The following is a 56,305-nucleotide window of genomic DNA, read 5'->3' as shown; positions in this document are numbered from 1 at the left end:
ATTTGGTGGTCGGACTCGACATCGGCACCGCCAAGATCATGGTGGTGGTCGCCGAGGTCCAGCCCAACGGCGAACTCAAGCTCGCGGGCCTGGGCGTGGCCGCCAGCCACGGTTTGAAACGTGGCGTGGTGGTCAACATCGACGCCACCGTGCAGAGCATCCAGCAGGCCTTGAAAGAGGCCGAACTGATGGCCGACTGCCGCATCGCCCGCGTCTACACCGGCATCACCGGCAGCCACATCCGCGGCATCAACTCCAGCGGCATGGTGGCGATCAAGGACCGTGAAGTCACCGCCACCGACGTGGCGCGCGTGATCGAGACCGCCAAGGCCATCAACATCTCCACCGACCAGCGCCTGCTGCTGGTGGAGCCGCAGGAGTTCGTGATCGACGGCCAGGAGGTGAAGGAGCCGATCGGCATGAGCGGCATCCGCCTGGAGGCCAAGGTGCACATCGTCACCGGCGCGCAAAGCGCGGCGGAAAACATCATCAAGTGCGTGCGCCGCTGTGGCCTGGAAGTGGACCAGCTCATGCTCAACCCGTTGGCGAGCAGCCAGGCGGTGCTGACCGACGACGAAAAGGAACTCGGCGTGGCGTTGGTCGACATCGGCGCCGGCACCACCGACGTGGCGATCTTCTCGGGCGGTGCGATCCGCCACACCGCGGTGATTCCGATCGCGGGCGACCTGATCACCAGCGACATTGCCATGGCGCTGCGCACGCCCACGAAAGACGCCGAAGACATCAAGGTGGAAAGCGGCTGCGCCAAGCAGCTGTTGGCCGACCCGGACACGCAGGTGGAAGTGCCTGGTCTGGGCGACCGCGCCCCGCGCATGCTCAGCCGCCAGGCGCTGGCCGGCGTGATCGAGCCGCGCGTGGAGGAGATCTTTTCGCTGGTGCAGCAGGTGCTGCGCGATTCGGGTCACGAGGAAATGTTGTCCTCGGGCATCGTGCTCACCGGCGGCAGCGCCGTCATGCCCGGCATGGTCGAACTCGGTGAAGACATCTTTCTGAAGCCCGTGCGTCGCGGCATTCCGAACTACGCGAGCGCACTGTCCGACATGGTGGCGCAGACGCGCGCGGCCACGGTGATGGGCCTGCTCGAAGAAGCGCGCCTGGCGCGTGTTCGCGGGCACAAGGTGTCGCAAAAAGCGGGTTCCGTGCAAGGCGCACTGGAACGCATGAAAAACTGGTTCGTGGGGACGTTCTGATGAAACACCTGATCACACCCGCGCAGCACACCCGACCCCGTTTCCGCACCCGATGTAGCGAGTGCACTGGACCGCCTGGCTGAACCCCTACCTCGACCCGAATCCGAAACGTTTTTGAATCACCAGCGCCCATCAACAGGCACACAAGGAGCACACCATGAGCATCGAAATGATTGAAGTCGAAGAATTCAACCTGGGCACCCAGATCAAGGTCATCGGGGTGGGCGGTGGCGGCGGCAACGCCGTCGAGCACATGATCGCGCGCAGCGTGCAGGGCGTGGAGTTCATCTGCGCCAACACCGATGCGCAGTCGCTCTCGCGCAGCGCCGCGCACAAGACCATCCAGCTCGGCACCACCGGCCTGGGCGCCGGCAGCAAGCCCGACAAGGGCCGCGATGCCGCCGAAGTGGCGGTGGACTCGATCCGCGAAGCCATCGCGGGCGCGCACATGCTCTTCATCACCGCCGGCATGGGCGGTGGCACCGGCACGGGCGCAGCACCCGTGATCGCCCGCGTGGCCAAGGAAATGGGCATCCTGACCGTGGGTGTGGTCACCAAGCCGTTCGACTGGGAAGGCGGCCGCCGCATGACCAACGCCGACCAGGGTCTGGCCGAACTTGAGGCCAATGTGGACTCGCTGATCGTGGTGCTCAACGAGAAGCTGCTCGAAGTGCTGGGTGACGACGTGACGCAGGACGAAGCCTTTGCCCACGCCAACGACGTGCTGAAGAACGCCGTGGGCGGCATCGCCGAGATCATCAACGAGTACGGCAACGTGAACGTCGACTTTGAAGACGTGCGCACCGTGATGGGTGAACCCGGCAAGGCCATGATGGGCACGGCCGTGGCCGCCGGCCCGGACCGCGCGCGCATCGCCGCCGAGCAGGCCGTGGCCTGCCCGCTGCTCGAAGGCATCGACCTGTCGGGCGCCAAGGGTGTGCTGGTGCTGGTCACCGCGGCCAAGGGTTCGCTCAAGCTGTCCGAATCGAAGCTGGCGATGAACACCATCCGTGCCTACGCTTCCTCGGAAGCGCACGTGATCTACGGCGCGGCCTACGACGACAGCCTGGGCGACGAGATGCGCGTGACCGTGGTGGCCACCGGCCTGTCGCGCCAGGGTGTGCGCCGCACGGCGCCTCCGCTGCAGGTGCTGCGCACCGGCACCGACAACGTGCCTTTCAACGTGCCGACCGTGCACTCCGCCGTGGGTGGCCCGGGCGCGACCCAGCCCGACTACAACTCCATGGCCGTGCCGAGTGTGTGGCGCACCAACCGCACCCAGGCTGCGGCCAAGGTGGACGCGTTGGCTTCTGGGGGCATGGACGATTTCGAGATTCCTGCTTTCTTGCGCAAACAGGCAGATTGAACTGGGGCGGGGTGCGGGGGCATTTCGCACCTGGACCTCGTTTGCTCGCGGACGCGGTGTGCGCTGCTCCGCGGCTGTCCCCCGGACCGGCTGCGCCGGTCCTCCTCCTTTATGCCGCTGCGCAGCACACACCGCGCCCGCGAGCTGAAGTGACGCTTGCGCACCCGCAGACCGAGCGCCAGTGAGGTCATCGGCGGCCATGGGGCACGGCGCAGCGAAATAAAGGAGGAGGGGCCAAAGGCCCCGGGGGACATTCGCGGAGCCGTGCCCCGTGGTCGTCGATGACCGTACCAGCCGGAGAAGACAAGAAGAACGCCTTCCTCTATAGCGGCCATCACGATTCCCAACAGCGCCAAAACGCAGCAAAACCTAAAATCCACACCATGCTCGCGCAACGAACCCTCAAATCCCTGACCAAGGCGGTGGGCGTCGGCCTGCACAGTGGTCAGCGGGTGGAGCTCACCCTGCGCCCGGCCGCGCCCGACACCGGCATCGTGTTCCGGCGCGTGGACCTGCCCGAGCCGGTGGAGATTGCGGTGAACGCCACGGCCGTGACCGACACGCGCCTGGCCTCCACCATTTCCAACGGCAACGTGAAGGTCCACACCATCGAGCACCTCATGAGCGCTTGCGCCGGCCTGGGGCTGGACAACCTCTACGTGGACATCACCGCCGAAGAAGTGCCCATCCTCGACGGCTCCTCGGCTTCGTTCGTGTACCTGCTGCAGAGCGCCGGCATCGTGATGCAGAAGGCGCCCAAACGTTTCATCCGCGTGACCAAACCGGTGGAAGTGCGCGAAGGCGAGGGCAAGAACGTGAAGTGGGCCCGGCTCGACCCGTACCACGGCTACAAGCTCGCCTTCGAGATCGAGTTCGACCACCCGGCCGTCAACTCCACCGGACAGCGCGTGGAGTTTGATTTCGGCAGCGGCCAGTACGCCCGTGAGATCGCGCGCGCCCGCACCTTCGGGTTCACGAAAGACGTGGAGTCGATGCGCTCGCACGGCCTGGCACTCGGCGGCGGGCTGGACAACGCCATCGTGATGGACGATGTGAAGGTGCTCAACGCCGACGGCTTGCGTTACCAGGACGAGTTCGTCAAACACAAGATCCTCGACGCCATGGGCGACCTCTACATCGTGGGCAAGCCCTTGCTGGCCGCCTACAGCGCGTTTCGCAGCGGCCACGCCATGAACAACCAGCTGTTGCGCGCCCTGCTGGCGCGCACCGACGCCTGGGAGACCGTGAGCTTCGAGCAGGATCGCGAAGCGCCGCAGGGCTTTGCACAGCTGGCACCGGCCTGGTAAGCACGCCACATGCTGCTGTTTCGCTGGACCGTCCTGCTGCTGTTGATTGCCGCAGGCGTGTGCTTTGCGTTTTACGTGGGCACCGGCCAGGTCCGTTTTCGCACCTGGGGCGTGATCATCCTCAAATGGACGGTGATCGCCGCGCTGGGCTTCTTTGCGGTGCTGGCGCTCGAACGGCTCTTGTGAGCCAGCCTCGTTGCGAGGTCAGGGCTGCTCGCGCAGGTCCCTGATGAAGGCGCTGAAGAGCTTGAGCCGGTCGGTGTTGATCAGCCCGATCTTCATTTCCACCGGCAATTCCTGGCCGCTGCGGTCCACCAGAATGCGGCTCATGCGCTGCCCCACAAAGGGTGCGTCGCCTGTCTGGTGGAAGTGCGCCAGGGCTTCGATGAACGCCACCTGATAGCGCACCGGCACCACCAGGTGCGCCAGCGATTCCCCCAGTGCTTCCTCGCGGCTCCATCCGAAGAGCTTCTCGGCCTGGGTGTTCCAGTCGGTGACGCAACCCTCGAAGTCCATGCCGATGAACGGCTCCTGCGCCGTGTCGATCATGGCCCGGGTGCGGGCTTCGTTGTCGTCCATGCGCTCGAAGCTGTCCTGCAGCTCCGCGGTGCGCTCATGCACACGCCGCTCCAGCGACACATTGAGGTGGCGCAGTTCTTCTTCGTTGTGTTGAAGGGTCTTCACCATGGCGTTGAAGGCGCCGCCGAGAATGGCCACCTCTTCGTAGGCGTTGGACGCTGGCACCTTCACCGCATAACCGGCTTCCAGGCCGCGCGCCACGTCGGCCAGACCCAGCAGCGGGCGCGTGATCCAGCGCGCCAGGCCCCAGCCCAGCAGCGAGAACAGCAGCGCCGCCACCAGGCCGCCCATCAGCATGCGCCGGTGCATCTGGTCCACCGGCGCGTAGGCTTCATCCAGGTCCTGGCGCACCAGCACGCGCCACCCCAGCCCGGGATAGTCCTCGAAACCCCGGTCGCTGCTGAAGCCCACCAGGTAGTCCTCGCCATCGGGCCAGGTCTCCCGCTCAAAACCCTGCTTTCCCTGAAGGGCGGCCTCGACACTGCGCAGCTTGAGCACCGTGCCTTCCACCTCGGGCGGCCCGAGCAACACCACGCCGGCGCTGGAGATGATCAGCGGGTCGATGGTGCGGCTGCGACCCACCGGCACGAAGATCGCCTGCTCGATCTCGCGTGCCCACTTCCAGGACAGGTGCACGCCCAGCACGCCGGTGACCTGGCCACTGTCGTCCTTGAGCGGGAAGGCGATGTCGACGAAGCGCATGGGCTCACCGCCCGGGCTGCCCACGATTTGGGCCAGCAGCAGGGCTTCGTGCACGTCGCCCATGGCCTGGCCCCTGAGCGCATTCTGAAACCACGGCCGCTGCGACACATCGGCGCCTTCGAGCAGGTTGCGCGTGGCGGCCAGCACCGTGCCGGCGGGGTCGGTCACGCCGATCCAAGCGTAGGTGGGGTAGCTCTGCTGCAGCGCATCGATTTCGCTGCGCACCTGGGCCAGGTCCAGCGGGCCGCTCAGCCGGTTGGCGATCAGGCGCACCTCGCGATAACGCTCGAACATCGCCTGGTCCAGGCGGCTGGTGGTCTGGTTGGCCAGCTCGGCGAGGTTGATGCCGATGCTGCGGCGCACCTGGGTGCTGGCGGTGCGGTCGCTGAACACGGTGAGCATCACCGTGAGCAGCAAAGACAGCAGGGTGAACGCGAGCGCGAGCCATGCGCCCAGGCTGAGGCGGTGTTGCAAGAGGTGGACCACGCTCAGTAGATCCTGCCGGCCTTGTACGACGCGCTGGAACGCGCCTGCAGGGCAGAGACCTTGTTGATCGCATGCAGCGTGCGGCTGACCTGCGCGTGCGTGATGGCCAGGCCCAGCGCGTCGGCCGCGTCCTTGCCCGGCAGACCGGGAAGCTTCAGCAAGCGTTTGACCATCTCCTGCACCTGCGGCTTGGCCGCCTTGCCGTAGCCCACCACCGCCTTCTTGAGCTGCAGCGCGGTGTACTCGGCCACCGGCAAATGGTTGGCCACCAGCGCGGTCAGGCAGGCGCCGCGCGCCTGGCCCAGCAGCAGCGTGGCCTGGGGGTTGACGTTGACGAACACGATCTCGCAGGCCGACACCTCGGGGTGGTAACGCGCGACCACTTCGGTGATGCCGTCGAACAGGATCTTCAACCGCGCGGGCAGCAGCGCGCCGTCTTTCGGGCTGGTCTGGATGGTGCCGCTGGCCACGTAGTGCAGGTGCGGGCCATCGGTGTCGATCACGCCGAAGCCGGTGCACTGCAGACCGGGGTCGATGCCGAGGATTCTCATAGGTCGAACGTCCAGCGCACCGAATGGAAAAACACCGGCGCGGCAAAACACAGCGCGTCCACCCGGTCGAGCAGGCCGCTGGCGCCGGTGACCGAGCGCCCGGCCAGGCCCCAATGGGTCACGCCGCGGTCGCGCTTGATGGCTTTCATGACCAGGTGGCCAAGCGACCCGGCCACACAGGCCACCAGCGCCATGGCCAGTGCCGGCAGCGGTTTGAAGGGTGTGAGACCGGCCAGCAGGGCGCCGAGCAGGCCGCCGGCGGCCAGTCCCATGGCCCAGCTGCGCCAGTGAAAACTGTCGCTGATGGCCGGGGCCACCGGTGTGCCCAGCTTGCGCGCAGCCAGGTGCTGCACCAGCATGCAGGTCTGCACCACCAGCACCAGGAAGAAGACGAGAAACGCAGTCCTGCCCGCGAAGCCGGGGAAGTTCAGCAGCAGCAGCGCAGGCACATGGCTCATGCCATAGACGCAGACCATGATGCCCCACTGCAGCTTGGCGTTGCGCTCCAGAAAACGCTGCGGGTCGTTGCCCAGAGCGCTCACCACCGGAATAGCGAGAAACACATAGACCGGGATGAAGACGGTGAAGAGGTTGAAGCGCTCGGTCCACACCAGCGCGTATTGCAGTGGCAACACGATGAAGAAGGCCAGCACCAGACTGCGGTGGTCGCCGCGCCGGGTGGGCGAGAGGCTGATGAACTCGCGCAGGATGAAGAACGAGACGAAGCCGAACAACACGATGGCCACACCTTCGCCCAGGGCCCAGCCGATCCAGAACACCACTGCCATCATCCAGGAGCTGCGCAGCAGCATCTGATTGTCGCGCAGCCGCAGTTCGCGTTCACCGGATTCGTCTTCACCGGCGCGGCGTTCGCGCACGGAGAGCAGCACGCTCACGCCGCTGGCGATGAACAGCAGGCCGAACAACAGCACGAACAGCAGGCTGACCTGTTGCTCGGGGGTGAGGCTTCGCACGAAGGAGCCCATCGGTTCAAACCTCCCGCAGGGCGATCACCGCCTCGCGCGCCCGCTTCAGGAAATCTGCGCGTGGCTCCTCCACGCCCAATGCGACGGGTTCACCAAACGTGACCGAACACAACACGGGCACAGGGACCACCTCGCCCTTGGGCATCACCCGCTGCACGTTGTGGATCCAGGCCGGCACCAGCACCACGCCGGGGAAGCGCTGGGCCAGGTTGTACAGGCCCGACTTGAAAGGCTGCGGGTCTTCTTCATGGCCGCGCGTGCCTTCGGGAAACAGGATCAGCGAGTCGCCGCTCTCCAGCGCGTTGATCAGCGGCTGCAGCGGGTCCTCGTCGCCCTTGCGCTCGCGCTCCACGTACACCGCGTTGAACACCTCGGTCGTGATCCAGCGCTTGAAGTTCGATGCGGTCCAGTAGTCCTTGGCGGCGATGGGCCGCGTGATGCTGCGCAGCTCGTGCGGGAGTGCCGCCCAGATCAGCACCAGGTCGGCGTGGCTCTGGTGGTTGGCGAAGTAGATGCGCTGCTCGGCCTTGGGCGGGCAACCGTGCCAGCGCGCCTGCGCGCCGGTGAGCAGGCGCACCAGGCCCAGCAGGAACACGCTCATGGCGGTGGCGCGCAAGTTCATGGCAGCCTGACTTCAGACATGCGGGCGACGATGGTGCCGGTGCGCCTGGCGAGGTAAGCCGATCCCGGGCGCGTCTCGAAGAACTTGGGCGAGGGCAGCATCACCGCCAGCCGCGCCGCTTCCGAGGCACTGAGCTTGCTGGCCGGCTTCTTGAAGTAGCGCTGCGCGGCCGCTTCGGCGCCGAACACGCCTTCGCCCCATTCCACGCTGTTGAGGTAGATCTCCAGAATGCGCTCCTTGCTCAGCAGCGTCTCCAGCGCCACCGCCAGCACGAGTTCCTGGCCCTTGCGCAGGAACTGGCGTTCGCCCGAGAGCAGCAGGTTCTTGGCCAGTTGCTGCGTGATGGTGGAGCCGCCGACCACCTTGGGTTCGCGCACCGGTTTGTTGGGTTGGGCGGCGGCGCGCTTCTCGGCGATCTGCTGGCGCTTCTCGTTTTTCTGCCACGCCCCTTCAATCGCTTCCCAGTCCACCCCACCATGCTCCAGAAAGCCCGCGTCTTCCGAGGCGATCACGGCGCGCTTGAGGTTGGCGCTGATCTGATCGCCTGCCACCCATTGGTGCGACCAGCGCCAGGTCTTGTCGGTGGTCAGGCTTTCCTGGCCGACGCGCCAGGCTTCCGAACGCATGAAGGCGGTGCTGGTCGGGTCGATCACCACCATGGCCGCGATGCGCAGTGCAAAGAACACCTGCAGCGCCACCCCGGCCAGGACCATCCACAACACCCAGCGCCCAAGTGACCTCATCTATTGGCCAGAGAGCTGGGTTTGCAGCGTCTCGTCGCGCGTGAAGCGGAAACGCGAGACCACCACGATCTGGTCGGCCTGGCGGCGCATGGGGTTGTTGAACTTGCCGAAGGACAGGCTGCGCACGATGGCCTGGGCGCGGCGGTCGAGCAGGTTGTTGCCCGATGTCTGCACGATCTCGGTGTCGAGCACCGCACCGCTGTGGTTGACCGTGATGATCATGGTGAGCTCGCCGTAGAGTTTGCGGCCGGCGGCTTCGGGGAAGTTGGTGGTGCCGCGGTCTTCGATCTTGCGGCGCAGCTCGTCGTAGTAGATGGCGTACACCGCCTCGCGCGTGGCCGGGCTGATGTAGCGCTTCTTGGGCCGGGCGCTCTCTTCGTTGATGCGCCGCTCGATCTCGGCCAGGATCTTCACCAGCGCCTTGCGCTTCTCTTCGCGCTCCACCACCTCGCGGCTGGGGTTGACCGACTGCGTGTCGGGCGGCGGCATCTTCGCCAGCTCCCGGCGCACCTGGGCGAGCAGCTGGTTCTGCTGTTCCTTGAGCGCTTCGATCCTGCGTTCGTCTTCTTCGGGCGTGTCGCCCACGCGTGCCACGGTGGTGGGTGGCAGGGGTGAGGTGGAGCGCCCGCGCACCGCGTCCCCGCCACCGGCCAGTGAGGCCTGCGCGATCGCGGTGGCCTTCTCGGGCCGTTCGTTGCTGCGCGCATTGACCAGGATCACCTCCAGCGGCGTGTCCTGGAACACCCGGTTGAAACCCTCGGGGTTCACGAATCGCACCGTGAGCACCGCCGCATGCACTGCGATCGACAACCCCAGCGCGAGCTGCAGTGTGGTCAGGGTTTTCAGGAACGCGAGGGAGGGTTTCACGCGGCGATTATCGGTGTGCCCCGGGCTGTCAGGCCGGATGACCCGCCGGGTCGGTGGTCCCCGGCGGCTGGGCGGCGGGCTCGGCGCCATCACTTTCGTTCACGTCGATGGCCAGGGCCAGCGGCGCGGACAGTTCCTCCTCCTCGCCATCCTCACCTGCGGTGTCGGCCGCAGCCTCATCGACCGGCAGATCCAGGCGCTCGATGACGGTGCCGTGCACGTCGAGCGTGATGTCGTCGATCTCGCCCAGTCTGATGCGCACATGCGCGCCGCGCGGCAGGCCGTCGGCGCCCATCACCGGCAGCACCAGGGGCAGCGCGTCGGCGCGCACCAGGTTGTCTTTCACCAAGGTGGCGGTGAGTTCGGTGGTGCCGCTTTGCCGCAGGTGCTTGAGCGTCCAGTAGCGTTCCATGCCGTTCTGGAAACCGTTGTAAGCGGTGTAGGCGGCATCGAACGCGCTGATGATGGAGAACAGGTTGGCGTCTTTGGGCTTGAAGGGCGCGGCGAGTGCCGCCGTCTTGCCGTGGCGTGCGCAGGCAATGATCTGCCACTGGTTGACCATGTCCACATAGCGGCGCAGGGGCGAGGTGCTCCAGGCGTAGCTCTTCACGCCGATGCCGGCATGCGGCTGGGCCTTGGTGCCCATGCGCACCTTCACGCCGGGGGCCATGCTGGCCTGGCTGCGGTAGATGCCGGGCACGCCGCAGTCGTTGAGCCAGTTGCCCCAGGTGCTGTTGGCCAGGATCATGGCCTCGGCCACCATCAAATCGAGCGGGGCGCCGCGCTGGCGGGTGCCGATCACCACCAACTCGTCCCCCACCGGTTCGTCGCCGGTCTTGCCCTCGAGGCGGAAGGTGTAGTCGGGCCGGGTGAAGTTTTCGGGTTTGCCGCGCACCACCTCGCGCTGGGCCTTGAGGTGCCGGGCGAGCGTGAAGATGAAGGCCAGCGTGGGCTGCAGCGCGGCGATCTCGGGCGCGGCGTTGTCGGCCGGGGCCTCGCCCGCGAGCCAGGCTTCGGTGATCACGGTGTCGAGCTGGTCGTGGCGCAGGTTCAGCGCGATCGGCACGCGCTCCAGCGCCGTTCGGGTGTCGGTGATGGCCAGCGTGGCCTCATTGAAGGTCACATACAGCGAGACAGCGGGGCAGTCGCGACCGGCCATCAGCGTGTAGGCCTGCACCACCTCGTCGGGCAGCATGGTGATCTTGTGGCCCGGCATGTAGACGGTCGACAGGCGGTGGCGCGCGACCTGGTCGATGGCACTCTCGGGTGCGATGGCCAGACCGGGTGCTGCGATGTGGATGCCCAGCGTGACGGTGCCGCTGCCCAGTCCCTGGAGTGACAGCGCATCGTCGATCTCGGTGGTGTGCGAGTCGTCGATGGAAAACGCCTGCACGCAGGCCAGCGGCAGCTCGTCGGTGATCAACGGCGCCTGCAGCGCCGGGAAGCCGGTGCCCTTGGGGAACTGGTCGAACAGGAACCGCTGCCAGTGGAACTGGTAGGCGCTGCTGATGGCGCCGGCGTTCTGCAGCAGGGTGAGTGGCGCGGTGTGGCTGCTGCGCGCGGCCTCGACCACGGCCTTGTACTCGGGCGCGTTCTTGTCGGGCTTGAACAGGATCTTGTAGAGCTGCTGGCGCACCGGTTCGGGGCAGGTGCCGCTGGCGAGCTCGGCCGCCCAGGCCTCGATCTGCGCCTGCACCTGCTTCTTCTTCTCGATGCCGGCCAGCGCCTGGGCCAGGATGTCGGCCGGCGCCTTCTTGTAGCGGCCTTTGCCGGCGCGCCGGAAATAGTGCGGCGCGCCCTGCAGGCACAGGAGCGCGGCCACCTGCTCGGCCGTGCCGGCGCTGCTGTTGAAGTACTCGCGCGCCAGATCGGCGAAACCGAACTCGTCCTCGGGCGCGAATTCGTAGGCCAGGGCCAGGTCCATGTCGTTGGACAGCTCGGTGGCGGCGCTCATCAAGGGGCCGGGGGCGGGCTTTTCGAACCGCAACAGGGCGTTGACCGCCTTCACCTTGACGCGCTTGCCGGATTCGAGCTCGACTTGCAGGGAACTTTCAGCCTCGGACAGGAGGCGGCCGGTCAACAACTTGCCGGCTTCATCAAACAGGATGTGCATGGACGGGATTGTCCCATGGGGCCACTACAGACCCAAGAATGCAAAGACTTCATCGATGTGATCGTCGAAGTCGCTGATCGCGTGGTCGCTGCCGGGCAAGAGCCGGATCGTCCCACCGTCGCAGAAAGCCTGCATTTCTCGCCAGTCCAGCACTTCATCGCCTTTGGACAGGATCGCGAACAGGCGCTCGGGCGTGGGTGGCTGCCGGGCTTCCAGCCGTTCGATGTCGGCCTGTTGTGCCTTGAGCTCGTCCACGAAGCCGGGCTGGAACACGAAGCGCTCCTCGGGTTGGTGCCACGCGGTCTGCTCCCCGATGTACGCCGAAAGGTCGCGTGCCGGGAACGGGGCCGGGTTCAGCAGCACCGCGGGGCAGCCGGTCTGCAGCGAGAACCAGCGCGCGTAGAAGCCGCCCAGCGAAGAGCCCACCACCGCCATGGTCTCGCGGGGCCAGCTCGCCGTCCCCCGCATCACCAGCGCCATCGCCTCGGCCGGCGAGGGGGGCAACTGGGGGCACCACCAGGTCAGATCCGGGTGCTCGGCCCGCACCCGGGCGGCCACCTTGCGCGCCTTCATCGATTGCGGCGACGAGCGAAAGCCGTGGAGATAGAGCAGGTGGGTGGTGACCGAGCGCATCGCCGAAGGATAATCCGGGACCATGTCCGCCGCGTTCGACAAACCCTCCCTGCTGCAGCGCATCGCCCCGATCTTTCTGGGCTTTGATCTGCCGCTGCTGTTGGCCATCATGGTCATGGCGGGCGCCGGGCTGCTGACCATGTACTCGGTCGGCTACGACCACGGCACGCGGTTCGAGTCCCATGGCCGCAACATGCTGATCGCCGCCGGCGTGCTGTTTCTCGTCTCCCAGATCCCGCCGCACCGGCTCATGACCCTGGCGCTGCCAGCCTATGCGCTGGGCGTGATGCTGTTGCTGGGCGTGGAGTTCTTCGGCATATCGCGCAAGGGCTCTCAACGCTGGCTCGATGTGGGCATGGTGATCCAGCCCAGCGAACTCATGAAGATCGCCATGCCCCTGATGCTGGCCTGGTGGTTTCACCGCCGCGAGGGCCAGCTCAAACCACTGGACTTCGCCGCCGCGGGATTCTTGCTGCTCATGCCGGTGGCGCTGGTCCTCAAGCAGCCCGACCTGGGCACCTCGCTGCTGGTGCTCTCGTCGGGCCTGTTCGTCATCTTCTTCGCGGGCCTGAGCTGGAAACTCATCCTCCCGCCGGTGCTCGTGGGCGCCGTGGGCATCGCGCTGCTGATCGCTTTTGAGGGTCAGCTGTGCGCGCCCGACGTGGACTGGCAGGTGCTGCGCGAATACCAGCGCCAGCGCGTGTGCACGCTGCTCGATCCGTCCAAGGACCCGCTGGGCAAGGGCTTCCACATCATCCAGGGCATGATCGCCATCGGTTCCGGGGGCGTGTGGGGCAAGGGCTTCATGCAGGGCACACAGACGCATCTGGAGTTCATCCCCGAGCGCACCACCGACTTCATCTACGCCGCGTTCTCCGAAGAGTTCGGCCTGGTCGGCACGCTGGCGCTCATGGTCGGTTTCATCTTTCTGATCGTGCGTGGCCTGGTCATCGCCATGGAGGCACCCACGCTGTTCTCGCGTCTGCTGGCCGGCGCCCTCACGCTCAACATCTTCGTGTACGCCTTCGTCAACATGGGCATGGTCAGCGGCATCCTGCCGGTGGTGGGCGTGCCGCTGCCGTTCGTGAGCTATGGCGGCACCGCCATGGTCACCATGGGCGTGGGCCTGGGCATGTTGATGTCGATCGCCAAGTCCCGGCGTTTCATGCAGTCATGACGGTCGCGTTCGTCGGAGCGGGCAACATGGGCGGTGCGCTGGTGGAGCGCCTGTGTGAGGCGCATTGGGCGGTGACGGTGTGCGACACCGATCCGCTGCGCCAGCAGCAGGCCCTGGCCGCCGGTGCCAGCCTGGCCGACACACCGCTCACCGCAGTGGCACAACTTGGGCCGCAGGACGCGCTGGTGATCGTGGTGGTGGACGCCGACCAGTGTCGCGAGGTGCTGTGGGGCGAGCAGGGCGCGGCCGGCGGCCTGCTGCCCGGGCAGACCGTGGTGCTGTGCCCGACCATCGCGCCCGAAGACACCACCGCCATCGCCGAGCGGCTGGCGCAGCAGGGCATCGCCTGCATCGACGCGCCCATGTCGGGTGGCCCGCAGCGGGCGCGCGACGGCCGCATGAGCCTGATGGTCGCCGCGCCACCGGCGGTGCTGGCGCGCCACGCCGACTTGCTGGCCGCCTTGTCGCTGAACGTGATGCGCATCAGCGAGCGTGTCGGTGACGGCGCGCGCACCAAGCTGGTCAACAACCTGCTCGCCGGCATCAACCTCGTGGGCGCGGCCGAGGTGCTGGCCCTGGCCGAACGCATGGGCCTGAACCTGTCCACCACGCTGGACGTGATCGAGCGCTCCAGCGGCCAGAGCTGGATCGGCTCGGACCGCATGCGCCGCGCGATCGACGGCGACCTGGCGCCACGTGCTCACGTGACCCTGCTGGAAAAAGACACCCGGTTGGCGGTGGCGGCGGCGCGCGGCGTGGGCTTTGAAGGCCCGCTGGGTGCGAGCGCGGCCCGGGTGTTCGCGCAGGCTGCCGAGGCGGGCATGGCCGGGCTGGACGACGCCGCCTTGCTCTCGTTCCTGCGCCAGAACACCCCAAGACCCTGACGCCAGCGCGCGGGGCGGGTCGTTCTTACAATGGCCCCATGATTTCACGCGAACCCACCCTGGCCCGTCTGGCCACCGCCCAAAGCCTGCTCCTCGAACCGTTTGGCCTCACGCCCGCGCATTTGCAGCGCGCGCTCGGCGAGATCATGTCGCACGGCGTGGACGATGCCGACCTGTATTTCCAGACCACCCGCAGCGAAGGCTGGAGCCTGGAAGAGGGCATCGTCAAGACCGGCAGCTTCAGCATCGACCAGGGCGTGGGCGTGCGCGCGGTGAGTGGTGAAAAGACCGCGTTTGCCTATTCCGACGACCTCTCCTGGGACTCGCTGCTGGACGCCGCGCACACCGTGCGCAGCATCTCCGGCCAGGGCCAGTCGAAGAAGGTCAAGACGCCGGCCTCCAAGGTAGCCAAGTCGCGCTCGCTCTATGGCGGCGTGGACCCGATCGGCACGCTCGACAGCACGGCCAAGGTGGCGCTGCTGGAGAAAGTGGAAAAGATGGCCAAGGCCAAGGACCCACGCGTGGTGCAGGTGATGGCCGGTCTGGCCGCCGAGCACGATGTGGTGCTGGTGGCGCGCGCCGACGGCACGCTGGCCGCCGACGTGCGACCGCTCATCCGCCTGTCGGTCACCGTGATCGCCGAGCAGGCGGGCCGCCGCGAGGTGGGTTCCTCGGGTGGCGGTGGCCGCTTTGGTCTGGCCTATTTTGACGATGCGATGGTGCAGTCCTATGTGGATGAAGCCGTGTCCTATGCGCTGACCAACCTCGACGCGCGGCCCGCACCGGCCGGCGAGATGGTGGTGGTGCTGGGCTCGGGCTGGCCGGGCATCCTGCTGCACGAAGCCGTCGGCCATGGGCTTGAAGGCGACTTCAACCGCAAGGGCAGCAGCGCCTTCGCCGGGCGCATCGGCCAGCGCGTGGCCGCCAAGGGCGTGACCGTGCTCGACGACGGCACCATCGCCGACCGCCGCGGCTCGCTCAACGTGGATGACGAAGGCCACACCTCGCAGAAGAACGTGCTGATCGAAGACGGCATCCTGCGTGGCTACATCCAGGATTCGATGAACGCGCGCCTGATGGGCGTGAAGCCCACCGGCAACGGCCGGCGCGAGAGCTACGCCCACGTGCCCATGCCGCGCATGACCAACACCTACATGCTCGGTGGCGACAAGGCGCCCGAGGAAATCGTGGCCAGCATCAAGAAGGGCCTCTACGCCACCAACTTCGGCGGCGGCCAGGTCGACATCACCTCGGGCAAGTTCGTGTTTTCCGCGAGCCAGGCCTACTGGGTGGAAAACGGCCAGATCCAGTACCCGGTGAAGGGCGCCACGCTGGTGGGCAACGGCCCCGATTCACTCACCCGCGTGAGCATGATCGGCAACGACATGAAGCTCGACAGCGGGGTGGGCACCTGTGGCAAGGAAGGCCAGAGCGTGCCGGTGGGCGTGGGTCAGCCCACGCTGCGTATCGACGGTTTGACCGTCGGCGGCACGGCTTAGTCGACTGTCCGGGTTCCGGAGTCAGGGACTTTCCCAGGCTTTTTCACGACCGCGTAGCGCAGCAAAGTCTGTTCGCGGGCGACAGCGTGGTCGACCACCGGGCGCGGGTAGGTCTTGCCCAATTCCACACCGGCGCCGAGCAACTCGATCTCGTTGGCCAACCAAGGCGCGTGAATGGCCGCATCGGGCAGGCCCGCGAGTTCGGGCAGGTAGCGCCGGATGAACCTGGCCTGCGGGTCGAACTTCTCGCTCTGGCTCACCGGGTTGAAGATGCGAAACCAGGGCTGTGCATCACAACCGCTGGAGCTGGCCCACTGCCAGCCGCCGTTGTTGGCGGCCAGGTCGAAGTCGATCAATTTCTCGGCAAAGTAGCGCTCGCCCCACTGCCAGTGGAGCCCCAGGTCTTTCACCAGGAAACTGGCCACCACCATGCGCAGGCGGTTGTGCATGTAGCCGGTCTGGTTGATCTGGTGCATGGCCGAGTCCACCAGCGGGTAGCCGGTGCGGCCCTCGCACCAGGCGGCAAACAGTTCCTTGCCGTGTTTGCCGTGCTCGAACTTGATGTGGTCGTACTCGGGCTTGAAGGCCTTCTCCACCACGTGCGGAAAGTTGGCCAGCACCTGGTGGTAGAAGTCGCGCCAGATCAACTCGGAGAGCCAGGTGCTTGCGCCCACCAGACCCTGCAGGTGCATCCGGTACGCCACCGAAGCCAGGTGGCGGATCGAGATGGTGCCGAAGCGCAGGTGCACGCTGAGGTAGCTCGGGCCTTTGACGGCGGGGAAGTTGCGGGTTTCGTCGTAGCGGTCGATGCGCTCCACGAAATCTTCAAACAGGCGGTGCGCGCCGCTGGCGCCTGTGGGCAGCGGCAGTTGCGCCAGGTTGGTGGGCTCGAAGCCGATGTCGGCCAGCGTGGGCACGGGCTTGACCCAGGCGGCCGGCACCGGCGCGAGGGTGCGGGCGTACTGCGCCACCGGGTAGGCCTTGAGATGGAAGGGCGTGAGCGTCTTGAGCCAGGCGTTCTTGTAGGGCGTGAACACACCAAAGGCGTGGCCCGCCTGCGTGAGCACCTCGCGCCGCTCGAAGATCACGTGGTCCTTGTGGCTGTGCAGCAGGATGCCGGCGTGCGCCAGCGCGCCGAACACCTGGGCATCGCGCGCCAGCGCGGCGGGCTCGTCGTCGTGGTTGGCAAACACCGCCTGCACCGCCAACTGCTGTGCCAGTGCCGGCACGGCCTTGGCGGCTGCACCGTGCATCACGATCAGGCCCACGCCGTCCACACCGTTGTCGCGGCCCAGCGCGCGCAACGAGGTGTCGAGCTCCACCAGGGATTCGCGGATGAACTCCACGCGCCGATCCGCCCGGGGCAGGGCGTCGAGGATGTCGGTGTCGAAGACGAACACGCACCAGACCTGGCGGCACACCTTGAGCGCGTGGTAGAGCGCGGCGTTGTCTTGCGCGCGCAGATCGCGCCGGAACCACATCAGGCCTTTGTCGTAGGTGTTCATGGCTCCGGGCGGCTGGTGCTGGGGCGGTGGCGGCCGCCACCTCTGGGGGGTACGGCAAGCGGCTTAAAATCGGCCGATGCCTGCTGATTTTGCCCCCATCAACCTCACCAATCATTTCCTGATTGCGATGCCCGGCCTCAGCGATGAGCTATTCGGCCGCAGTGTGGTGTTCATGTGCGAGCACAGCGAACGCGGAGCACTCGGTCTGGTGATCAACAAGCCCAGCGACATCCTGCTGCCCCGCCTGTTCGAAAAGGTCGACCTGCCCATGGGCCGCGACGACTTGCTGGAGCTGCCCGTGTTCCAGGGCGGCCCGGTGCAGACCGAGCGCGGCTTCGTGTTGCACGAGGCGGTGTCGGGCGAGGGCGAATCGGTTTACGCCTCCACCCTGTCGATTCCCGGCGGTCTTGAGATGACCACCTCGAAAGACGTGCTGGAGGCCATGGCCTCGGGCGCCGGTCCGCGCCGGGTGTTCGTCTCGCTCGGTTACGCCTCGTGGGGCCAGGGCCAGCTCGAATCGGAGATCACCGAGAACAGCTGGCTGACGGTGGAGGCCGATCCTGCCTTGATTTTTGATGCGCCGGTGGCCGAACGCTATGAGCGCGCCATGGCACTGTTGGGCTTGCAGCCCTGGATGCTGTCTCCTGATGCGGGGCACGCATGAGCAACCTGGCCACGGCCGTTCCGGCTGATTGCCAGATGTTTCTTGCATTCGACTTTGGACTCAAACGCACCGGCGTGGCCACCGGCAACCGCATCACGCGCAGCGCCACACCGCAGGCCACCATCAACGCCGAAGGCGATGCCCGTTTCGCGTTGATCGCACAGCGCCTGAAAGAGTGGCAACCCGACGCCCTGGTGGTGGGTGTGCCCTACCACCCCGACGGCGCGGCGCACGAGAACACCGCGCGCGCCTTGAAGTTCGCCCGCCAGCTGCGCGGCCGCCACGGCCTGCCGGTGTTTGAAGTGGACGAGCGCTACAGCACCACCGAGGCCCACAGCCTGGGCGCCAAAGACGCGGACGCCGCGTCGGCCTGCATCATCCTGGAACAATTCTTGAGGAGCCTGCCTTGACCCAGTTGAACGCGCCTTTGCCGCTGGACGCGGAGGCGCTTTATGCCGAACTCCTGCCCGCCGTGAAGGCTTTGATCGACGCCTCGCCCGCTCCGGTGGTGCTCGCAGGCATCACCTCGGGTGGCGCCTGGCTGGCCGAACGCCTGCAGCGTGACCTGGGCCTGCCGGGCAATGCCGGCGTGATCTCGTCAAGCATGCACCGCGACGATTTCGCGCAGCGCGGCCTGGCATCCAGCGCGCAGACCGTGCTGCCCTTCGACGTGAACGGCGCCCATGTGCTGCTGATCGACGACGTGCTCTACACCGGGCGCACGCTGCGCGCGGTGATCAACGAACTCTTCGACTACGGCCGCCCGGCCAGCGTGCGCCTGGCGGTGCTGGTGGACCGGGGGGGTCGTGAACTGCCCATCGAAGCCAACGTGTGCGCCGCCCGTGTCGAGATGCCGGCGGGTCAGTCGCTGGAACTCGCGAAAGACGACAGCGGCCGCCTGAGCTTCGTGCTGGAAACCAAGGAAGCCTGACCGTGCAAAGCAAGAATCCCCAGCTCAACAAGAACGGTGAACTCATCCACTTGCTCTCCACCGAGGGCCTCTCGCGCGACATCCTCACGCAGATCCTGGACACCGCGGCCAACTTCGTGAGCGTGAGCAACCGCGAAGTGAAGAAGGTGCCGCTGCTGCGGGGAAAAAGCGTGTTCAACCTGTTCTTCGAGAACAGCACGCGCACCCGCACCACCTTCGAGATCGCGGCCACGCGCCTGAGCGCCGACGTGATCAACCTGGACATCGCGCGCAGCTCCACCGCCAAGGGCGAGTCGCTGCTCGACACCATCGCCAACCTCAGCGCCATGGCGGCCGACATCTTCGTCGTGCGCCACAGCGAGTCGGGCGCGCCCTACCTGATCGCGCAGCACGTGGCGCCGCACGTGCACGTGATCAACGCTGGCGACGGGCGCCACGCGCACCCCACGCAGGGGCTGCTCGACATGTACACCATCCGCCACTACAAGCAGGACTTCACCCAACTCTCGGTGGCCATCGTGGGCGACGTGCTGCACTCGCGCGTGGCGCGCTCCGACATCCACGCCCTCACCACGCTGGGTTGCCCCGACGTGCGCGTGGTCGGCCCGCGCACGCTGGTGCCGAGCGACCTCTCGCAGATGGGCGTGCGCGTGTGCCACACGCTGGAAGAGGGCATCAAGGACTGCGACGTGGTGATCACGCTGCGGCTGCAGAACGAACGCATGAGCGGCGCGCTGTTGCCTTCGAGCCAGGAATACTTCAAGAGCTTCGGCCTTACGCCCGAGCGCCTGCGTTGGGCCAAGCCGGACGCGATCGTGATGCACCCTGGCCCGATCAACCGCGGCGTGGAGATCGACTCGGCCGTGGTTGACGGGCCGCAGAGCGTGATCCTGCCGCAGGTCACTTACGGCATTGCGGTGCGCATGGCGGTCATGGGCATCGTCGCAGGGAACGAGGCATGAGCATTGCCCCCACGCTCCACCGCTGCGCGGGTCGCTGCCCCCCAAGGGGGCGGGCCTTGCTTGGGGCTGCCCTGCGCTGCGGCCGTCTGATCGCTGAGCGAAGGAACCATCCATGAAGATCCTGATCCAGAACGGCCGCGTCATGGACCCGGCCACCGGCCGCGACGAGATCGCCGACGTGGCGGTCGCCGCCGGCCGCATCATCGCCATCGGCAACGTGGCGCCCGACTTCCACGCCGCCCGCACCATCGACGCCACCGGCTGCGTGGTTGCGCCCGGCCTGGTGGACCTGGCCGTGCGCCTGCGCGAACCCGGCCAGGAACATGCCGGCATGCTGGAGAGCGAGATGGCCGCGGCCGTGGCCGGCGGCGTGACCTCGCTGGTCTGCCCGCCCGACACCGACCCGGTGCTCGACGAGCCAGGCCTGGTGGACATGCTCAAGTTCCGCGCCGAGAAGCTGCACCTGGCGCGTGTGTTTCCGCTCGGCGCGCTCACGCGCGGCCTGCAGGGCGAAGTGCTCACCGAGATGGCCGAGCTCACCGAGTCCGGCTGCATCGGCTTTGGCCAGGCCGAGGTGCCCATCGTCAACGTGCAGGTGCTGCAACGCGCGCTGCAGTACGCCGCCACCTTCGGCTACACCGTGTGGCTGCGCCCGCAGGATTTCTGGCTGGGCAAGGGTGTGGCCGCCAGCGGCCCGCTGGCCACGCGCCTGGGCCTGGCCGGCATCCCGGCAGCGGCCGAAACCATCGCGCTGCACACGCTGTTCGAACTCATGCGCGCCACCCAGGGCAAGACGCCCGGCAGCGCCAACGCGCGCGTGCACCTGTGTCGCCTCAGCAGCGCGGCGGGTCTGGCGCTGGTGCGCCAGGCCAAGGCCGAGGGCCTGCCGGTCACGTGCGACGTGAGCGTGCACAACCTGCATCTGACCGACATCGACATCGGCTACTACGACAGCCGCCTGCGCCTGCAGCCTCCCGTGCGCCAACAGCGCGACCGCGACGCGCTGCGCGCCGGTCTGGCCGACGGCACCATCGACGCGCTGGTGTCCGATCACAACCCGGTGGACAGCGACGCCAAGACCCTGCCCTTCGCCGAGGCCGAACCCGGTGCCACGGCCGTCGAGCTGCTGCTCGGCCTGGCCTGCACCTGGGCGCAGCAGGATGGCCTGGGCCTGATGCAGGCGCTGACCGTGCTCACCCGTGGTCCGCAGTCGGTGCTGGGCGCCAGCCTGGGCACGCTGCAGGCCAGCGTGGGCCGCCTCGCGGTGGGTGGTGTGGCCGACCTCTGCATCTTCGACCCCAACGCGAGCTGGACAGTGCAAGCCGGCGCGTTGCGCAGCCAGGGCAAACACACGCCGTTCGGTGGGCACGAGCTGCCGGTGAGCGTGCGCGCCACGCTGGTGGGTGGACAGGTGGCTCACCAGGCGCTCGCCGAGCGGACCAGCGCCGCGTGAACCGCCTGCGCGCTTCCTGGCGTGCTCTGCGTGCCATCGGCCACGTGTTGCGTGGCTTGTGGATGATCCGCACCGAATTCGGCCGGCTCACGCCGCCGCAAACCCAGTTGCTGGTGCGCGAGTGGTCGCGCCAGATGCTGACCATCCTGGGCGTCGAACTCGTGGTCCAGGGCACGCCGCCCACCCACGGCCCGCTGCTGATGGTGGCCAACCACATCTCGTGGCTCGACGTCCTGGTGCTGAACGCGGCGCACCCCAGCCGCTTCGTCTCCAAGTCCGATGTGAAAAGCTGGCCGCTGCTGGGCTTGCTGACCACCGGCGCGGGCACGCTCTACATCGAACGTGAAAGCCGGCGCGACGCCATGCGCGTGGTGCACCACATGGCCGAACGCCTGCGCGCGGGCGACATCCTCACCGTGTTCCCCGAAGGCACCACCGGCGACGGCCGCGCGCTGCTGCCCTTCCATGCCAACCTGCTCCAGGCGGCCATCACGGCCAATGTGCCGGTGCTGCCGGTGGCGTTGGGCTTCGTCGACAGCGTGCGCGGCGGGCGGCACGACGCGCCGGTGTTCGTGGGCGACACCACGCTGGTGGCCTCGATCTGGACCATGCTGTGCGCCGACGGCGTGCGCGCGCAGGTGCGCTATGGCGAGGCCCAACAGCCACGCGGGCGCGACCGCCGCACCTGGGCGAGCGACCTGCGTGCGGCGGTGCAGCAACTGCAGGGCGCGGGCACCGACACCGCCGACTGACCCTGGCCCGCCGGGGTGCTGGTGTTCCACCCCGGAACACTTCTGGTTCAGGGAAATCCCGAGGATGAAAGCAGACGGACACAGGCGGAACATGCCGGTGTCTGTTCTGGTGCGCGTGCCTGGCTCGCGACCGGGCGGGCGCCCCACAACAAGCCTGCTCGCAGCGGGTTGCACCAGGAGACACGATGAAAAACACACCACTGGCCCGCCTCGGGTGCCGGGCGGCGGCAGGCTTGCTGGCCGCATGGGCCCTGAGTGCAGCGGCGTTCGCTCAGGCGCCTGCCAAGGGCTCGGCGGCGCACATCACCGCCGCTGTCAACAAGGTCAATGCGGCGTTCATGAAGAACAACGCCAGCAAGACACCCGACTGGCCGAGCTACGGCCTGGACTACGCCGAGACGCGCCATTCGAAGCTGAACCAGATCAGCACGTCCAACGTGAAGGACCTGGGCCTGGTGTGGTCGTACAACCTCGAATCCAGACGCGGCGTGGAGTCCACCCCGCTGGTGGTCGACGGCATCATGTACGTCACCGCCTCGTGGAGCGTGGTGCACGCGGTGGACGTGCGCACCGGCAAGCAGATCTGGACCTTTGATCCCAAGGTGCCGCGCGAAGCCGGCTACAAGGGTTGCTGCGACGTGGTCAACCGCGGCGTGGCGCTGCACGAGGGCAAGGTCTTCGTGGCGGCGTACGACGGCCGCCTGATCGCGCTGGACGCCGCCACGGGCCAGCAGGTGTGGGAGAAGGACACCATCGTCGACCGCAAGTTCAGCTACACCATCACCGGCGCGCCGCGGGTCTTCAAGGGCAAGGTGATCATCGGCAACGGCGGCGCCGAGTACGGCGTGCGCGGCTACATCACCGCCTACGACGCAAAGACCGGCGACCAGAAGTGGCGCTGGTTCACCGTGCCGGGCGACCCGGGCAAGCCGTTCGAGGACGAGTCGATGGCCAAGGCGGCCAAGACCTGGGACCCGGCCGGCAAGTGGTGGGAGGCCGGTGGCGGCGGCACGGCCTGGGACGCCATGGCGTTCGATCCCGAACTCAACCTGATGTACATCGGCACCGGCAACGGCTCGCCCTGGCAGCGTGACAAGCGCAGCCCCGCGGGCGGCGACAACCTGTATCTGGCCTCCATCGTCGCGCTCAACCCCGACACCGGCAAGTACGTGTGGCACTACCAGGAAACCCCGGGCGACAACTGGGACTACACCTCCACGCAGCCGATGATCCTGGCCGACATCAAGATCGACAACAAGCCGCGCAAGGTGATCCTGCATGCACCGAAGAACGGCTTTTTCTTCGTGATCGACCGCACCAACGGCCAGTTCATCTCGGCGAAGAATTTCGTCGACGTGAACTGGGCCAGCGGCTACGACAAGAACGGCCGCCCGATCGAGACCGCGATCGCGCGCACCGGCGATCGACCGCGCGAAATCATCCCGAGCGCGTTCGGCGCGCGCAACTGGCACTCCATGTCGTACAACCCGGCCACCGGGCTGGTCTACATGCCGGTGCAGGGCGTGCCGCTCACGTTGATGGACAACAAGGCCTGGAGCTTCAACGGGGTGCGCCCGGGCGAACCGCACAGTGGCATGGGCTGGAACACGGCGAACTTCGCCAACGTGGAGCCACCCACCAGCAAGCCCTATGGCCGCCTCGTGGCCTGGGACCCGGTGAAGCAGCAGGCCGCCTGGACCAAGGAGCAGATCTCGCCATGGAACGGCGGCACGCTCACCACCGCCGGCAACCTGGTGTTCCAGGGCACGGCCGACGGGCGCTTCATCGCCTACAACGCCACCACCGGCGAGCAGCTGTGGGAAACGCCCACCGGCACCGGCGTCATCGCCGCGCCCAGCACCTACCTCGTGGACGGCAAGCAGTACGTGTCGATCGCGGTCGGCTGGGGCGGTGTCTACGGCCTGTCCATGCGCGCCACCGACCGCCAGGGCCCCGGCACGGTCTATACCTTCGCCGTGGGTGGCCAGGCGCAGCCGCCGGCCTTCGTGAAATACCAACTGGACAAGCTGGTGGCCGGGGTGAAGTACGACCCGACCCATGTGCCCACCGGCACCGCGCTGTACGTGAGCAACTGCGTGTTCTGCCACGGCGTGCCGGGTGTGGACCGCGGCGGCAACATCCCCAACCTGGGTTACATGGACGCGTCGTTCATCGAGAATCTGGACAAGTTCGTGTTCAAGGGTCCGGCCACCGAACGCGGCATGCCGGACTTCACGGGCAAGTTGAGCATGGACGACGTGCAGAAGATCAAGGCGTTCATTCAGGGCACTGCGGACGCAATCCGGCCCAAGAACTAGGAGCACCCCCCGCCGCGCTGACGCGCGACCCCCCTCAAGGGGGGCGGTACCTGCGGCCTGGCAAAGCCAGTTCCGCGGTACCTCTGGGTGGGCCGGGCGTTTGCGCTCGGTCAGCCTTTTGCTCGTTTGAGCATCACCTCGGTGTTGGTCTTGCGGTCCGCGTTCACCGTCTGCACCGCGGGGCGCTCGCCCAGCAGCTTCAAGTAGTCGCGCACCGGCAGCTCGGCCAGGTAGTCGCGGCCGTAGATGATCCTGGTGGCGCTGCTCACCAGCGGCAGGTGCACCGCGGCCGCGCAGTCGGCCAGGGTGAAGGTGTCGCCCGCGATGAAGGGCGAAAACTTCACCAGCTGGGAGAAGGCCGCCACATTCTTGGTGAGCTGCTCGCCGGTTTTTTGCTTGGCCGCGTCGCTCACCTTGCCGCCAAAGAACGCCTCGCCGTAGAGGTTGCGCGCCACCAGCTCCAGGTGCAGTTCGATGTAGCGCACGATCTCGCGCACCTTGCCCTTCTGGAACGCGTCGGGCGGCATGAGCGGGCGGGCCGGGTAGGCGTCTTCGATGTACTCGAGCAGCACGGTGGACTCGGACAAGGGACCCGCGTCGGTCTTGAGGTAAGGCACCTTGCCCAGCGGGCTGGCGGCCTTGTCGGTCTGACCGAGCCAGGCCAGCTCTTCTTCAAAGGCCACACCTTTTTCGAGCAGCGCGAGCTTGACCTTGTTGTAGTAGTTGCTGGCCGCGAAGCCGCAGAGTGTGAGCATGGACATGTCTCCAGAGGGGTTGCAGTGGCGCGATGGTAGTGGGTGTGTGCGTGCTGCACACGTCTCGCAGTTGACCCCGGCTGATAAACTTCGCCCCCATGCTGGCCCATCCATTCCACCGTCGATTTGCTGCCTGGCTGGCCCTGCTCGCCATGGTGTGCGGCGCGCTCGCGCCCACGGTGGCGCAGGCGGTGGTGGCCTCGCAAGGGGGCGCCGGCTGGGTGCAGGTGTGCAGCGCGAGCGGCATGGTCTGGGTGCAGGCCAGCGCGACCGATGCGAGCGATGGCGAATCCATGGCCGATGCCTCACGCCATTGCCCCTGGTGCCATCTGCACGGCGCCGCCGGCCTGCCGCCTGCGGCGTTGCCGCCACTGGCACTCGCACCGCAGGCCGAACCGCCGCGCACACAGCCCCCCGGGCTCACGCCCGCCACCTTCTGGCCGGCCGCGCGTTCGCGCGCACCCCCTCGGGCCTGACGCGTCTGCCCTCATCGGGTTGCGCTGCGCACTCTTTGCACGGTTTTTTCCTCGAGCCGCCCGCCGCGTTCTGGCGTGAGACGGCCGATTCCCATTCAAACGCCTTTGCCGAATACGCCATGAAACATCTCATCATCTCCACCCTGCTGAGCCTCACCGCCAGCGCCTGGGCACAAGTGCCCGCCAACGTCGACGTGAAAGACGCCTGGGTGCGCGCCACCGTGGCACAACAAAAATCCACCGGCGCCTTCATGCAACTCAACGCCAAGGCCGACACGCGCCTGGTCGAGGTCAGGTCGCCCATCGCGGGTGTGGTCGAACTGCACGAAATGGCGATGGACAAGGACGTGATGCGGATGCGCCCCGTCACAGCGGGCCTCGCCTTGCCCGCGGGCCAGCCGGTCGAGCTCAAGCCCGGCGGTTACCACGTGATGCTGATGGACCTCAAAGGCCCGGTGAAGGCAGGCGACGTGGTGCCCGTGACGCTGGTGTTCGAGGGCAAAGACGGGCAGCGCTCGACGCTGGACGTGAAGGCCACGGCGCGCCCGCTGGGCAACGCCGCGGCGGCGCCCGCTGCGGCGGGCGACGACCACAGCCAGCACAAACACTGAGGCGGTGAGCACCGCTCAACGCGCGTCCACCGCGGACGCGGGGACAAGGTCGTCCCGATTTCACGCCGTTGCCTGGCGCTGGCACTTCTATGCCGGCCTGTGCGTCGTGCCTTTTCTGCTCATGCTGGCGCTCACCGGCGCCGTCATGGTGTTTTTCACCGGGTTCCAGACCCGGCTCGGCTTCACGGTGCCTGTGGTGCCGCAGGCCGTGGTGCTGCCGGTCAGCGCGCAGGCGCAGGCCGTGCTGGAGCTGCGCTCGCAAGGCCAGTTGATCGAGTACATCGCGCCGCGCGCGCCCGATGAAGCGAGCTGGTTTGTCGTGCAGCGCGACGGTCTCACCGAAGCGGTGGCGGTGGACCCGCACACCGCGCAGGTGCTGCAGCTGGTGGACAAGGAGAACACCGTGTTCGCCTGGGCCGAGCGCATCCACGGCACGCTGCTCATCGGCGATGTGGGCGACCGGCTGATCGAGATCGCCGCCGGCTTCGCCATCGTGATGATCGTCACCGGCCTTTACCTCTGGTGGCCGCGTGGCGGCACACGCTGGGCCCAGGTGCTGATGCCCGATCTGCGGCTCAAGGGCCGCCTGTGGTGGCGCTCGCTGCACGCCAGCGTGGGCTTCTGGCTCAGCGCGGTGCTGTTCGTGTTCCTGCTCAGCGGCCTGTCGTGGACGGGGGTGTGGGGCGCGCGGTTCGCGCAGCCCTGGGGCACGTTTCCCGCCGCCAAGTGGGACGCCGTGCCGCAGTCGGACGCCACGCACGCCTCGCTGAACACCGTTGGCCAGAAAGAGGTGCCCTGGGGTCTGGAGCAGACGCCGCTGCCCGCATCCGGCTCGGCGGCCGGGGTGCCGGGTGTGCCCGAAGGCCAGCCGGTGAACCTGGACACCGTGGCCGCACTCGCGCTTCAACTCGGTTTCACCGGCCAGCACCACATCCAGCTGCCGCAGAGCGACACCGGTGTGTTCACGGTCTCGGCCGACACCATGAGCGGTGACCTGAAGAACCCCACGCAGGACCGCACGGTGCACGTGGACCGCTACACGGGGCGCGTGATCGCCGAGGCCGCGTTTGCCGACTACGCGCCGGTGGCCAAAGGCATGGCGGTGGGCATCGCCTTGCACCAGGGCGACCTGGGCTGGTGGAACGCGGCGCTCAACCTGCTGTTCTGCGCGGCCACCGTGTTCCTCTGCGTCAGCGGCATCGTGATGTGGTGGAAGCGCCGGCCGGCGCGCAGCTGGCGCATTGCGGCGCCACCGGCACCGCGCGATCTGCCGCTGTGGAAAGGCGGTGCTCTGGTGATGTGCGGGGTGGCGTTGGCGTTTCCGCTCAGTGGCGCCGTGTTGCTCGCGGTGTTGCTGCTCGACTGGCTGGTGGTCTCGCGCCTGCCGGCACTCAAGACCGCCCTGGGCTGATCAGGCCACGGGCGTGGCCCGCGCCACGCCCGGCGCCGGCGGGCTCGATGCACCCGATCCGCGCTCGAAGGTGACCACGTGGTCCACCTCGGCGCGGATGCCGATCCATTCGCCCACCGCGTGGTTGTGGTGCGAGGGCACGTGCGTCATCAGCACCTCGCCGCTGGCCAGGCGCAGCGTGTAGAGGAACTCCGAGCCGCGAAACGCCTTGCGCAGAATCTGCGCCTTCACCGGTGCGCCGTCGTCGTGCACGATGTCGTCGGCGCGCAGCAGCACGTCGCACAGGCCCGAGGCATACGCCGTGGGCAGCGGGCATTCGTCCACGTCCTGCAGCGCGCCCAGCGGCGTCTGCACCGAGACCTCGTTGCCGTCCATGCGGATCTGCGCTGGCGCGAACACGCCGTGCCCGATGAACTCGGCCACGAAGCGTGTGGCCGGACGGTGGTAGAGCGCGTAGGCGTCTTCCCACTGGTGCAGGTGGCCTTCGTGCATCACGCCGATCACGTCGCCGATGGCAAACGCCTCCAGCTGGTCGTGCGTGACGAACAGCGCCGTGGCGCCCGCGGCCTTGAGGATGCCGCGCACCTCGTGGGCCAGGCGCTCGCGCAGGTCCACGTCGAGATTGGAAAAAGGTTCGTCGAGCAGCAGCAGGCGCGGGCGCGGTGCCAGCGCGCGGGCCAGCGCCACGCGCTGTTGTTGCCCGCCCGAGAGCTCGTGCGGAAAGCGCTTCTGCATGCCGTCCAGCCCGACCAGCTTGAGCACCTCGGCCACCCGCGCATCGCGTTCGGCGCGCGGCAGGCGGTCGATGCCGAAGGCGATGTTCCTGCCCACGTCGAGGTGCGGGAAGAGGGCGTAGTCCTGGAACACCATGCCGATGCGGCGCTGCTCGGCAGGCATGTGGTGTGCGCCGTCGCTGACCTTCTCGCCTTCGAGCGTGATGCTGCCGCCGCTGGCGCGCTCCAGGCCCGCCACCGCGCGCAGCAAGGTCGTCTTGCCGCAGCCCGAAGGGCCGATCAGAACCCCGATGTCGCCCGCGCGCAGCCCGAGCGAGACACCGTCCACCGCGGCATGGGGCAGGCCGGGGTAGTGCACGCTGAGTTGGGAGACGTTGAGGAACATGGCGTTGGGGGTGGGTGGCTCATTGTAGATAACTACAATTCTCATTTGCATTGATGTGCATCAAAAGCCCTGTCCGGTACGCGGCGGGCCCGCATGCCATCATCCCGCCCACCCCTCCGTCTCCCCCACCTCCCATTCTTCATGCTGCGTTGGTTGGCCCTCGCCCCGTTGATCCTGCTCGCGTGCGTGCTCACGCTGCCCGTGCTTTCGCTCGGCGGCTCGTGGTTCCAGTTCGATGCCGCCGCGCGCGACGTGCTGGGCCAGATGGCGCAGACCGTGTTGCCCGAGTACGTGCTCACCACCGTGGCGCTGTGCGTGGCGGTGGCGGTGGGCGTGGCGGTGGTGGGCATGCTCACCGCCAGCGCGGTGACGCTGTTCGAATTCCCGGGGCGGCGTTTCTTTGAATGGGCGCTGCTGCTGCCCCTGGCCATGCCGGCCTATGTGGTGGCCTACGCCTACACCGACTTCCTGCAGTTCAGCGGTCCGCTGCAGGTGTGGATGCGCCAGAGCTTCGGCCTGAGTGGCCGCGTGTTCCCCGAGATCCGCAACACGCCCGGCGCGGTCTGGGTGTTCACGTTTTCGCTCTATCCCTATGTGTACCTGCTGGCGCGCACCGCGCTGGCCGAGCGTGCTTCGCAGCTGATGGAGGCCGCGCGCCTGCTCGGCGCGCCGCTGGCCCGGCGCATCCGCGAGGTGGCGCTGCCGCTGGCGCGCCCGGCGGTGGCGGCGGGCGTGGCGCTGGCGCTCATGGAAACCCTGGCCGACTTCGGTGTGGTGAGTTACTTCGGCGTGCAGACCTTCACCGCCGGCATCTACAAGGCCTGGCTGGCCATGGACAACCGCCTGGCCGCCGCGCAGCTCGCCACCATGCTGCTGGCCGTGGTGGCGCTGCTGCTGTGGCTGGAGCACCGCGCGCAGCACCGCATGCGCTTCTCCACCTTGCGCGGTCAGCGCGCCGGCAGCAACGAAGCTCAGCCCAGCCAACTCCGCGGTGCCCGCGCCGGCCTGGCCATCGCGCTGTGTGCCCTGCCCATTGCCTTCGGCTTCGTGCTGCCGGTGCTGTTCATGCTGCGTCCGCTCATCGGTGGCTGGGACGAGTTGCCGTGGACGTCCTTCGTGCAGTGGTCGCGCAACAGCGTGTGGCTCGCCGGGCTGTCGGCCGCCTTGGCCACGGCCATTGCGCTGGCGCTGGCCTTTTCAGTGCGGGCCCGCCCCGGCAAGGTCACGCGCGGCGTGGTGCAGCTGGCGAGCCTGGGCTACGCCGTGCCCGGCGCCGTGATCGTGGTGGGCCTGCTGCTGCCGGTGGGCTGGCTGCAGGCGGTCAAGCCCGACACCAGCGTGGGCTACTTCGTCACCGCAACGGCTCTGGGCATCGTGTGGGCCTACATGGTGCGCTTCACCGCCGTGGCCCTGCAGTCGGTGCAAAGTGGTTATGCCCGCATCCCTGGCAGCCTGGACGATTCGGCCCGCATGCTGGGCACCACCGGTGTCGGCCTGGCCGCGCGCGTGCACTGGCCGCTGCTCAAACGCTCCACCGCCGCCGCCGCGCTGCTGGTGTTCGTGGATGTGATGAAGGAACTGCCCGCCACCCTGGTGCTGCGGCCGTTCAACAGCGACACCCTGGCGGTGGTGACCTACCAGCTGGCGCGCGACGAGCGCCTGGGTGAGGCGGCGCTGCCCGCGCTCACGCTGGTGCTGGTGGGTCTGGTGCCAGTCATCTTGCTGAGCCGCACCTTGCGCACCAAAGCATGATCCATCTTCCGCCACTGAGAGCATTCTCAGAAGTAGACACACTTTTTTAGCGCTAGGAGCACACATTGACCAAATCGTATGAACTTAGTGGACTTGATCCGTATGCATTCGAAAACTTGATTAATGTTCTGGCGCTCCGAGTGTTAGGAAACGGATCTTCTGGATTCGGGCCGGGATCAGACGGCGGTAGAGACGGAATTTTCGAAGGAGAGGCACCCTATCCTTCAACAACTGAGCGATGGAAAGGTACTTGGTACATCCAATCAAAATTCCACAGCCCTCATTTATCGAGAGATTCACAAAAATGGCTTATTGCGCAAGCTAGAGCTGAGATAAAACTATTTGAAAGCCCCGAAAATGAACGGGTTTGGCCTGACAATTGGATCATAGCCACCAATATCGAGCCCAGCGGAACTCCAAAAACAGGTAGCTATGACGTAATCAACGCTATGGTGAAAGAGGCTGTCAAAAAAAAGGTGAATGTTCATATTTGGGGCGGTAGGAAGATTCTTGATTTTTTCGTGTTGTATCCAGATATCGCTCAAAGTTATGCACATTTCATAACGCCGGGGAAAGTTCTCTCAACGCTTCAAGATCAATTGGGTGATCAGTATGGCTCCGTTAAGACAATTATTAACTATCTGGTGGCGACTCAGTTCTCTGAGCAAATTTATACAAAACTAGATCAAGCTGGCTCCTCATCTGATACGCGACCAGGAGTACACCATCTATTCATTGATTTGCCGCTCACGGTAAGTGAATCAAACATGAAAATGATGGCTCTTGACCATCTCTGTCGTGCATCTGCTAGGCCGCATAGACACTCGGTTTCCAGTAGTCTTCCTAAGTCATTGAGAGAGTGGAGTAAATACCCCCACAATGCTCGTGTTGCACTAATAAAAGGCGGTCCTGGGCAGGGGAAATCTACGGTGGGCCAGTATTTTTGCCAGATACAAAGAGCCGCCCTGCTGCTACTGCCGAATGCACCGAAGATCACGGACAAAAATAGAGCTGTTGTAAACGATGTCAAAGCAGCTGCAGAGCGAATTGAGGCATGGCCCTCTGTTCCAAGAATACCAATATCTGTTGAACTACGAGATTATGCCCATTGGTACGGAACGAAGAAAAATGATGAAGCGCGCGGCGTACTTACTTATCTCGCGGCGCGGATAGGGGCGAAAGTAGAGCAGACAATTCTACCCAGTACTCTAAGACGTACATTAGGCTTGCAGAGTTGGTTTGTACTATTTGATGGGCTAGATGAAGTTCCCAATGATGTTAAAGATCGAGTAGCAGACGAAGTGGTTGGGTTTGTGAACGATATAGTCGTTCAAGATGATGCGGATGTTCTGACTCTATGTACGTCCCGGCCACAAGGTTATTCTGGGCAATTTTCTGCACTTGATGGGCCTGTACTTAACCTGCAGATGCTTGACGTTAAGACGGCAATTAGATGTGCTGAACCAGTTGTACGCTACGACCGAAGCGCGGATGAGGGAGCAAGGTCGCTAGATCTACTTAAGTCAGCAGCTGCTTCAATAAGTGTTCAGCAACTTATGACAACACCGCTTCAGTCTCACATTATGGCTGTCGTTGTTAGAGATGGTGGCCGTCCACCAGAAAGAAGATGGCAACTATTTGAGAATTTCTATCAAGTAATGAAAAAGCGTGAGAGCCTTAAAAACGTTCATAATCCAAGAATCTCGAAATTGCTTCGAGAAGAGGATCGTCTTCTTCGAGCAGTTCATACCAGATTGGGTTTTGTACTGCATGCACGAGCGGAGCGAAGCGATGGAGCTCTCACAACATTGACGAAACACGAGTTTCGAGAGTTGGTCAATGATGTTGTCCTAAAATTAACCGATGACGATAGCAGTAATGTCGTCGAAGTTGTAATGGAAGCCATGACCGAGCGCTTAGTGCTGGTGAGTACTCCAGAAAATGGTGCCAACGTCCGGTTTGATATACGTCAGCTACAGGAGTTTTTTGCAGCGGAGTTCCTTTACGATTCAGTACTCCCAAGTATTTTGGCTCGAAGAGTCAGCGCGATAGGTGGGGATTCTCATTGGATGGAAGTAATGCACTTCTTGCTGAGTGCTCTAATTGAGAATAAGAGAACGACTGAGACTGACGTAACTATAAAGGCATTGGAGCAGATCAATAATGGAAATGAGAATGGCGAGCATCGGCTTTTCCACCGACGAATGGCGAAGGGAACGATATTGGCAATGCGACTCCTTAGCGAAGGGGTACTTGAGCAAGACAAACGAGATCGGATAAAGTTTAGGACGTTGTTCGATTCATTTGGCGGAATGATTGATAACAATGTTCTGACACACGTACATGAAGTTCATTCTGTGAACTCAAGGGCGTGGCTCATTTCAGTTTTGCTTGAGAAGATCACCGAGGCTAGTCCGTCTGAAAGCATCGGGGCTTTCATTGCTCTCGGCTATCTCCTGCCTGCTGATCATCCGGCGACTCGTGAGCTTACGTGCCAATTTTCAAATTTTTCTACTTCGTATCAAATTGAGATACTAAACGCGTGGTGCGATCGTAGTTTCGGCTCATTTCACGCCGAGCAAGACCAAGTACTGAGTCTTTGGGCAGTTGCATGTGTTGTGTCTGCGGCCAACAGTGAAGCATGGCGTTGTTACGATGCAGCCGGAAAAGCGTACATAAATGGCATTTTACAGAGAAATTATGAAAAAATTCTACCTGCATGTGCCATCCTTAATATTGATAATAAACTAGCCTCATTGATGCATTCGGTTTTCCGTTGGGAGAATAGTGGAAACACTGAAGCTAAGTCGTTCTCGTTCGGATTGGTTGAGACAACGTTGCACGTTCACAATTGGAGTACAGCGTCGCTGCCGTCCGAGGTGGAGCAGGCATTAAATCTAGAATGTGATTTCGCTGCCCAAGGGTTATTTCAAGTCATATGCGGTCTTTTGAATTTTAAGCAGACAACAACTTTCATTGCGCTTAAGCACGTTCTGGCCCTTATACCGGTGGGGGAAGAGAATATGCTTAGAGGTGTGCCGTCTTGGATTGTTGCCCTTTTGCCTTGCCGGACAGCGTATTACAAGTCAGAGTACGATTGTTCTCATTTGCGATGTATGTCGTCCGATGAATTCTCGAGTTTTTGGGCAAATGGACGGTTTGAAATGTTCCCCGCTGTTGCAGAGCAGTTAATGCTTTGTGATAACAAGGATTTGAAGTTAAAGGATTGGGAGTACTTCTTCGAGCATTTGCCTGCAGTGGCTGTCAATATTTTGCTGATGGATAATCTTCAATGGTTTGCAAATGTAGAAGTTGCACTTGATAGTCATTTGCAACGAGTAAAGCAAATTTTTCTTTCTTCGCCAAAAATTGCTCGAAATAATTATCTTTCTTGGGGTCAGGTTTTTAGGGATGATGCGGATGGCTTGAATGATCTTCGCACTCACATTCGAACCTTACCCCTTGAAGACGTCGAATATGTTCATGCTGTTTCGAACATCGTTTCTATTGGAATCGACGAAAAAAATTATTATTCGGTTTATTTTTTCGCATTGGGAATGCTTGCAATAATTGAGGGGCAAACCGACAAAGAGTGGACGGAAATGGTCGACGTGATTGCGAGCAATTTGCGAGAGTTTGATTTAGATTCTGAATGTCTTGCGCGATTAAAGGATGATTGTGCAATGGATGCGCGGATAAGAGTTGCAGCTCATTTTCTTCTGGTGTTTGTTGGCGGCCACTCTAGTGTGAAGGGGAATTTGAACAGTTCACTAAGTCAGTTGCCGTGCGTGCTTTCAATGTGCCGAGAGTTTGATTCGAGTTGGTATGCTCGAGGCATTTGTATGGTAATCGGCAAGGAAATGGTAGAGCGAGATTCCAATGCTGTTTTGGCAGTCGAAACTTTGCTAGCTGGTGCGAGGGAATTGGTTTGTTTTCGTGCTCCACTCTCGCAATTGCTGATGGTTTGGCGGGAGACGTCCGCACTGCCGATTGATTCTAGCGATAGTTTGAGCTATTGGCTTGATGAGTGAGGCTAGGTGCAATGTTGCGGTCGCAAGTAATCTGTTCATTGGGGGCGAAGTGAATTGCGCTTATTTATTTGTGAAGTTTGGGGAGTATCTTGGTTGTAATCCAATGCCCCCTTCGCTTAGTTTGTCGCCTTGCTTGAACTTTATGTTGCTTAAAAATGCACATGACTAGACTTGCCATTACTCGAGACTTGATAGAAGAGCGCCGCGGTTTCATGGCGCTGGCCGCTGCCAGCGGCGTTGCCGCTCTGGTGGCTGGCTGCGGTACCCGCTCGCCATTGCCCGGTCAGGCGCCCGCGAGCGCAGCGTACCGCCGCGAGGCCGCGACCCACCTCTACCGAAAGTACCCGGAGCGCATCTACCGAGGGCAACTGCCCGCCATGCTCTACGCCATCGGCGTGCTCGAGGTCGAGTTGGGCCAGGACGGACGCGTGGGCTCCACGCGCTGGTTGCGGGGGCCGAGCCATGCGCCCGAGGTCATGGCCGAGATCGAGCGCCTCGTGCGCCAGGCCGCGCCCTTTCCGTCGCCACCCGGCTTCGGGCGGGTTCAGTATGTCGACACGTGGCTGTGGGACCGCAGCGGGCGTTTCCAGCTCGACACGCTGACCGAAGGGCAGCTCTGAGCGGAGAGTGATCGTCGCCGTGCGGCACCGAACAGACTCCGCCGTTGGCGGCCTCTACCGTGGCTTCACGGGCCTCACTTGACGGGCCTGTTGGAGACGCACATGTCCAGCAACACCGACACCGCAGCCGCTTTCCCTTACACCGGCATCCCCAGCACCGAAGTCGTGCGCGAGCCGGGCCACACGGGCATGGCCGAGCACGGCACCGAGATCACCAAACACCTGCTGCAAGAGGCCAACGACCGGGTCGAGCGCATGACCGACGAGGCAGACCCGTTGGCCAGGCAGGTTGAACATGGCGGGTCCGATGCACATTCAAGCCGACAGAGGCGGGCGCAGCAACTGCGTGATGCGGGCAGGCATGCGGCCGACAGCGTGCGCGCGCACACCCGAGCCAACCCCTTGACCGCCGTGTTCGTCGGCGTGGTCGTGGGTGTTCTTCTGGCGCGCATCACGCACCGGTGACGCCGTCGCGTGGGTTACTTCTGCGCCATCTCCCGGGGCCCACCATTGACGCCCCAGGGCGTGCCGAAGCGGTCGGTCACCATGCCGAAGGTGTCGGCCCAGAACGTCTCGGCCAGCGGCATGATCACCTTGCCGCCGTCGGCCAGGGCGTTGAAGACACGCGTGGCTTCAGCGACCGTGGGGTAGGTGATGGCCAGCATGCAGCCCTGGATGCCGGCGAAGGGCACGCCGGGCGGTGCGTCGCCGGCCATGAGCGCGAAATCGGGGTGGACCAGATAAGCGTGCATGACACGGTGGGCATGCTCGGCCGGCATCGGCATTTCGCCGGGCATGTCGCCGTAGGTGATGAGCGCTTCGAGCTTGGCGCCCAGCACCTGGGCGTAGAACTTCATGGCATCGGCGCAGTCGCCGTCGTAGGACATGTAGGCACAGAGTTGAATCGACATGGGATCTCCTGAAAGGGATGAAAGATGGCTGGCCCACTGACGACGAACGGGCCCACGCGGTTTCGACAGGCGCGCGGACGCCTGGCGATGGGCGGTCAGGGAATGGCAGCGCTGTACCGCGCTGAGCGAACGCGCCATCGCGGTTGGTCGTTTCCGCCATTCGGCGCCTGGGGCCACCCACCTACAGTGGCGCCATGTGGAAAACCGATGCAGTGGAGTCCCCCCAAAGCCCGACCCTTGCGCAAGGTGCGCCGCTGGCCGGCGTGCGCGTGCTCGACCTGACCCGGCTGCTCCCCGGGCCGATGTGTGCGATGCACCTGGCCGATCTGGGCGCGGACGTGATCAAGGTCGAGGACATGGGGGCGGGTGACTACGCCGCGGCCGGCGTGCGCCACCAGGTCAACCGGAACAAGCGCGGCATCCGCGTCGATCTCAAGCACCCCGACGGTGTGGCCACGCTGCTGCGCCTGTGCGAGAGCGCCGACGTGCTGGTGGAAGGCTTTCGCCCGGGCGTGATGGAACGCCTCGGCGTGGACTGGGAGACGGTGCATGCGCGCAACCGCAAGCTGGTGTACTGCAGCATCACCGGCTACGGGCAGACCGGGCCGATGCGCCATGCACCGGGGCACGACATGAACTACGCCGCGCTCTCCGGCGTGGCCGACCAGATGGGCCAGCCCGGCGGTGCGCCCGCGCTGTCCAACGTGCCGGTGGCCGATCTGCTGGGTGGCACCATGCCCGCCGTCATGGGCATCCTGGCGGCGCTGTTCGATGCGGCGCGCAGCGGCCTGGGCCGGCATGTGGACATCTCGATCGCCGACGGCCTGATGGCCAACGCCATCATTCCCAACGTGGCCGTGCACGAGCAGGGCCGCACCCGCCCGGTGGGGCAGGACAAGCTCACCGGCGCGCTGCCTTGCTACAACTACTACCAGACCTCGGACCAGCGCTGGCTGGCCGTGGGCGCACTGGAGAAAAAATTCTGGGACCGCTTCTGCGAATGCCTCGAACGGCCCGACTTCAAGGCGCGGCACCCCGGCGACACGACACCGGAGCGCGAGGCGCTGCGCAAGGAAGTGGCCGCGGTGCTCGCATCGCGCACGCAGGCCGAATGGGTGAAGGTGTTCGAGGGCGAGGAGTGCTGCGTCACGCCCGTGCTGCGGCTCGACGAGGCGCTGGACCACCCACACACCCAGGCGCGCGGCATGGTGGTGCATGTGCCCACGCCCGACGGTGCGTCCCAGCGCCAGCTGGCCACGCCGGTGCAGATGACCGGCTTTCGCTTCGTGGTGTCCCGCCCGGCGCCGGACCCCGGTGAACACACGGATGCCGTGTTGATGGAGCTCGGATGGACAACGCAGGACATCACGCGCTTGCGGGCCCGCGCGGCGATCGGCTGAGCAATGGCTTGAGGCCCTGGGGCCTTTCGGGTATGGTCGCGGCGCGCCAAACGCGTCCTCCTGTGTCCATGTCCGCCAGTTACAGCCGTCCCGTCCAGCACACCATTGCCATCGCCCAGGTGGCGCACATCCTCCAGGGCGCGCGCGCCCGGGGGATGGATGGTTCGCGGCTGCTGCAGCGCGCGGGCATAGCGCCGATGTTGCTGGAGTCGCCCCTGGCCCGCGTGACGCAGGCCCAGTACGCCGCGCTCGTGGTGCAGCTCACCCGCCACATGCGCGACGAACTCTGGGGCCTGTGCGATCGCCCGGTGCCGCTGGGCAGCTTCGCCACCGGCTGCCGCTTGCTCGTGCGCTGCGAAACACTGGGCCAGGCCTTGCGGCAGGGCGCACGCTATGCCCACCAGGTGCTGCCCGGTTTCGGTGTGCACCTGCAGGTGGCGGGCGGGCAGGCCACGCTGCGCATCGCGGCGCGTGGCGCCAGCACCCCGGCGCTGGAGTACGCGCAGCGCTCGTTCATGTTCTTTGCGTTCGGCACCCTGTGCTGGCTGGTGGCGCGCCGCATTCCCTTGCAGGACGTGATCTACGACCGCGACGCGGCGGTGCAGCGCTCCGAGGCCTCGCGCCTGTTCCAGGCCCCGGTGCACCCCGGGCGTGGGTGGATGGGCCTGCGCTTCGATGCGCGCTGGCTGGACCTGCCGGTGGTGCAGAGCACCGAGAGCGTGGAGACCTTCCTGCGCCAGATGCCGGGCGACCTGCTGGTGAAGTACCGCGACCACACCAGCCTGACCGAGCGCATCCGCCGCGTGCTGCGGCGCCACCTGCATGAAGACCTGCCCTCGCTGGAGCAGGTGAGTGCCTCGCTGGCCATGACGCCGCAGACCCTGCGCCGCCACCTGCAGCGCGAAGGCCAGGGCTTCCAGGCCATCAAGGACAGCCTGCGCCGCGACGTGGCGGTGGAATACCTTTCGCGGCCCGATCTCACCCTGATCGAGATCGCCGAGCGCCTGGGCTATTCGGAGGCCAGCACCTTCCACCGGGCCTTCAAGGCCTGGACCGGGCTGGCCCCGGGGGCCTACCGCGAGCGTTACCTGGTGCCCGGCGCGGAAGCCCCGGACGCGGCGGCGCTGCCGCCGCCACTGCCCTCGGCCTGAGGCCACTGGCGGGGCACAACCCGCGTTGCGCTGGGCATTTCTGCCAATCATTTTGGGCCGTGCTGCGATTGGCCGCGGGCGCGGTGGCGGACACACTGTCCCCATCGATCACACCAACCCCAAGGAAACCCTGATGAGCCGTACCAGCAGGCCCGTTCACGTCGTCGGCGTGGGCATGATCCCCTTCACCAAACCCGGGGCCAGCGAGCCCTACACCGTCATGGGCATGCGCGCCGCGCAGGCCGCCCTCAAGGACGCCGGCGTGGACTACGACAAGGTGCAGCAAGCCTACGTCGGCTACGTCTACGGCGACTCCACCGCCGGCCAGGCCGCCATCTATGGCGTGGGCCTGAGCGGCATCCCGGTCTTCAACGTCAACAACAACTGCTCCACCGGCTCCAGCGCGCTGTTCCTCGCGCGCCAGGCCGTGGAAAGCGGCATGGTCGAATGCGCCATCGCGCTGGGCTTCGAGCAGATGCAGCCCGGCGCGCTCAAGGGTGCGTGGGACGACCGTCCTTCGCCCATGGCGCGCTTCGCCGACGTGATGACCAGCCACCAGGGTTACGACCCGGAGAAGCCGCGCGCCGCGCAGTTCTTCGGTGGTGCCGGCCGCGACTACATCGCGCAGTACGGCATCCGCCCCGACACCTTCGGCCGCATCTCGGTCAAGGCGCGCCAGCACGCCGCGCGCAACCCGCTGGCCGTGTTCCGCCAGACCCTCACGCTCGACGAGGTGATGGCCTCGCCTTCTGTGTTCGATCCGCTCACGCGTTACCAGTGCTGCCCGCCCACCTGCGGCGCTGCCGCCGCCATCGTGTGCTCGGCCGAGTTCGCGCGCAAGCACGGCCTGGACGCCAGCGTCGTGATCAAGGCCCAGGCCATGACCACCGACACCCCCAGCACCTTCGAGTCCGACGACATGCGCCGCGTGGTGGGTTACGACATGACCGTGGCCGCGGCCGCGCAGGTCTATGAAGCGGCCGGCATCGGCCCGGAAGACCTGGATGTGGTCGAGCTGCACGACTGCTTCACCGCCAACGAACTCATCACCTACGAAGCGCTGGGCCTCACGCCCGAAGGCACGGCCGAGCGTTTCATCATGGATGGCGACAACACCTACGGCGGCCGCGTCGTGACCAACCCCTCGGGCGGCCTGCTCTCCAAGGGCCACCCGCTGGGCGCCACCGGCCTCGCCCAGTGCGCCGAACTGGTGTGGCAGCTGCGCGGCCAGGCCGACCAGCGCCAGGTCGAGGGCGCGCGCCTGGCCCTGCAGCACAACCTGGGCCTGGGTGGCGCCTGCGTCATCACCCTCTACGAAAAGGTCTGACCCGCCATGATCGATCGCCAGTACATCGGGCACACCATGGCGCCCTTCGAGGTGGAGGTCGACAAGGGCCGGTTGCGCTTCTTCGCCAAGGCCACCGGCCAGACCGATCCGGTCTATGCCGACGAGGCCGCCGCGCAGGCGGCCGGCCACCCCGGCCTGCCGGTACCGCCCACCTTCCTGTTCTGCCTGGAGATGGAGGCGCCGGACCCGGCGGCCATCCGCAACCTGCTGGGCCTGGACTACCGCCGCCTGCTGCACGGCGAGCAGGGCTTCAGCTTCCACCGCATGGCCTACGCCGGCGACCGCCTGCGCTTCGAGCAGCGCATCGAGGACATCTACGACAAGAAGGGCGGCGCGCTCGAGTTCGTCGTTCGCAAGACCCGCGTGAGCAACCAGCGCGGCGAGCACGTGGCCGACCTGCGCTGCGTGACCGTCATGCGCAACAGCTGAGACATTCCCATGAGCACCCTGTCCGTCCCCGTTTCCCTCGAAGGCATCCAGACCGGCGACTTCCTGCCGCCGCTGGAGCTGCCGCCCGTCAGCCGCCTGACCCTGGCCCTGTACTGCGGGGCCTCCGGTGACCACAACCCGATCCATGTGGACACCGACTTCGCGCGCTCGGCCGGCCAGGCCGACGTGTTTGCCCACGGCATGCTGTCCATGGCCTGGCTCGGACGCCTGCTCACCAACTGGGTGCCGCAGACCGCCGTGCGCGAGTTCAGCGTGCGCTTTGCCGCCATCACCCAGGTGGGCGAGCGCATCCGCTGCACCGGCGAGGTGGTCGATGCCTTCGTGGTCGACGGCGAGCGCCGCGTGCGCGTGAACGTGCAGACCGCCAACGCGGCCGGCGTCGTCAAGCTCCAGGGCGAGGCCGTGCTGGCCCTGTCCTGAGCGCCCGACCGTCTCCCCTTCATCCATTCATCGAGAAAGTTTTTCCATGTCCCGAAAACTCGACGGCAAGGTCGCCATCGTCTCTGGTTCCGGTCGCGGCATCGGCCGTGAAATCGCCCTCAAGCTCGCCAGCGACGGCGCCCGCGTGGTCATCAACGACCTCGACGCCGCGCCCGCCGAGCAGACCGCCGAGGACATCCGGGCCGCTGGCGGCCAGGCCACGGCCTGCGTGGGCAGCGTGATCGAGGCCGGCTTTGCCGAGCGCTTCGTGCAGACCGCCATCGACACCTTCGGTGGTCTGGACATCATCGTCAACAACGCCGGCTACACCTGGGACAACGTGGTGCAGAAGATGAGCGACGAGCAGTGGGAGGCCATGCTCGCGGTGCACCTCACCGCGCCGTTTCGCATCCTGCGCGCAGCGTCTGATTTCATCCGCGACGCGGCCAAGCGCGAGGCCGAAGCGGGCACGCCGGTGTTTCGCAAGGTGGTGAACATTTCGTCGGTCTCGGGCGTGTACGGCAACGCCGGCCAGGCCAACTACGCCGCCGCCAAGGCCGGCGTGAACGGCCTGACCAAGGCGCTGGCCAAGGAGTGGGGCCGCTACAAGGTCAACGTCAACAGCGTGGCCTTCGGTCTGATCATGACCCGCCTGACCGAAGCCGCCGCCGGCAGCGACGCGAGCATCGACATCGCCGGCCAGCAGATCAAGGTGGGCGTGAATCCGCAGATCCTCAAGTCGATCGAGCAGACCATTCCGCTGGGCCGTGGCGGCACACCGGAAGAGGCCGCCGGCGCGGTCTACCTGTTCTGCATCCCGGAGTCCAACTTCGTCAGCGGCCAGGTGCTGGTCTGCGGCGGCGGCAAGCCCTGACCGGAGCCCGGACATGGAAAGCATCCTGACCTACCCGCGCCAGGTCTACCGCGAAGACCACGAGATGCTGCGCACCACCGTGCGCCGCTTCCTCGACACGGAATGCAAGCCGCGCCAGGCGCAGTGGGACAAGGACGGCCGCGTCGACCGCGAGACCTGGCTGAAGGCCGGGCGCGAAGGCCTGCTGTGTCCCACGCTGGACCCCGAATGGGGTGGCGCGGGCGGCGACTTCGGCCACGCCGCCGTGATCGTCGAGGAGATCGGCCGCTCCGGTGTGGGCGGCCTGGGTTTCGGCCTGCATTCGGACATCGTGGCGCCCTACATCGCGCGCCTGGGCACGCCGGCCCAGAAGGCGCGCTGGCTGCCCGGCTGCGCCTTGGGTGAGGTGATCCTCGCCATCGCCATGAGCGAGCCGGGCGCCGGCAGCGACCTCAAGGCCATCCGCACCACGGCGCGCCGCGACGGCGACGAGTACGTCATCAACGGCGCCAAGACCTTCATCTCCAACGGCCTGAACTGCGACCTCGTGGTGGTGGTCGCCAAGACCGATCCGGAGCTGGGCGCCAAGGGCGTGTCGCTGATCCTGGTCGAGGCCGACCGGGTGGGTTTTCGCCGCGGGCGCAAGCTGGAGAAGATGGGCCAGGAAGCGGCCGACACCGCCGAGCTGTTCTTCGACGAGCTGCGCGTGCCGGTGGACAACCTGCTGGGCGAGGAGAACAAGGGCTTCGGCTACCTCATGCAGGACCTGGCGCAGGAGCGTTTCATCATCGCGCTGGGCGCGGCCTCCAAGCTGGAGGCCATGTACGAGGAGACCGTGCGCTACACCCGCGAGCGCGTGGTGTTCGGCAAACCGCTCGTGGATTTCCAGAACACCAAGTTCAAGCTGGCCGAGATCCGCACGCGCGCCACCGCCGTGCGCATCATGGTCGACCAGTACCTGGGCGAGCACCTGCGCCGCAAGCTCACGCTGGACGAGGCCGCCATGGCCAAGCTCTTCGTCACCGAAGAACTGGGCCGCGCGCTCGACGAGATGCTGCAGCTCTACGGCGGCTACGGCTACATGATGGAGTACCCCATCTGCCGCGCCTACGTGGACTCGCGCGTCATGCGCATCTACGGCGGCACCAGCGAGGTCATGAAGGAACTCATCTCGCGCAACCTGTGATCCGGCCCACCCACAAGACCGGACACATTCCCAGGAGACGACATCGATGGAGCAGGGCCTCAACCCGTTCTGGCCGAAAGGCGTTCCCGCCGAGGTGCGGGTGCCGCGCGTGCCGCTGACCCACTGCGTGCAGACCGCCGCGCAGCGCCACCCCGACAAGCCCGCCGTGGTGTTTGCGGGCGCCACGCTGCCTTACGCCGGGCTGTGGCAGCGCGTGCAGGCGCTGGCCGGCTACCTGCAGCAGCGCCTGGGTGTGCAGCCGGGCGACCGCGTGCTGCTGCTCAGCCAGAACTGCCCGCAGTTTCTGGTGGCCTGCTACGGCATCCAGCGCGCGGGCGCGGCGGTGGTGCCGGTGAACCCCATGAGCACCGACGCCGAGCTGCGCTTCTACGCGCAGGACAGTGGCGCGCGGGTGGTCATCTGCGCGCAGGAACTGGTGGGCCCGGTGCAGGCCTGCCTGGCGCGCGGTGAGGTGGATCAGGTGCTGGTGCTGGCCTACAGCGATGCCCTGCAGGGCCTGGCCGCCGATCAGGTGGATGCCGACATGCCGGCGGTCGTCACCGAGCCGCGCCGTGCGCTGCCCGGGCCGGCGTTCCACGGTTTCGAGGACGCCATCGCGCTCGGCCTCGCACCTCCCACCGACCACCCATCGGTCGACGACCTCGCGGTGCTGCCCTACACCTCGGGCACCACCGGCCACCCCAAGGGCTGCCGCCATTCGCATGCCACGCTGCTGGCCTCCAACCTGTCGTCGCAGGTGTGGCGCGGCCTGCAGGGTGACGCGGTGTTCCTGTGCGTGGCGCCGCTGTTCCACATGCTCGGTCTGCAGAACGGCATGAACATGCCCATCACGCTCGGGGCCACGATGGTGCTGATGCCGCGCTGGAACCCGGCGCAGGCGGTGGCCCTGGTGGAGCGCCACCGCATCACCGCCTGGACCGCGCCACCGGCCATGGTGATCGACTTCTTTTCCCAGCCCGAGGCCCTGACGCGCGACCTCTCCAGCCTGGCGCTGCTTTCCGGCGGCGGCGCGGCCATGCCCGAGGCGGTGGCCACCATGCTGAGCGAGCGTTTCGGGCTCTCCTACAACGAAGCCTACGGCCTCACCGAGACCGCTGCCTTCCTGCACGCCAACCCGCTGGCGCGTGGCAAGCGCCAGTGCCTGGGTCTGCCCACGCCGGGGGTCGAGTCGCGCATCGTCGACCCGGTCACGCTGCAGGAACTGTCGTGTGGCGAGGTGGGCGAGCTGGTCACGCGCGGCCCGCAGGTGATGCTGGGCTACTGGCGCAATCCGGAGGCCGATGCCGCCGCCTTCATCGAGATCGACGGCCGGCGCTTCCTGCGCACGGGCGACCTCGCCTGCGTGGACGAAGAGGGCTACTTCTTCATGCGCGACCGCCTCAAACGCATGATCAACGCCAGTGGCTTCAAGGTCTGGCCGGCCGAGGTCGAGGCCATGCTCTACGAGCACCCGTCGGTGCAGGAAGCCTGCGTCGTCGGCGTGCCCGATGCCAGGCGCGGCGAGAGCGTGCGCGCCCTGGTCGTGCTCAAGGCCGGCGCGGTGTTGACCGAGCAAGACTTCATCGAATGGTGCCGTCAGCGCATGTCGGCCTACAAGGCCCCTCGAAGCATCAAGTTCATGGCGAGCCTGCCGCGCTCGGGCACCGGCAAGGTGGCCTGGCGCGAACTGCAGGAAGCCGAAGCCGCGGCCGAATCCGCACAGGAAACCCCATGACCACCACAACGACAACCACCTCCCCCGAACGCACCATGGTGCACGTCGACCTGCAGGACCAGGTCGCCACGATCACGCTCGACTGCGTGGAGAAACGCAACGCCTTCGACATGGTGCTGCGCGAGCAGCTCGCCGACGCCGTGCGCCGCGTGCGCCGCGACAGCAGCATCCGCGCCGTGGTGCTCACCGGTGCCGGTGGGCACTTCTGTGCCGGCGGTGACCTCAAGAACATCGCCGCGCTGCAGCTCGACAACGGCGAGTGGCGCCAGCGCATGGCCACGCTGCACGAGTGGCTGCGCGAGCTGATCACGCTGGACCGCCCGGTGATCGCGGCGGTGGACGGTGCCGCCGCCGGCGCGGGCTTTAGCCTGGCGCTCGCCGCCGACTTCGTGCTGGCCACGCCGCGCGCGTGGTTCTCCATGTCCTTCATCAAGGTCGGTCTGGTGCCCGACGTGGCGGCCTTCCACACCCTGCCGCGCGTGGTGGGCGTGCAGCGCGCGCGTGAGCTCATGCTCTCCGGGCGCGACGTCTCGGCCCAGGAGGCGCTGCAGCTGGGCATCGTCTGCGAGCTGCACGCACCCGAGGCGCTGCTGCCGCGCGCGCAGGCCATCGCGCGCAGCTTCGTGGGCGCCTCGCCCACGGCCGTCAGCCTGATCAAACGCATGCTCGACAACGGCAGCCCCAGCCTGGCCGCCGCGCTGGAGGCCGAGGCCAACGCCCAGGTCGTGGCCGCCGGCACCGCCGAGCACAAGAAGGCCGTGGCGGCCTTCCTCGAGAAGCAGCCGCTTCCCTTCCAGTGGCCCGTCAACCGCCCCGCAGCCTAGGCGGGGCGCGGACTTCCAGACACACAAAGGCCGGGTTTCGCAATCGCGCATTGCCGCGAGCGACCCACCCGGCGACCATCCTTCACAACTTGAGAAACATCACATGAGCGAGACAAACCAGAACATCGTGGCCGGCAAAGTGGTCGTGGTCACCGGCGCCGGTGGCGGCATCGGCCGCGACATCGCGCTGGCCATGGCGCGCGAAGGCGCGAAGGTCGTGGTCAACGACATCGGCGCCTCCGTGACCGGTGAAGGCCAGGACGCGGGCCCCGCCCAGAAAGTTGTCGACGAGATCCGCGCCGCCGGCGGCGAGGCAGCGGCCAACACCGACAGCGTGTCCGAGGCCGCCAGCGCCGGGCGCATCGTGCAGAGCGCGCTCGACCACTTCGGCCGCATCGACGTGGTGGTGAACAACGCCGGCATCCTGCGCGACCGCTTCTTCCACAAGATGAGCGTGGACGAGTGGGACGCGGTGATCAAGGTGCACCTGTACGGTGGCTTCTACGTCAGCCGCGCCGCCGCCACCCACTTCAAGGAACAGCAGTCGGGCAACTTCATCCACATGACCTCGACCTCGGGCCTGATCGGCAACTACGGCCAGGCCAACTACTCGGCCGCCAAGCTGGGCATCGCCGCGCTGTCCAAGTCCATCGCGCTGGACATGCAGAAATTCAATGTGCGCTCCAACTGCATCGCGCCTTTCGCGTGGAGCCGCATGATCGGCTCGATCCCGACCGAGACACCCGAAGAGCAGGCCCGTGTGGAGCGCATCAAGCAGATGACGCCGGCCAAGATCGCGCCCCTGGCCGTGGCCCTGGCCAGCGACCAGTCGGCCAGCGCCAACGGCCAGATCTTCGCCGTGCGCAACAACGAGATCTTCCTCATCAGCCAGCCGCGCCCGGTGCGCTCGGTGCAACGCGGTGAGGGCTGGACCCCGCAGAACGTGCTCAGCCACGCGCTGCCGGCGCTCCAGGCCAGTTTCTTCGACCTCGACCGTTCGAGCGACGTCTTCTGCTGGGACCCGGTCTGACCATGGCCAGCACCGACCTTGCCAGCGGCGGCATCCTGGCCCGCCACCAGGCCGCGCTCAACGCGGGGCACTTCCTCATCCAGCGCTGCCGCGCCTGCCACGAGCACGTCTACTTTCCGCGCGAGGTCTGCCCGCACTGCGGCAGCGACACGCTCGACCTGGTGGCGCCCGGTGGTGCCGGCACGGTGCACGCCGTGACCACCGTGCGCCGCAAGGCCGAGGCCGGCGGTGACTACAACGTGTGCATCGTCGAACTCGACGAAGGCGTGCGACTGATGAGCCGCGTCGAAGGCGTGACGCCCGACGCGGTGCGGATCGGCCAGCGCGTGCGCGCCCGGGTGGCCCGTGTGGGCGAACAGGGCCTCGTGGTCTTCGATCTGGAAGCAGGCAAAGCATGAGCACCGACCGCTTGAAATCCCTGCGCGGCAGCGCCGTCATTGCCGGCGTGGGCACCTTCGGCATGGGCGAGGCGCCCGGCTTCACCGACATGGAGCTGCTGGCCCGCGCCGCGCACGCGGCGGTGGCCGATGCGGGCCTCACCATGGCCGACATCGACGGCCTGTGCACCGCCAGCGCGGCCTCCACCATGTGGGCCCTGCCGGTGGTGGAGTACCTGGGCCTGAACCCGGGCTACATCGACAGCACCATGCTCGGCGGCTCCAGCTTCATCGCGCACCTGGAGCCGGCCATGCTGGCGCTGGAGGCCGGGCTGTGCAACGCGGTGCTGGTCTGCTATGGCAGCGCCCAGCGCTCGGCCACCTTCGGGCGGCGCGAGATCGTGGCCAGCCGGCGTTTCCTCGATCCGCAGCCCTACGAGATGCCGTACGAACCGATGCTGCCGCCCTCGGCCTACGCGCTGGCGGCTTCGCGCCACATGCACCAGTACGGCACCACGCGCCGCGACCTGGCCGAGGTGGCGGTGGCCGCGCGCGCCTGGGCGCGCCTGAACCCCGAGGCCTTCATGCGCGATCCGCTGTCCATCGACGATGTGCTGGGCGCGCGCATGGTCAGCGACCCGCTCTCGGTGCGCGACTGCTGCCTAGTCACCGACGGCGCCGGCGCCCTGGTGCTGACGCGCGCCGAGCGCGCCCGCGACCTGCCGGGCAAGCCGGTGTATGTGCTGGGCGGCGCCACCGCCGTGTGGAACCGCCAGATCTCCAGCATGCACGACCTGACCGTGACCGCCGCCTCGCAGTCGGGCCGCCAGGCCTATGCCATGGCCGGCCTGGGCGCCAGCGACATCGACGTGGTGCAGCTCTACGACGCCTTCACCATCAACACCCTGCTGTTCCTTGAAGACCTGGGCTTCTGCGCCAAGGGCGAAGGCGGGGCCTTCGTGCGCGACGGCGCCATCGCGCCGGGCGGGCGCCTGCCGGTCAACACCAACGGCGGCGGCCTGTCCTGCGTGCACCCGGGCATGTACGGCATCTTCGCGCTCATCGAGGCCGCGCGCCAGCTGCGCGGCGAATGCGGCGAGCGCCAGATCGCGGGGGCGAACACCGCCATCGCCCACGGCAACGGCGGCACCCTCTCCAGCCAGGCGACCGCGGTGCTCGGCACGGCCGATGCCCTCTGACGGCAGGCCTGGCGTGTCCCTGCCACCACCCTGAACCTCATCCCTGATTGAACGCACCCACCCATGATCCGAGACACCGAAACCCTCAGCCAGCTGCTGGACAGCGTCAACCGTTTCGTGCGCGAGCGCCTGGTGCCCGCCGAGGCGGTGGTCTCCGACACCGACGAGATCCCCGAAGACATCGTGCGCGAGATGAAGGACATCGGTCTGTTCGGCCTGACCGTGCCCGAAGAATTCGGTGGCCTGGGTCTGACCATGGAGGAGGAGACCGAGGTGATGTTCGCCATGGGGCAGACCTCGCCGTGTTTCCGCTCGCTGTTCGGCACCACCGTGGGCATCGGCTCGCAAGGCATCGTGTTCGACGGCACGCCCGAGCAGAAGAGCAAGTACCTGCCGCGTCTGGCCACCGGCGAGCTCGTCGCCTCGTTCGCGCTGACCGAGCCCGAAGCCGGGTCGGACGCCGCGTCGCTGCGCACCACCGCCATCCGCGACGGTGATCACTACGTGGTCAACGGCACCAAGCGCTTCATCACCAACGCGCCGCACGCGGGGATCTTCACCCTGATGGCCCGCACCAACCCGGCCGACAAGGGTGCCAGCGGCGTCTCGTCCTTCATCGTCGAGCGCGACACGCCCGGCATCACCATCGGCAAGCCCGACCGCAAGATGGGCCACCGCGGCGCGCACACCGCCGACGTGATCTTCGAGAACTGCCGCGTGCCCGCCACGCAGCTCATGGGTGGCCAGGAAGGGCAGGGCTTCAAGACCGCGATGAAGGTGCTGGAGAAGGGGCGCATCCACATCGCGGCCATCTGCGTCGGCGTGGCCGAGCGCATGCTGCGCGATGCGCTGGCCTACGCCATGGACCGCAAGCAGTTCGGCCAGCCGATCGCCGAGTTCCAGCTGGTGCAGGCCATGCTCGCCGATTCGAAGGCCGAGGTGTACGCCGCGCGCTGCATGGTGCTGGACGCCGCGCGCCGCCGCGACCTGGGCCAGAACGTGAGCACCGAGGCCTCGTGCTGCAAGATGTTCGCGTCCGAAATGTGCGGTCGCGTGGCCGACCGCGCGGTGCAGATCTTCGGCGGCGCGGGCTACATGTCCGAGTACGGCATCGAGCGCTTCTACCGCGACGTGCGCCTCTTCCGCATCTACGAAGGCACGACCCAGATCCAGCAGATCGTGATCGCACGAAACATGGTGCGCGAAGCCGCGCGCTGAAGCCCATCCGCCCCACCCGCCCGATTCCCGCCCACCACCAGAAGACAGGAGACAACATGAACATGCAACGACGCTTCACCCTGGCCGCCGCCGCAGCGACCGCCCTCGGCTTGCTGAGCACGTCCCCCGCGTGGGCCCAGGCCAAGTACCCCGACCCGGCCCAGACGATCCGCTTCGTCGTGCCGTTTCCCGCCGGCGGGGCCACCGACACGCTGGCGCGCACCGTGGCGCACAAGCTGGGCGAGTCCTGGAAGGTGCCCGTGATCGTGGAGAACAAGCCGGGCGCCAGCGGCACCATCGGTTCGCAGCTGGTGGCGCGCGCCGCGCCCGACGGCAACACCGTGCTGTTCTCCATCGTGGCCCTGGTGCAGCAGATCACGCTGATGAACCTGCCCTACGACCCGCTCAAGGACTTCACGCCCATCACCCGGGTGGCCATCAGCCCCAGCATCCTGGCGGTGCCCAAGGAGACGCCGGCCAACAACGCCAGGGAGTTCGCCGCGCTGGTGAAGTCGCAGCCGGGCAAGTTCAATTTCGGCTCCTACGGCGCGGGCAGCTCCGCGCACATCCAGGGATCGCTGCTCAACATGGAAGGCGGCCTGGACATGGTGCACGTGCCCTACCAGGGCGGCGCGCCGCTGGTCAACGCCATGCTGGGCAACCAGCTGTCGGCGGCTTTTCTGGACGCCGGCTCCTCGCGTCCGCACCTGCCCAAGTTCAAGCTGCTGGGCATCACCGGCACCCAGCGCGTGAGCTGGTTGCCCGAGGTGCCCACCTTCAAGGAGCAGGGCTTCAACGGTTTCGAGCCCATGGGCTGGTTCGGCATGCTGCTGCCCGCCGGCACGCCCAAGGCGGTGGTGGACAAGTTCTCCGCCGAGTCGCGTGCCATCCTGGCCAGCCCCGAGGTGAAGGACAAGATCGAGGCCCTGGGTTTGCTGCCCGCCTCCGACACGCCGGCCGACTTCGCCGAGATCCTCAAGAGCGATGCGGCAACCTATGCCCGCATCATCAAGAGCGCCAACATCAAGCTGAACTGATCCACCATGTCCTGTCCCACTCCCGCCCTGGCCGACGTGCTGGAAGAACCCGCGTCCGACACCTCGCAGCTGTTCCAGCAAGTGGCGTTCAACCACCTGCTGGGGCTGCGACGGGAGCTGGCCGAGGGCGGGGTCTCCAGGCTGGCGCTGGACCTGCGCGACGAGCTCACCAACAATTTCGGCAACGCCCACGGCGGCGTGCTCATGACCATGCTCGATGGCGCCATGACCAGCGCGGCGCTGTCGCACTCGGGTTTCCAGCGCGCGGCCATGACCATCGACATGTCGACCCAGTTCCACAAGCCCGGTCGCGGGCGGCTGGTGGCGCACGGGCGCGCCACGCGCGCGGGGCAGTCCATCTGCTTCTGCGAGGCCCAGGTCGAGGACGAGAGCGGCGACGTGGTGGCCAAGGCGGTGGGCACCTTCAAGTTCATGCGCCTGAACAACCGAGTTCCGTCATGACCCCTTCACTGTCCCCCGACCAGGTGCACCAGCTCCAGGGCTGGACCGACCGCACCGAAACCCTGCAGGACACCGCCACGCTGGCCCCGGCGCGCGGCCTGGCCGCCACGCTGGACATCGACCCCGCGCCACTGCAGGACGGTGCCGTGCTGCCACCGCTGTGGCACTGGCTGTACTTCCTGCCGCAGGCGCCGCACAGCCAGATCGGCCCCGACGGCCACCCCCGGCGCGGCGGCTTTTTGCCGCCGGTGCCGCTGCCGCGGCGCATGTGGGCCGGCAGCCAGTTGCGCTGGGAGCCCGGCAACCCGCTGCGCCTGGGCGATGCCCTGCAGCGCCGCTCGCGCATCGCCTCGGTCGAGCACAAGGCCGGGCGCAGCGGCGAGATGGTGTTCGTGAAGGTCGAGCACACCGTGAGCAACGACCGGGGCACCGCGCTGGTGGAGCTGCACGACATCGTCTACCGCCACGCCGCCCGGCCCGGCGAACCCGCGCCCCCGGGCGTGCCGGCCGAGGCCGGCGCCCCCTGGCAACAGCCCTGGCTGCCCGACCCGGTGATGCTGTTCCGCTACTCGGCGCTCACCTTCAACGGCCACCGCATCCACTACGACCGCAGCTACACCCAGCAGGAAGAGGGCTACCCCGGCCTGGTGGTGCACGGCCCGCTCATTGCCACACTGCTGCTCGACCTGGTGCGCCGCCACGTGCCCGGGCGCAGCCTGGCCAGCTTCCAGTTCCGCGCCCAGCGCCCCACGTTCGACGGCCACCCCATGCGCGTCAACGGCGCGCCCTCGGCCGACGGGCGCAGCGTTCGCCTGTGGGCACAAGACACCGACGCTTTCCTCACCATGTCGGCCAGCGCAGACTTCGTCTGACATCCCTTCACATCCCCGCCCCACCATGCCCAGCTCAGACGCTTATCAAGACATTCGCGACGCCGTGCGCTCGCTCTGCGCGCAGTTCCCCGACGAGTACCACCGCAAGGTGGACCAGGAGCGCGCCTATCCCGAGGCCTTCGTCGATGCGCTCACGCGCGCGGGCTGGATGGCGGCCCTGATCCCGACCGAATACGGCGGCTCCGGCCTGGGGCTGACCGAGGCCTCGATCATCATGGAAGAGATCAACCGCGCGGGTGGCAACTCCGGCGCCTGCCACGGCCAGATGTACAACATGGGCACGCTGTTGCGCCATGGCTCCAAGGCGCAGAAGGAGCTCTACCTGCCCAAGATCGCCAGCGGCGAGTGGCGCCTGCAGTCCATGGGCGTGACCGAGCCCAGCACCGGCACCGACACCACGAAGATCAAGACCACCGCCGTGAAGAAGGGCGACCGCTACGTCATCAATGGCCAGAAGGTCTGGATCAGCCGCGTGCAGCACTCCGACTGGATGATCCTGCTCGCGCGCACCACGCCGCTGGCCGAGGTGACGAAGAAGTCCCAGGGCATGTCGATCTTCATGGTCGACATCCAACAGGCCACCGGCCAGGGCATGACCGTGCACCCCATCCCCAACATGGTCAACCACGAGACCAACGAGCTGTTCTTCGAGAACCTGGAGATCCCGGCGGACAACCTCATCGGCCAGGAAGGCCAGGGCTTCAAGTACATCCTCGACGGCCTGAACGCCGAGCGCACGCTGATCGCGGCCGAGTGCATCGGCGACGCCCACTGGTTCATCGAACGCATCTCGGCCTACGTGAAGGACCGCGTGGTGTTCGGCCGGCCCATCGGCCAGAACCAGGGCGTGCAGTTCCCGATCGCCGACGCCTACATCGAGACCGAGGCCGCCGACCTCATGCGCTTCAAGGCCTGCGCGCTGTTCGACGCCCGCCAGCCCTGCGGCGCCGAGGCCAACATGGCCAAGTACCTGGCGGCCAAGGCCAGTTGGGAAGCGGCCAACGTGTGCCTGCAGTTCCACGGCGGCTTCGGCTTCGCCTGCGAATACGACGTCGAGCGCAAGTTCCGCGAGACGCGCCTGTACCAGGTCGCGCCGATCTCCACCAACATGATCTATTCCTACATCGCCGAACACGTGCTCGGTTTACCCCGATCGTATTGATGGAACACTGACATGACACGACCCCTCGACGGCATCACCGTGGTGTCGCTGGAGCACGCGGTGGCCGCACCCTTCTGCACCCGCCAGCTGGCCGATCTCGGCGCCCGCGTCATCAAGGTGGAGCGTCCGGGCACGGGCGACTTCGCGCGCGCCTACGACACCCGCGTGCAGGGCCAGTCCTCGCATTTCGTGTGGATCAACCGCAGCAAGGAAAGCCTCACGCTGGACCTCAAGCAAGCCGGGGCCATGGCCGTGCTGGGCGAGCTGCTCGACCAGGCCGACGTGCTGGTGCAGAACCTCGCGCCCGGTGCCGCCGCGCGCATGGGCCTGTCGTACCCGGCGCTGAAGGAGCGCAACCCCCGGCTGGTCGTCTGCGACATCTCGGGCTACGGCGAGGACGGCCCCTACCGCGACAAGAAGGCCTACGACCTGCTGATCCAGAGCGAGGCGGGCCTGCTGTCCATCACCGGCACGCCCGAGGAACCGTCCAAGGCCGGCAACTCGGCCGCCGACATCGCCGCCGGCATGTACGCCTTCACCAGCATCCTCTCAGGCCTGATGCTGCGCCAGCGCACGGGCGAAGGCAGCCACATCGACGTGTCCATGCTGGAGAGCCTGACCGAGTGGATGGGCTACCCGCTGTACTACGCCTTCGAGGGCGCGCCGCCACCGCCGCGCACCGCGGCCTCGCACGCCAGCATCTACCCCTACGGACCGTTCCAGGCTGGTGACGGCGGCACCGTCATGCTCGGCCTGCAGAACGAACGCGAGTGGAAAGCCTTCTGCGACCAGGTGCTGCGCCAGCCCGGGCTCGCCACCGATCCGCGCTTCGACGCCAACGCCCGGCGCAACGAGAACCGTGCCGAACTCAAGGCGCTCATCCTGCAGGCCTTCGCCGGCCTGAGCGCGCAGGACGTGATCGACCGGCTCGACGAGGCCCAGATCGCCAACGCGCGCATGAACGACATGGCCGGCGTCTGGGCCCACCCGCAGCTGCGGGCGCGCGAGCGCTGGCAGACCGTGGGCACCCCCGCCGGCCCCGTGCCCGCGCTGCTGCCCCCGGGCCGCAGCAACCGCTTCGCACCGCGCATGGACCCGGTGCCCGCGGTGGGTGAACACACCGAATCCATCCTGCGTGAACTCGGCCGCTCGGCGGCCGACATCGCCGCGCTGCGCGCCGCCTCCGCCATCTGAAAGACAGCCACACCATGAACACGCCCAGCGCCACCCTGGCCAGCTTCGCCGCGCAACTGCGGTTCTCCGACATCCCCGAGCCGGTCGTGCGCAAGACCGAAGACCTGCTGGTCGACTGGTTCGGCTCCACCGTCGCTGGCCATGGCTCGCGCCCGGTGGAGAGCATCACCCGCTTCGCGCTGGCCACCGGGCCCGAACACGGCCCCAGCGAGGTCATCAACGCGCGCCGCACCAGCAGCCCGTTTCTCGCGGCCATGGCCAACGCGGCGGCCTCGCACGTGGCCGAGCAGGACGACGTGCACAACGGCTCGGTGTTCCACCCCGCCACGGTGGTGTTTCCGGCGGCGCTGGCCGTGGCGCAGCAGATCGGCGCGAGCGGCCGCGACCTGCTGACGGCGTCGGTGGTGGGCTACGAAGTGGGCATCCGCGTCGGCGAGTACCTGGGCCGTCCGCACTACCGCATCTTCCACACCACCGGCACCGCCGGCACCCTGGCGTCTGCCGCCGCCGTGGGCCACCTGCTCAAGCTCGACGCGGCGCAGATGCAGCACGCGCTGGGCTCGGCCGGCACCACCGCCGCCGGCCTGTGGGAGTTCCTGCGCACCGCCGCCGACAGCAAGCAGCTGCACACCGCGCACGCCGCCTCGGCCGGCCTGATGGCCGCCGTGCTGGCGCGCGACGGCTTCACCGGCGCGGCACAGGTGCTCGAAGGCCCGCAGGGCATGGCCGCGGGCATGTCCAGCGGCGCCGACGTGGCCTGCCTCACCGACGGCCTGGGCAGCCGCTGGGCCACGGCGGAGACCTCGTTCAAGTTCCACGCCAGCTGCCGCCACACCCACCCTGCCGCCGACGCGCTGCTGCAGGTCATGCAGGCGCACGGCCTGCGCCCGCATGACGTGGCCGAGGTCATCACCCAGGTGCACCAGGGCGCCATCGACGTGTTGGGCCCCGTGGTGATGCCCGCCACGGTGCACCAGAGCAAGTTTTCCATGGGCACGGTGCTGGCGCTGGTGGCGCAGTTCGGCCACGCCGGCCTCACCGAGTTCGACGAGCACTTCCTCAGCCCGCTGACCCAGAGCTTCCGCGACAAGGTGAGCATGGTGCTCGACGCCGAGGTGGACAGCGCCTACCCGCGCCGCTGGATCGGCAAGGTCATCGTCAAGACCACCGACGGCCGCGAGTTGCACGGCCGCGTGGACGAACCCAAGGGCGACCCCGGCAACACGCTCACACGCGAAGAGATCGAGGCCAAGGCGCACCGCCTGGCGCGCTACAGCGGCGGCGCCAGCGAGGCACAGATGCAGGCCGCGCTGCAGCGCCTGTGGGCCATCGCCGATGCGCCGCGCGTGGGCCTGCTGCTGGGCGCTGCCTGATGGCCGAGCACGCCGGCCACGCGCTGGCCCGCGCGCGCAGCCTGCTGTTCGTGCCCGGCCATGCGCCCCAGCGCTTTGACCGCGCCCTGGCCAGCGGTGCCGACGCGGTGATCCTCGACCTGGAAGACGCGGTGGCGCCGCAGGACAAGCCCCGGGCCCGCGAACACGTGGCCGCCTGGTTGCGCGGCCTGGACGGCGGCACCCGCTCCCGCGTGCTGGTGCGGCTGAACGCGGGCGATGCGCCCGACGAACACGCAGCAGACCTGGCGTGGTTGCGCGAACTGGGCACCGGTTTGCCGGCGGGGCTGGTGGTGCCCAAGGCGGCCAGCGTCATCACACTGAACGTGATCGCGCAGGCCGCCGGTGCGCCGGTGGCCTTGCTGCCGCTGGTGGAGAGCGCCGACGGCTGGGCTGCGGCCGATGCGCTGGCGCGCGCGCCGCAGGTGCTGCGCCTGGTGTTCGGTCACCTCGACTTCCAGCTCGACATGGGGATGGCCTGCGGCCCCGCGCAGGACGAGCTGCTGCCCGTGCGGCTGGCGCTGGTGGCGGCCTCGCGCCGCGCCGGGCTGGCCGCGCCGGTCGACGGGGTGAGCCCCGACATCAACGACGAAACCCTGACCCAGGCCGACGTCGTGCGCTCGCGCCGCCTCGGCTTCGGCGGCAAGCTGTGCATCCACCCGCGCCAGGTGCCGCTGGTGCACGCGGGCCTGGCGCCCAGTGACGCCGAGCTGGACTGGGCCCGCCGCGTGCTGCAGGCCAACGCGCAAGCCGCCGGCGCGGTGTTCCAGCTCGACGGCCGCATGGTCGATGCGCCGGTGCTGCGCAAGGCCGAACGCCTTCTCGATTTACAACCCTTTGAACAAAGCAGATCAGCATGAAAGTCATCGTCCCCGTCAAACGCGTGGTGGACTACAACGTCAAGGTGCGCGTCAAGAGCGACGGCAGCGGTGTGGACATCGCCAACGTCAAGATGAGCATGAACCCGTTTGACGAGAT

53 protein-coding genes and 1 pseudogene (1 of these 54 cut by a window edge) are annotated in these 56,305 nt (G+C 66.6%); 42 read left to right on the top strand and 12 right to left on the bottom strand.

The features are described 5' to 3' along the window. The 4 genes from ftsA to V6M63_RS21560 all read left to right on the top strand — a co-directional run. Nucleotides 1-1,211, top strand: partial view of a cell division protein FtsA gene (gene ftsA, locus V6M63_RS21575; protein ID WP_056270025.1) — the 3' portion only. Its footprint begins 19 nt before the window's first position; the window shows 1,211 of its 1,230 coding nt (coding positions 20-1,230); its start codon lies beyond the left edge, outside the window; the stop codon is at nt 1,209-1,211. Between the two features lie 157 nt (nt 1,212-1,368). Then, the gene (gene ftsZ, locus V6M63_RS21570) at nt 1,369-2,577 is read left to right on the top strand and encodes a cell division protein FtsZ (RefSeq protein ID WP_056270020.1); all 1,209 of its coding nucleotides are present in this window, start codon (nt 1,369-1,371) and stop codon (nt 2,575-2,577) included. A gap of 383 nt (nt 2,578-2,960) precedes the next feature. Further along, entirely contained in the window at nt 2,961-3,884 is a 924-nt protein-coding gene (gene lpxC / locus V6M63_RS21565) for a UDP-3-O-acyl-N-acetylglucosamine deacetylase (RefSeq protein WP_332745248.1), read from the top strand. A 9-nt stretch (nt 3,885-3,893) separates the two neighbouring features. Then, nucleotides 3,894-4,070 (top strand): hypothetical protein, encoded by a 177-nt coding sequence (locus V6M63_RS21560; protein ID WP_332745247.1) that lies wholly within the window; start codon nt 3,894-3,896, stop codon nt 4,068-4,070. An 18-nt stretch (nt 4,071-4,088) separates the two neighbouring features. Here the strand turns inward: V6M63_RS21560 and V6M63_RS21555 are convergent, their stop codons facing one another. The 8 genes from V6M63_RS21555 to V6M63_RS21520 are packed head-to-tail and all read right to left on the bottom strand — an operon-like array spanning nt 4,089 to nt 12,166. Continuing rightward, nucleotides 4,089-5,651, bottom strand: coding sequence for a cache domain-containing protein (locus V6M63_RS21555; protein ID WP_332745245.1), 1,563 nt, complete (start codon nt 5,649-5,651; stop codon nt 4,089-4,091). 2 nt (nt 5,652-5,653) lie between these two features. Then, complete coding sequence (ruvC, locus tag V6M63_RS21550; RefSeq protein ID WP_332745243.1) at nt 5,654-6,202, bottom strand: crossover junction endodeoxyribonuclease RuvC; 549 nt, start codon at nt 6,200-6,202, stop codon at nt 5,654-5,656. Beyond that, nucleotides 6,199-7,188 (bottom strand): phosphatidate cytidylyltransferase, encoded by a 990-nt coding sequence (locus V6M63_RS21545; protein WP_332745241.1) that lies wholly within the window; start codon nt 7,186-7,188, stop codon nt 6,199-6,201. Before V6M63_RS21545 ends, ruvC begins: the two co-directional genes overlap by 4 nt. Nucleotides 7,189-7,192: 4 nt before the next feature. Beyond that, nucleotides 7,193-7,810 (bottom strand): lysophospholipid acyltransferase family protein, encoded by a 618-nt coding sequence (locus V6M63_RS21540; RefSeq protein WP_332745239.1) that lies wholly within the window; start codon nt 7,808-7,810, stop codon nt 7,193-7,195. Beyond that, nucleotides 7,807-8,553, bottom strand: coding sequence for a monofunctional biosynthetic peptidoglycan transglycosylase (gene mtgA / locus V6M63_RS21535; protein ID WP_332745237.1), 747 nt, complete (start codon nt 8,551-8,553; stop codon nt 7,807-7,809). The genes V6M63_RS21540 and mtgA overlap by 4 nt, the downstream gene beginning before the upstream one ends. Beyond that, a complete protein-coding gene (locus V6M63_RS21530) occupies nt 8,554-9,420 on the bottom strand; it encodes an energy transducer TonB (protein WP_332745235.1) in 867 nt (288 codons plus the stop codon). It lies immediately after the preceding gene. A gap of 28 nt (nt 9,421-9,448) precedes the next feature. Then, the gene (locus V6M63_RS21525) at nt 9,449-11,533 is read right to left on the bottom strand and encodes a ribonuclease catalytic domain-containing protein (RefSeq protein WP_332745233.1); all 2,085 of its coding nucleotides are present in this window, start codon (nt 11,531-11,533) and stop codon (nt 9,449-9,451) included. 24 nt (nt 11,534-11,557) lie between these two features. Continuing rightward, on the bottom strand, nt 11,558-12,166 hold the full coding sequence (locus tag V6M63_RS21520) for a YqiA/YcfP family alpha/beta fold hydrolase (protein ID WP_332745231.1): 609 nt from the start codon (nt 12,164-12,166) through the stop codon (nt 11,558-11,560). A 22-nt stretch (nt 12,167-12,188) separates the two neighbouring features. On the opposite strand from V6M63_RS21520, the gene rodA reads away from it, so the two are divergent. Genes rodA through tldD form a run of 3 tightly spaced genes read left to right on the top strand, consistent with a single transcriptional unit; the run spans nt 12,189 to nt 15,726 of the window. After that, nucleotides 12,189-13,343, top strand: a complete 1,155-nt coding sequence (gene rodA / locus V6M63_RS21515) for a rod shape-determining protein RodA (RefSeq protein WP_332745229.1) — start codon at nt 12,189-12,191, stop codon at nt 13,341-13,343. Next, nucleotides 13,340-14,227 carry an NAD(P)-dependent oxidoreductase gene (locus V6M63_RS21510; RefSeq protein ID WP_332745227.1) on the top strand — a complete coding sequence of 296 codons (888 nt, stop codon included), beginning with the start codon at nt 13,340-13,342 and terminating at the stop codon, nt 14,225-14,227. Before rodA ends, V6M63_RS21510 begins: the two co-directional genes overlap by 4 nt. Nucleotides 14,228-14,265: 38 nt before the next feature. Beyond that, the gene (gene tldD, locus V6M63_RS21505) at nt 14,266-15,726 is read left to right on the top strand and encodes a metalloprotease TldD (protein WP_332745225.1); all 1,461 of its coding nucleotides are present in this window, start codon (nt 14,266-14,268) and stop codon (nt 15,724-15,726) included. On the opposite strand, the gene V6M63_RS21500 is transcribed toward tldD, so the two are convergent. Then, nucleotides 15,723-17,231, bottom strand: a complete 1,509-nt coding sequence (locus tag V6M63_RS21500) for a cryptochrome/photolyase family protein (RefSeq protein WP_332745223.1) — start codon at nt 17,229-17,231, stop codon at nt 15,723-15,725. The genes tldD and V6M63_RS21500 overlap by 4 nt on opposite strands. 76 nt (nt 17,232-17,307) lie before the next feature. Here V6M63_RS21500 and V6M63_RS21495 point away from each other — a divergent pair, with 76 nt between their 5' ends. From V6M63_RS21495 to V6M63_RS21465, 7 genes are all read left to right on the top strand, one after another. Further along, on the top strand, nt 17,308-17,895 hold the full coding sequence (locus V6M63_RS21495; protein ID WP_056269984.1) for a YqgE/AlgH family protein: 588 nt from the start codon (nt 17,308-17,310) through the stop codon (nt 17,893-17,895). Continuing rightward, complete coding sequence (gene ruvX, locus V6M63_RS21490; protein WP_332745222.1) at nt 17,892-18,305, top strand: Holliday junction resolvase RuvX; 414 nt, start codon at nt 17,892-17,894, stop codon at nt 18,303-18,305. Before V6M63_RS21495 ends, ruvX begins: the two co-directional genes overlap by 4 nt. Next, on the top strand, nt 18,302-18,826 hold the full coding sequence (gene pyrR / locus V6M63_RS21485) for a bifunctional pyr operon transcriptional regulator/uracil phosphoribosyltransferase PyrR (protein WP_332745220.1): 525 nt from the start codon (nt 18,302-18,304) through the stop codon (nt 18,824-18,826). The genes ruvX and pyrR overlap by 4 nt, the downstream gene beginning before the upstream one ends. A gap of 2 nt (nt 18,827-18,828) precedes the next feature. Then, on the top strand, nt 18,829-19,788 hold the full coding sequence (locus V6M63_RS21480; RefSeq protein WP_332745219.1) for an aspartate carbamoyltransferase catalytic subunit: 960 nt from the start codon (nt 18,829-18,831) through the stop codon (nt 19,786-19,788). Nucleotides 19,789-19,900: 112 nt separating this feature from the next. Continuing rightward, nucleotides 19,901-21,241 carry a dihydroorotase gene (locus V6M63_RS21475; RefSeq protein ID WP_332745218.1) on the top strand — a complete coding sequence of 447 codons (1,341 nt, stop codon included), beginning with the start codon at nt 19,901-19,903 and terminating at the stop codon, nt 21,239-21,241. Next, nucleotides 21,238-21,993 carry a lysophospholipid acyltransferase family protein gene (locus V6M63_RS21470; protein WP_332745217.1) on the top strand — a complete coding sequence of 252 codons (756 nt, stop codon included), beginning with the start codon at nt 21,238-21,240 and terminating at the stop codon, nt 21,991-21,993. The genes V6M63_RS21475 and V6M63_RS21470 overlap by 4 nt, the downstream gene beginning before the upstream one ends. A 185-nt stretch (nt 21,994-22,178) precedes the next feature. Beyond that, nucleotides 22,179-24,311, top strand: a complete 2,133-nt coding sequence (locus V6M63_RS21465) for a PQQ-dependent dehydrogenase, methanol/ethanol family (RefSeq protein ID WP_332745216.1) — start codon at nt 22,179-22,181, stop codon at nt 24,309-24,311. 110 nt (nt 24,312-24,421) lie between these two features. On the opposite strand, the gene V6M63_RS21460 is transcribed toward V6M63_RS21465, so the two are convergent. Next, complete coding sequence (locus tag V6M63_RS21460) at nt 24,422-25,066, bottom strand: glutathione S-transferase (protein WP_332745215.1); 645 nt, start codon at nt 25,064-25,066, stop codon at nt 24,422-24,424. 98 nt (nt 25,067-25,164) lie between these two features. On the opposite strand from V6M63_RS21460, the gene V6M63_RS21455 reads away from it, so the two are divergent. The 3 genes from V6M63_RS21455 (at nt 25,165) to V6M63_RS21445 (ending at nt 27,564) form a co-directional block, all read left to right on the top strand. Next, nucleotides 25,165-25,542 (top strand): DUF2946 domain-containing protein, encoded by a 378-nt coding sequence (locus V6M63_RS21455; RefSeq protein WP_332745214.1) that lies wholly within the window; start codon nt 25,165-25,167, stop codon nt 25,540-25,542. A gap of 119 nt (nt 25,543-25,661) precedes the next feature. After that, complete coding sequence (locus tag V6M63_RS21450; RefSeq protein WP_332745213.1) at nt 25,662-26,153, top strand: copper chaperone PCu(A)C; 492 nt, start codon at nt 25,662-25,664, stop codon at nt 26,151-26,153. A gap of 4 nt (nt 26,154-26,157) precedes the next feature. Further along, a complete protein-coding gene (locus tag V6M63_RS21445; RefSeq protein WP_332745212.1) occupies nt 26,158-27,564 on the top strand; it encodes a PepSY-associated TM helix domain-containing protein in 1,407 nt (468 codons plus the stop codon). Here V6M63_RS21445 and V6M63_RS21440 read toward each other — a convergent pair whose 3' ends face one another. Then, the gene (locus tag V6M63_RS21440) at nt 27,565-28,683 is read right to left on the bottom strand and encodes an ABC transporter ATP-binding protein (RefSeq protein WP_332745269.1); all 1,119 of its coding nucleotides are present in this window, start codon (nt 28,681-28,683) and stop codon (nt 27,565-27,567) included. Nucleotides 28,684-28,824: 141 nt separating this feature from the next. Between V6M63_RS21440 and V6M63_RS21435 the strand changes: the two genes are divergently transcribed. From V6M63_RS21435 to V6M63_RS21420, 4 genes are all read left to right on the top strand, one after another. Then, on the top strand, nt 28,825-30,435 hold the full coding sequence (locus V6M63_RS21435; RefSeq protein WP_332745211.1) for an ABC transporter permease: 1,611 nt from the start codon (nt 28,825-28,827) through the stop codon (nt 30,433-30,435). Nucleotides 30,436-30,500: 65 nt separating this feature from the next. Further along, nucleotides 30,501-34,466 (top strand): NACHT domain-containing protein, encoded by a 3,966-nt coding sequence (locus tag V6M63_RS21430; protein WP_332745210.1) that lies wholly within the window; start codon nt 30,501-30,503, stop codon nt 34,464-34,466. Nucleotides 34,467-34,678: 212 nt separating this feature from the next. Continuing rightward, the gene (locus tag V6M63_RS21425; protein ID WP_442909631.1) at nt 34,679-35,086 is read left to right on the top strand and encodes a hypothetical protein; all 408 of its coding nucleotides are present in this window, start codon (nt 34,679-34,681) and stop codon (nt 35,084-35,086) included. Nucleotides 35,087-35,188: 102 nt separating this feature from the next. Further along, nucleotides 35,189-35,551, top strand: coding sequence for a hypothetical protein (locus tag V6M63_RS21420; RefSeq protein ID WP_332745208.1), 363 nt, complete (start codon nt 35,189-35,191; stop codon nt 35,549-35,551). 14 nt (nt 35,552-35,565) lie between these two features. On the opposite strand, the gene V6M63_RS21415 is transcribed toward V6M63_RS21420, so the two are convergent. Next, nucleotides 35,566-35,997 (bottom strand): VOC family protein, encoded by a 432-nt coding sequence (locus V6M63_RS21415; protein ID WP_332745207.1) that lies wholly within the window; start codon nt 35,995-35,997, stop codon nt 35,566-35,568. A 194-nt stretch (nt 35,998-36,191) separates the two neighbouring features. Between V6M63_RS21415 and V6M63_RS21410 the strand changes: the two genes are divergently transcribed. The 21 genes and pseudogenes from V6M63_RS21410 to V6M63_RS21310 form a co-directional block, all read left to right on the top strand. Continuing rightward, nucleotides 36,192-37,397 (top strand): CaiB/BaiF CoA transferase family protein, encoded by a 1,206-nt coding sequence (locus tag V6M63_RS21410; RefSeq protein WP_332745206.1) that lies wholly within the window; start codon nt 36,192-36,194, stop codon nt 37,395-37,397. A gap of 68 nt (nt 37,398-37,465) precedes the next feature. Beyond that, nucleotides 37,466-38,548, top strand: a complete 1,083-nt coding sequence (locus V6M63_RS21405; RefSeq protein WP_332745205.1) for an AraC family transcriptional regulator — start codon at nt 37,466-37,468, stop codon at nt 38,546-38,548. A 133-nt stretch (nt 38,549-38,681) separates the two neighbouring features. Beyond that, complete coding sequence (locus V6M63_RS21400; RefSeq protein ID WP_332745204.1) at nt 38,682-39,875, top strand: lipid-transfer protein; 1,194 nt, start codon at nt 38,682-38,684, stop codon at nt 39,873-39,875. 6 nt (nt 39,876-39,881) lie between these two features. After that, nucleotides 39,882-40,325 (top strand): MaoC family dehydratase N-terminal domain-containing protein, encoded by a 444-nt coding sequence (locus V6M63_RS21395; RefSeq protein WP_332745203.1) that lies wholly within the window; start codon nt 39,882-39,884, stop codon nt 40,323-40,325. 9 nt (nt 40,326-40,334) lie between these two features. Then, nucleotides 40,335-40,766 (top strand): MaoC family dehydratase, encoded by a 432-nt coding sequence (locus V6M63_RS21390; protein ID WP_332745202.1) that lies wholly within the window; start codon nt 40,335-40,337, stop codon nt 40,764-40,766. 46 nt (nt 40,767-40,812) lie between these two features. Next, nucleotides 40,813-41,640: an SDR family NAD(P)-dependent oxidoreductase gene (locus tag V6M63_RS21385; RefSeq protein ID WP_332745201.1), complete on the top strand. Its 828-nt coding sequence runs from the start codon at nt 40,813-40,815 to the stop codon at nt 41,638-41,640. Nucleotides 41,641-41,653: 13 nt separating this feature from the next. Then, nucleotides 41,654-42,805 carry an acyl-CoA dehydrogenase family protein gene (locus tag V6M63_RS21380; protein ID WP_332745200.1) on the top strand — a complete coding sequence of 384 codons (1,152 nt, stop codon included), beginning with the start codon at nt 41,654-41,656 and terminating at the stop codon, nt 42,803-42,805. A gap of 46 nt (nt 42,806-42,851) precedes the next feature. Then, nucleotides 42,852-44,540 (top strand): long-chain-fatty-acid--CoA ligase, encoded by a 1,689-nt coding sequence (locus tag V6M63_RS21375; RefSeq protein WP_332745199.1) that lies wholly within the window; start codon nt 42,852-42,854, stop codon nt 44,538-44,540. After that, on the top strand, nt 44,537-45,364 hold the full coding sequence (locus V6M63_RS21370) for an enoyl-CoA hydratase/isomerase family protein (protein ID WP_332745198.1): 828 nt from the start codon (nt 44,537-44,539) through the stop codon (nt 45,362-45,364). Before V6M63_RS21375 ends, V6M63_RS21370 begins: the two co-directional genes overlap by 4 nt. A 103-nt stretch (nt 45,365-45,467) precedes the next feature. Beyond that, nucleotides 45,468-46,394 carry an SDR family NAD(P)-dependent oxidoreductase gene (locus tag V6M63_RS21365; RefSeq protein ID WP_332745197.1) on the top strand — a complete coding sequence of 309 codons (927 nt, stop codon included), beginning with the start codon at nt 45,468-45,470 and terminating at the stop codon, nt 46,392-46,394. A 2-nt stretch (nt 46,395-46,396) separates the two neighbouring features. Further along, nucleotides 46,397-46,792: a Zn-ribbon domain-containing OB-fold protein gene (locus V6M63_RS21360; RefSeq protein WP_332745196.1), complete on the top strand. Its 396-nt coding sequence runs from the start codon at nt 46,397-46,399 to the stop codon at nt 46,790-46,792. Continuing rightward, nucleotides 46,789-47,970 carry a thiolase gene (locus V6M63_RS21355; RefSeq protein ID WP_332745195.1) on the top strand — a complete coding sequence of 394 codons (1,182 nt, stop codon included), beginning with the start codon at nt 46,789-46,791 and terminating at the stop codon, nt 47,968-47,970. The genes V6M63_RS21360 and V6M63_RS21355 overlap by 4 nt, the downstream gene beginning before the upstream one ends. 63 nt (nt 47,971-48,033) lie before the next feature. Next, nucleotides 48,034-49,188, top strand: coding sequence for an acyl-CoA dehydrogenase family protein (locus tag V6M63_RS21350; RefSeq protein ID WP_332745194.1), 1,155 nt, complete (start codon nt 48,034-48,036; stop codon nt 49,186-49,188). A 56-nt stretch (nt 49,189-49,244) separates the two neighbouring features. Next, nucleotides 49,245-50,225 (top strand): Bug family tripartite tricarboxylate transporter substrate binding protein, encoded by a 981-nt coding sequence (locus V6M63_RS21345; RefSeq protein WP_332745192.1) that lies wholly within the window; start codon nt 49,245-49,247, stop codon nt 50,223-50,225. A gap of 6 nt (nt 50,226-50,231) precedes the next feature. Continuing rightward, entirely contained in the window at nt 50,232-50,687 is a 456-nt protein-coding gene (locus V6M63_RS21340; protein WP_332745190.1) for a PaaI family thioesterase, read from the top strand. After that, a complete protein-coding gene (locus V6M63_RS21335; RefSeq protein ID WP_332745189.1) occupies nt 50,684-51,559 on the top strand; it encodes an FAS1-like dehydratase domain-containing protein in 876 nt (291 codons plus the stop codon). The genes V6M63_RS21340 and V6M63_RS21335 overlap by 4 nt, the downstream gene beginning before the upstream one ends. Nucleotides 51,560-51,584: 25 nt before the next feature. Continuing rightward, a complete protein-coding gene (locus tag V6M63_RS21330) occupies nt 51,585-52,742 on the top strand; it encodes an acyl-CoA dehydrogenase family protein (protein ID WP_332745188.1) in 1,158 nt (385 codons plus the stop codon). Nucleotides 52,743-52,754: 12 nt separating this feature from the next. Beyond that, complete coding sequence (locus tag V6M63_RS21325; protein ID WP_332745186.1) at nt 52,755-53,936, top strand: CaiB/BaiF CoA transferase family protein; 1,182 nt, start codon at nt 52,755-52,757, stop codon at nt 53,934-53,936. A 14-nt stretch (nt 53,937-53,950) separates the two neighbouring features. Next, nucleotides 53,951-55,309: an MmgE/PrpD family protein gene (locus tag V6M63_RS21320; RefSeq protein WP_332745184.1), complete on the top strand. Its 1,359-nt coding sequence runs from the start codon at nt 53,951-53,953 to the stop codon at nt 55,307-55,309. Next, on the top strand, nt 55,309-56,187 hold the full coding sequence (locus V6M63_RS21315) for an HpcH/HpaI aldolase/citrate lyase family protein (protein ID WP_332745182.1): 879 nt from the start codon (nt 55,309-55,311) through the stop codon (nt 56,185-56,187). Before V6M63_RS21320 ends, V6M63_RS21315 begins: the two co-directional genes overlap by 1 nt. Next, nucleotides 56,184-56,305 (top strand): annotated as a pseudogene (locus V6M63_RS21310) (electron transfer flavoprotein subunit beta/FixA family protein); the annotation flags it as partial. The gene V6M63_RS21315 and the pseudogene V6M63_RS21310, both read left to right, overlap by 4 nt.

Source organism: Hydrogenophaga sp., from assembly GCF_036675665.1.
Taxonomy (GTDB): domain Bacteria; phylum Pseudomonadota; class Gammaproteobacteria; order Burkholderiales; family Burkholderiaceae_C; genus Hydrogenophaga.
Note: the sequence above shows the minus strand (reverse complement) of the source record. Positions and strands in the feature narration are given on the sequence as shown.

Excerpts from the sequence above, each read along its gene's own strand:
- ftsZ (WP_056270020.1), top strand. The coding sequence starts at position 1,369 with ATGAGCATCGAAATGATTGAAGTCGAAGAATTCAACCTGGGCACCCAG.
- lpxC (WP_332745248.1), top strand. The coding sequence starts at position 2,961 with ATGCTCGCGCAACGAACCCTCAAATCCCTGACCAAGGCGGTGGGCGTC.
- V6M63_RS21560 (WP_332745247.1), top strand. The coding sequence starts at position 3,894 with ATGCTGCTGTTTCGCTGGACCGTCCTGCTGCTGTTGATTGCCGCAGGC.
- ruvC (WP_332745243.1), bottom strand. The coding sequence starts at position 6,202 with ATGAGAATCCTCGGCATCGACCCCGGTCTGCAGTGCACCGGCTTCGGC.
- V6M63_RS21545 (WP_332745241.1), bottom strand. The coding sequence starts at position 7,188 with ATGGGCTCCTTCGTGCGAAGCCTCACCCCCGAGCAACAGGTCAGCCTG.
- V6M63_RS21540 (WP_332745239.1), bottom strand. The coding sequence starts at position 7,810 with ATGAACTTGCGCGCCACCGCCATGAGCGTGTTCCTGCTGGGCCTGGTG.
- mtgA (WP_332745237.1), bottom strand. The coding sequence starts at position 8,553 with ATGAGGTCACTTGGGCGCTGGGTGTTGTGGATGGTCCTGGCCGGGGTG.
- V6M63_RS21525 (WP_332745233.1), bottom strand. The coding sequence starts at position 11,533 with ATGCACATCCTGTTTGATGAAGCCGGCAAGTTGTTGACCGGCCGCCTC.
- V6M63_RS21520 (WP_332745231.1), bottom strand. The coding sequence starts at position 12,166 with ATGCGCTCGGTCACCACCCACCTGCTCTATCTCCACGGCTTTCGCTCG.
- rodA (WP_332745229.1), top strand. The coding sequence starts at position 12,189 with ATGTCCGCCGCGTTCGACAAACCCTCCCTGCTGCAGCGCATCGCCCCG.
- V6M63_RS21510 (WP_332745227.1), top strand. The coding sequence starts at position 13,340 with ATGACGGTCGCGTTCGTCGGAGCGGGCAACATGGGCGGTGCGCTGGTG.
- tldD (WP_332745225.1), top strand. The coding sequence starts at position 14,266 with ATGATTTCACGCGAACCCACCCTGGCCCGTCTGGCCACCGCCCAAAGC.
- V6M63_RS21500 (WP_332745223.1), bottom strand. The coding sequence starts at position 17,231 with ATGAACACCTACGACAAAGGCCTGATGTGGTTCCGGCGCGATCTGCGC.
- V6M63_RS21495 (WP_056269984.1), top strand. The coding sequence starts at position 17,308 with ATGCCTGCTGATTTTGCCCCCATCAACCTCACCAATCATTTCCTGATT.
- ruvX (WP_332745222.1), top strand. The coding sequence starts at position 17,892 with ATGAGCAACCTGGCCACGGCCGTTCCGGCTGATTGCCAGATGTTTCTT.
- V6M63_RS21475 (WP_332745218.1), top strand. The coding sequence starts at position 19,901 with ATGAAGATCCTGATCCAGAACGGCCGCGTCATGGACCCGGCCACCGGC.
- V6M63_RS21465 (WP_332745216.1), top strand. The coding sequence starts at position 22,179 with ATGAAAAACACACCACTGGCCCGCCTCGGGTGCCGGGCGGCGGCAGGC.
- V6M63_RS21460 (WP_332745215.1), bottom strand. The coding sequence starts at position 25,066 with ATGCTCACACTCTGCGGCTTCGCGGCCAGCAACTACTACAACAAGGTC.
- V6M63_RS21455 (WP_332745214.1), top strand. The coding sequence starts at position 25,165 with ATGCTGGCCCATCCATTCCACCGTCGATTTGCTGCCTGGCTGGCCCTG.
- V6M63_RS21450 (WP_332745213.1), top strand. The coding sequence starts at position 25,662 with ATGAAACATCTCATCATCTCCACCCTGCTGAGCCTCACCGCCAGCGCC.
- V6M63_RS21440 (WP_332745269.1), bottom strand. The coding sequence starts at position 28,683 with ATGTTCCTCAACGTCTCCCAACTCAGCGTGCACTACCCCGGCCTGCCC.
- V6M63_RS21435 (WP_332745211.1), top strand. The coding sequence starts at position 28,825 with ATGCTGCGTTGGTTGGCCCTCGCCCCGTTGATCCTGCTCGCGTGCGTG.
- V6M63_RS21425 (WP_442909631.1), top strand. The coding sequence starts at position 34,679 with ATGGCGCTGGCCGCTGCCAGCGGCGTTGCCGCTCTGGTGGCTGGCTGC.
- V6M63_RS21420 (WP_332745208.1), top strand. The coding sequence starts at position 35,189 with ATGTCCAGCAACACCGACACCGCAGCCGCTTTCCCTTACACCGGCATC.
- V6M63_RS21415 (WP_332745207.1), bottom strand. The coding sequence starts at position 35,997 with ATGTCGATTCAACTCTGTGCCTACATGTCCTACGACGGCGACTGCGCC.
- V6M63_RS21410 (WP_332745206.1), top strand. The coding sequence starts at position 36,192 with ATGTGGAAAACCGATGCAGTGGAGTCCCCCCAAAGCCCGACCCTTGCG.
- V6M63_RS21405 (WP_332745205.1), top strand. The coding sequence starts at position 37,466 with ATGTCCGCCAGTTACAGCCGTCCCGTCCAGCACACCATTGCCATCGCC.
- V6M63_RS21400 (WP_332745204.1), top strand. The coding sequence starts at position 38,682 with ATGAGCCGTACCAGCAGGCCCGTTCACGTCGTCGGCGTGGGCATGATC.
- V6M63_RS21395 (WP_332745203.1), top strand. The coding sequence starts at position 39,882 with ATGATCGATCGCCAGTACATCGGGCACACCATGGCGCCCTTCGAGGTG.
- V6M63_RS21390 (WP_332745202.1), top strand. The coding sequence starts at position 40,335 with ATGAGCACCCTGTCCGTCCCCGTTTCCCTCGAAGGCATCCAGACCGGC.
- V6M63_RS21385 (WP_332745201.1), top strand. The coding sequence starts at position 40,813 with ATGTCCCGAAAACTCGACGGCAAGGTCGCCATCGTCTCTGGTTCCGGT.
- V6M63_RS21380 (WP_332745200.1), top strand. The coding sequence starts at position 41,654 with ATGGAAAGCATCCTGACCTACCCGCGCCAGGTCTACCGCGAAGACCAC.
- V6M63_RS21375 (WP_332745199.1), top strand. The coding sequence starts at position 42,852 with ATGGAGCAGGGCCTCAACCCGTTCTGGCCGAAAGGCGTTCCCGCCGAG.
- V6M63_RS21370 (WP_332745198.1), top strand. The coding sequence starts at position 44,537 with ATGACCACCACAACGACAACCACCTCCCCCGAACGCACCATGGTGCAC.
- V6M63_RS21365 (WP_332745197.1), top strand. The coding sequence starts at position 45,468 with ATGAGCGAGACAAACCAGAACATCGTGGCCGGCAAAGTGGTCGTGGTC.
- V6M63_RS21360 (WP_332745196.1), top strand. The coding sequence starts at position 46,397 with ATGGCCAGCACCGACCTTGCCAGCGGCGGCATCCTGGCCCGCCACCAG.
- V6M63_RS21355 (WP_332745195.1), top strand. The coding sequence starts at position 46,789 with ATGAGCACCGACCGCTTGAAATCCCTGCGCGGCAGCGCCGTCATTGCC.
- V6M63_RS21350 (WP_332745194.1), top strand. The coding sequence starts at position 48,034 with ATGATCCGAGACACCGAAACCCTCAGCCAGCTGCTGGACAGCGTCAAC.
- V6M63_RS21345 (WP_332745192.1), top strand. The coding sequence starts at position 49,245 with ATGAACATGCAACGACGCTTCACCCTGGCCGCCGCCGCAGCGACCGCC.
- V6M63_RS21340 (WP_332745190.1), top strand. The coding sequence starts at position 50,232 with ATGTCCTGTCCCACTCCCGCCCTGGCCGACGTGCTGGAAGAACCCGCG.
- V6M63_RS21335 (WP_332745189.1), top strand. The coding sequence starts at position 50,684 with ATGACCCCTTCACTGTCCCCCGACCAGGTGCACCAGCTCCAGGGCTGG.
- V6M63_RS21330 (WP_332745188.1), top strand. The coding sequence starts at position 51,585 with ATGCCCAGCTCAGACGCTTATCAAGACATTCGCGACGCCGTGCGCTCG.
- V6M63_RS21325 (WP_332745186.1), top strand. The coding sequence starts at position 52,755 with ATGACACGACCCCTCGACGGCATCACCGTGGTGTCGCTGGAGCACGCG.
- V6M63_RS21320 (WP_332745184.1), top strand. The coding sequence starts at position 53,951 with ATGAACACGCCCAGCGCCACCCTGGCCAGCTTCGCCGCGCAACTGCGG.
- V6M63_RS21315 (WP_332745182.1), top strand. The coding sequence starts at position 55,309 with ATGGCCGAGCACGCCGGCCACGCGCTGGCCCGCGCGCGCAGCCTGCTG.